Source organism: Buchnera aphidicola (Pemphigus immunis) (genome assembly GCF_964059115.1).
GTDB classification, from domain to species: domain Bacteria; phylum Pseudomonadota; class Gammaproteobacteria; order Enterobacterales; family Enterobacteriaceae; genus Buchnera_C; species Buchnera_C aphidicola_C.
The window spans coordinates 230,687-288,357 of sequence record NZ_OZ060408.1 but is presented as its reverse complement, the minus strand read 5'-3'; the positions used below and the strand labels follow the sequence as shown (position 1 = coordinate 288,357).

49 protein-coding genes, 3 tRNA genes and 1 rRNA gene are annotated in these 57,671 nt (G+C 23.8%); 21 read left to right on the top strand and 32 right to left on the bottom strand.

The window, feature by feature from the left end:
• Positions 1–83: 83 nt before the first annotated feature.
• A complete protein-coding gene (locus AB4W77_RS01235) occupies positions 84–971 on the bottom strand; it encodes a DMT family transporter (RefSeq protein WP_367681658.1) in 888 nt (295 codons plus the stop codon).
• A gap of 471 nt (positions 972–1,442) precedes the next feature.
• On the opposite strand from AB4W77_RS01235, the gene trpD reads away from it, so the two are divergent.
• From trpD to hns, 9 genes are all read left to right on the top strand, one after another.
• Positions 1,443–2,480, top strand: a complete 1,038-nt coding sequence (gene trpD / locus AB4W77_RS01230) for an anthranilate phosphoribosyltransferase (protein WP_367681657.1) — start codon at positions 1,443–1,445, stop codon at positions 2,478–2,480.
• Positions 2,443–3,810, top strand: a complete 1,368-nt coding sequence (trpCF, locus tag AB4W77_RS01225) for a bifunctional indole-3-glycerol-phosphate synthase TrpC/phosphoribosylanthranilate isomerase TrpF (protein ID WP_367681656.1) — start codon at positions 2,443–2,445, stop codon at positions 3,808–3,810. Before trpD ends, trpCF begins: the two co-directional genes overlap by 38 nt.
• 21 nt (positions 3,811–3,831) lie before the next feature.
• Positions 3,832–5,019, top strand: coding sequence for a tryptophan synthase subunit beta (trpB, locus tag AB4W77_RS01220; protein ID WP_367681655.1), 1,188 nt, complete (start codon positions 3,832–3,834; stop codon positions 5,017–5,019).
• The gene (trpA, locus tag AB4W77_RS01215) at positions 5,020–5,823 is read left to right on the top strand and encodes a tryptophan synthase subunit alpha (protein ID WP_367681654.1); all 804 of its coding nucleotides are present in this window, start codon (positions 5,020–5,022) and stop codon (positions 5,821–5,823) included. It begins immediately after the preceding gene.
• A 51-nt stretch (positions 5,824–5,874) separates the two neighbouring features.
• Positions 5,875–6,618, top strand: coding sequence for a YciC family protein (locus AB4W77_RS01210; protein WP_367681653.1), 744 nt, complete (start codon positions 5,875–5,877; stop codon positions 6,616–6,618).
• A gap of 19 nt (positions 6,619–6,637) precedes the next feature.
• Positions 6,638–7,171 (top strand): septation protein IspZ, encoded by a 534-nt coding sequence (locus AB4W77_RS01205; protein ID WP_367681652.1) that lies wholly within the window; start codon positions 6,638–6,640, stop codon positions 7,169–7,171.
• Positions 7,172–7,211: 40 nt separating this feature from the next.
• Complete coding sequence (yciA, locus tag AB4W77_RS01200) at positions 7,212–7,619, top strand: acyl-CoA thioester hydrolase YciA (protein ID WP_367681676.1); 408 nt, start codon at positions 7,212–7,214, stop codon at positions 7,617–7,619.
• A 182-nt stretch (positions 7,620–7,801) separates the two neighbouring features.
• On the top strand, positions 7,802–9,268 hold the full coding sequence (gene cls / locus AB4W77_RS01195; protein WP_367681651.1) for a cardiolipin synthase: 1,467 nt from the start codon (positions 7,802–7,804) through the stop codon (positions 9,266–9,268).
• A gap of 740 nt (positions 9,269–10,008) precedes the next feature.
• Complete coding sequence (hns, locus tag AB4W77_RS01190; protein WP_367681650.1) at positions 10,009–10,416, top strand: histone-like nucleoid-structuring protein H-NS; 408 nt, start codon at positions 10,009–10,011, stop codon at positions 10,414–10,416.
• 502 nt (positions 10,417–10,918) lie between these two features.
• Here hns and ribA read toward each other — a convergent pair.
• From ribA to mnmA, 10 genes are all read right to left on the bottom strand, one after another.
• On the bottom strand, positions 10,919–11,524 hold the full coding sequence (gene ribA / locus AB4W77_RS01185) for a GTP cyclohydrolase II (RefSeq protein WP_367681649.1): 606 nt from the start codon (positions 11,522–11,524) through the stop codon (positions 10,919–10,921).
• 443 nt (positions 11,525–11,967) lie between these two features.
• Positions 11,968–12,678, bottom strand: coding sequence for an orotidine-5'-phosphate decarboxylase (gene pyrF, locus AB4W77_RS01180; RefSeq protein WP_367681648.1), 711 nt, complete (start codon positions 12,676–12,678; stop codon positions 11,968–11,970).
• A gap of 228 nt (positions 12,679–12,906) precedes the next feature.
• Complete coding sequence (gene lipA / locus AB4W77_RS01175; protein ID WP_367681647.1) at positions 12,907–13,776, bottom strand: lipoyl synthase; 870 nt, start codon at positions 13,774–13,776, stop codon at positions 12,907–12,909.
• A 42-nt stretch (positions 13,777–13,818) separates the two neighbouring features.
• On the bottom strand, positions 13,819–14,454 hold the full coding sequence (lipB, locus tag AB4W77_RS01170) for a lipoyl(octanoyl) transferase LipB (RefSeq protein ID WP_367681646.1): 636 nt from the start codon (positions 14,452–14,454) through the stop codon (positions 13,819–13,821).
• A gap of 78 nt (positions 14,455–14,532) precedes the next feature.
• Complete coding sequence (locus AB4W77_RS01165; RefSeq protein WP_367681645.1) at positions 14,533–15,174, bottom strand: YchE family NAAT transporter; 642 nt, start codon at positions 15,172–15,174, stop codon at positions 14,533–14,535.
• Between the two features lie 217 nt (positions 15,175–15,391).
• Positions 15,392–17,338, bottom strand: a complete 1,947-nt coding sequence (locus AB4W77_RS01160; RefSeq protein ID WP_367681644.1) for an exoribonuclease II — start codon at positions 17,336–17,338, stop codon at positions 15,392–15,394.
• Positions 17,339–17,596: 258 nt separating this feature from the next.
• On the bottom strand, positions 17,597–18,367 hold the full coding sequence (locus tag AB4W77_RS01155) for an enoyl-ACP reductase (RefSeq protein ID WP_367681643.1): 771 nt from the start codon (positions 18,365–18,367) through the stop codon (positions 17,597–17,599).
• Between the two features lie 587 nt (positions 18,368–18,954).
• Complete coding sequence (purB, locus tag AB4W77_RS01150) at positions 18,955–20,328, bottom strand: adenylosuccinate lyase (RefSeq protein WP_367681642.1); 1,374 nt, start codon at positions 20,326–20,328, stop codon at positions 18,955–18,957.
• Between the two features lie 64 nt (positions 20,329–20,392).
• Positions 20,393–21,028: a high frequency lysogenization protein HflD gene (gene hflD, locus AB4W77_RS01145; protein WP_367681641.1), complete on the bottom strand. Its 636-nt coding sequence runs from the start codon at positions 21,026–21,028 to the stop codon at positions 20,393–20,395.
• 50 nt (positions 21,029–21,078) lie between these two features.
• Positions 21,079–22,194 (bottom strand): tRNA 2-thiouridine(34) synthase MnmA, encoded by a 1,116-nt coding sequence (mnmA, locus tag AB4W77_RS01140; RefSeq protein WP_367681640.1) that lies wholly within the window; start codon positions 22,192–22,194, stop codon positions 21,079–21,081.
• Positions 22,195–22,619: 425 nt separating this feature from the next.
• Between mnmA and lepA the strand changes: the two genes are divergently transcribed.
• The 5 genes from lepA to acpS all read left to right on the top strand — a co-directional run bounded on the left by lepA (position 22,620) and on the right by acpS (position 27,506).
• The gene (gene lepA, locus AB4W77_RS01135; RefSeq protein WP_367681675.1) at positions 22,620–24,419 is read left to right on the top strand and encodes a translation elongation factor 4; all 1,800 of its coding nucleotides are present in this window, start codon (positions 22,620–22,622) and stop codon (positions 24,417–24,419) included.
• Between the two features lie 9 nt (positions 24,420–24,428).
• Positions 24,429–25,382, top strand: coding sequence for a signal peptidase I (lepB, locus tag AB4W77_RS01130; RefSeq protein ID WP_367681639.1), 954 nt, complete (start codon positions 24,429–24,431; stop codon positions 25,380–25,382).
• A gap of 128 nt (positions 25,383–25,510) precedes the next feature.
• Positions 25,511–26,191 carry a ribonuclease III gene (gene rnc / locus AB4W77_RS01125; protein WP_367681638.1) on the top strand — a complete coding sequence of 227 codons (681 nt, stop codon included), beginning with the start codon at positions 25,511–25,513 and terminating at the stop codon, positions 26,189–26,191.
• Positions 26,188–27,042, top strand: coding sequence for a GTPase Era (gene era / locus AB4W77_RS01120; RefSeq protein ID WP_367681637.1), 855 nt, complete (start codon positions 26,188–26,190; stop codon positions 27,040–27,042). The genes rnc and era overlap by 4 nt, the downstream gene beginning before the upstream one ends.
• 83 nt (positions 27,043–27,125) lie before the next feature.
• A complete protein-coding gene (acpS, locus tag AB4W77_RS01115; protein WP_367681636.1) occupies positions 27,126–27,506 on the top strand; it encodes a holo-ACP synthase in 381 nt (126 codons plus the stop codon).
• A 29-nt stretch (positions 27,507–27,535) separates the two neighbouring features.
• Here the strand turns inward: acpS and tadA are convergent, their stop codons facing one another.
• Complete coding sequence (tadA, locus tag AB4W77_RS01110) at positions 27,536–27,988, bottom strand: tRNA adenosine(34) deaminase TadA (protein WP_367681635.1); 453 nt, start codon at positions 27,986–27,988, stop codon at positions 27,536–27,538.
• A gap of 139 nt (positions 27,989–28,127) precedes the next feature.
• Positions 28,128–28,616, bottom strand: a complete 489-nt coding sequence (gene smpB / locus AB4W77_RS01105) for an SsrA-binding protein SmpB (RefSeq protein WP_367681634.1) — start codon at positions 28,614–28,616, stop codon at positions 28,128–28,130.
• A 78-nt stretch (positions 28,617–28,694) separates the two neighbouring features.
• Here smpB and AB4W77_RS01100 point away from each other — a divergent pair, with 78 nt between their 5' ends.
• Positions 28,695–28,979, top strand: a complete 285-nt coding sequence (locus tag AB4W77_RS01100; RefSeq protein ID WP_367681633.1) for an RnfH family protein — start codon at positions 28,695–28,697, stop codon at positions 28,977–28,979.
• 86 nt (positions 28,980–29,065) lie between these two features.
• Here the strand turns inward: AB4W77_RS01100 and grpE are convergent, their stop codons facing one another.
• The 4 genes from grpE to dnaQ form a co-directional block, all read right to left on the bottom strand.
• Positions 29,066–29,635: a nucleotide exchange factor GrpE gene (grpE, locus tag AB4W77_RS01095; protein WP_367681632.1), complete on the bottom strand. Its 570-nt coding sequence runs from the start codon at positions 29,633–29,635 to the stop codon at positions 29,066–29,068.
• A gap of 191 nt (positions 29,636–29,826) precedes the next feature.
• Positions 29,827–30,288 (bottom strand): xanthine phosphoribosyltransferase, encoded by a 462-nt coding sequence (gpt, locus tag AB4W77_RS01090; protein ID WP_367681631.1) that lies wholly within the window; start codon positions 30,286–30,288, stop codon positions 29,827–29,829.
• 420 nt (positions 30,289–30,708) lie between these two features.
• Positions 30,709–30,782: transfer RNA gene (locus AB4W77_RS01085), tRNA-Asp, on the bottom strand.
• A 73-nt stretch (positions 30,783–30,855) separates the two neighbouring features.
• The gene (gene dnaQ, locus AB4W77_RS01080; RefSeq protein ID WP_367681630.1) at positions 30,856–31,587 is read right to left on the bottom strand and encodes a DNA polymerase III subunit epsilon; all 732 of its coding nucleotides are present in this window, start codon (positions 31,585–31,587) and stop codon (positions 30,856–30,858) included.
• A 40-nt stretch (positions 31,588–31,627) separates the two neighbouring features.
• Here dnaQ and rnhA point away from each other — a divergent pair, with 40 nt between their 5' ends.
• Positions 31,628–32,098, top strand: a complete 471-nt coding sequence (gene rnhA / locus AB4W77_RS01075) for a ribonuclease HI (protein ID WP_367681629.1) — start codon at positions 31,628–31,630, stop codon at positions 32,096–32,098.
• A 61-nt stretch (positions 32,099–32,159) separates the two neighbouring features.
• The gene (gene gloB / locus AB4W77_RS01070) at positions 32,160–32,927 is read left to right on the top strand and encodes a hydroxyacylglutathione hydrolase (protein ID WP_367681628.1); all 768 of its coding nucleotides are present in this window, start codon (positions 32,160–32,162) and stop codon (positions 32,925–32,927) included.
• Here the strand turns inward: gloB and AB4W77_RS01065 are convergent.
• The 3 genes from AB4W77_RS01065 to AB4W77_RS01055 form a co-directional block, all read right to left on the bottom strand.
• Positions 32,919–32,991, bottom strand: a tRNA-Ala gene (locus AB4W77_RS01065). The genes gloB and AB4W77_RS01065 overlap by 9 nt on opposite strands.
• Before the next feature lie 13 nt (positions 32,992–33,004).
• Positions 33,005–33,081, bottom strand: a tRNA-Ile gene (locus tag AB4W77_RS01060).
• Positions 33,082–33,134: 53 nt separating this feature from the next.
• Positions 33,135–34,697, bottom strand: a 16S ribosomal RNA gene (locus tag AB4W77_RS01055).
• Between the two features lie 407 nt (positions 34,698–35,104).
• Between AB4W77_RS01055 and argS the strand changes: the two genes are divergently transcribed.
• Positions 35,105–36,835, top strand: a complete 1,731-nt coding sequence (gene argS, locus AB4W77_RS01050) for an arginine--tRNA ligase (RefSeq protein WP_367681627.1) — start codon at positions 35,105–35,107, stop codon at positions 36,833–36,835.
• Between the two features lie 77 nt (positions 36,836–36,912).
• On the opposite strand, the gene flhA is transcribed toward argS, so the two are convergent.
• Positions 36,913–39,006, bottom strand: a complete 2,094-nt coding sequence (gene flhA, locus AB4W77_RS01045; protein ID WP_367681626.1) for a flagellar biosynthesis protein FlhA — start codon at positions 39,004–39,006, stop codon at positions 36,913–36,915.
• Positions 38,999–40,135 carry a flagellar biosynthesis protein FlhB gene (gene flhB, locus AB4W77_RS01040; protein ID WP_367681625.1) on the bottom strand — a complete coding sequence of 379 codons (1,137 nt, stop codon included), beginning with the start codon at positions 40,133–40,135 and terminating at the stop codon, positions 38,999–39,001. Before flhB ends, flhA begins: the two co-directional genes overlap by 8 nt.
• A 244-nt stretch (positions 40,136–40,379) precedes the next feature.
• Between flhB and proS the strand changes: the two genes are divergently transcribed.
• A complete protein-coding gene (gene proS, locus AB4W77_RS01035) occupies positions 40,380–41,675 on the top strand; it encodes a proline--tRNA ligase (protein ID WP_367681624.1) in 1,296 nt (431 codons plus the stop codon).
• A gap of 98 nt (positions 41,676–41,773) precedes the next feature.
• Here the strand turns inward: proS and dnaE are convergent, their stop codons facing one another.
• The 9 genes from dnaE to rpsB form a co-directional block, all read right to left on the bottom strand.
• On the bottom strand, positions 41,774–45,271 hold the full coding sequence (gene dnaE / locus AB4W77_RS01030; RefSeq protein ID WP_367681623.1) for a DNA polymerase III subunit alpha: 3,498 nt from the start codon (positions 45,269–45,271) through the stop codon (positions 41,774–41,776).
• A gap of 51 nt (positions 45,272–45,322) precedes the next feature.
• Positions 45,323–45,889, bottom strand: a complete 567-nt coding sequence (gene rnhB, locus AB4W77_RS01025; protein ID WP_367681622.1) for a ribonuclease HII — start codon at positions 45,887–45,889, stop codon at positions 45,323–45,325.
• Between the two features lie 80 nt (positions 45,890–45,969).
• Positions 45,970–46,419, bottom strand: a complete 450-nt coding sequence (gene fabZ / locus AB4W77_RS01020) for a 3-hydroxyacyl-ACP dehydratase FabZ (RefSeq protein ID WP_367681621.1) — start codon at positions 46,417–46,419, stop codon at positions 45,970–45,972.
• Positions 46,420–46,528: 109 nt separating this feature from the next.
• Complete coding sequence (gene bamA, locus AB4W77_RS01015) at positions 46,529–48,931, bottom strand: outer membrane protein assembly factor BamA (RefSeq protein ID WP_367681620.1); 2,403 nt, start codon at positions 48,929–48,931, stop codon at positions 46,529–46,531.
• 343 nt (positions 48,932–49,274) lie between these two features.
• Positions 49,275–50,009, bottom strand: a complete 735-nt coding sequence (gene uppS, locus AB4W77_RS01010; RefSeq protein ID WP_367681619.1) for a polyprenyl diphosphate synthase — start codon at positions 50,007–50,009, stop codon at positions 49,275–49,277.
• Positions 50,010–50,859: 850 nt separating this feature from the next.
• A complete protein-coding gene (gene frr, locus AB4W77_RS01005; RefSeq protein WP_367681618.1) occupies positions 50,860–51,417 on the bottom strand; it encodes a ribosome recycling factor in 558 nt (185 codons plus the stop codon).
• Positions 51,418–51,511: 94 nt separating this feature from the next.
• Positions 51,512–52,237 carry a UMP kinase gene (gene pyrH, locus AB4W77_RS01000; protein ID WP_367681617.1) on the bottom strand — a complete coding sequence of 242 codons (726 nt, stop codon included), beginning with the start codon at positions 52,235–52,237 and terminating at the stop codon, positions 51,512–51,514.
• 141 nt (positions 52,238–52,378) lie between these two features.
• Complete coding sequence (tsf, locus tag AB4W77_RS00995) at positions 52,379–53,173, bottom strand: translation elongation factor Ts (protein WP_367681616.1); 795 nt, start codon at positions 53,171–53,173, stop codon at positions 52,379–52,381.
• A 112-nt stretch (positions 53,174–53,285) separates the two neighbouring features.
• Positions 53,286–54,002 (bottom strand): 30S ribosomal protein S2, encoded by a 717-nt coding sequence (rpsB, locus tag AB4W77_RS00990; protein WP_367681615.1) that lies wholly within the window; start codon positions 54,000–54,002, stop codon positions 53,286–53,288.
• A 272-nt stretch (positions 54,003–54,274) separates the two neighbouring features.
• Between rpsB and map the strand changes: the two genes are divergently transcribed.
• Complete coding sequence (map, locus tag AB4W77_RS00985) at positions 54,275–55,093, top strand: type I methionyl aminopeptidase (protein ID WP_367681614.1); 819 nt, start codon at positions 54,275–54,277, stop codon at positions 55,091–55,093.
• A gap of 148 nt (positions 55,094–55,241) precedes the next feature.
• On the top strand, positions 55,242–56,063 hold the full coding sequence (gene dapD / locus AB4W77_RS00980; RefSeq protein ID WP_367681613.1) for a 2,3,4,5-tetrahydropyridine-2,6-dicarboxylate N-succinyltransferase: 822 nt from the start codon (positions 55,242–55,244) through the stop codon (positions 56,061–56,063).
• 70 nt (positions 56,064–56,133) lie between these two features.
• On the opposite strand, the gene AB4W77_RS00975 is transcribed toward dapD, so the two are convergent.
• Positions 56,134–57,564, bottom strand: a complete 1,431-nt coding sequence (locus AB4W77_RS00975; RefSeq protein WP_367681612.1) for a Do family serine endopeptidase — start codon at positions 57,562–57,564, stop codon at positions 56,134–56,136.
• Positions 57,565–57,671 lie beyond the last annotated feature (107 nt).

The following is a 57,671-nucleotide window of genomic DNA, read 5'->3' as shown; positions in this document are numbered from 1 at the left end:
TGAATTAATCTTAATTTAAGTAGATATATATTTTATATCATATTAAATATTAATAATAATAAATTATGTTAAAAATAATAATTTTAAATATTATTTTTTATTTTATTCGGAATTAAAGTTAATAATATACCAAACATTAATGGAATTGTTAATAACAATTGATTAATAGGAATAGTATATTTAAAAATATAATAATCTAAACTGGTAGCAATAAATGGAAAAACTAAAAATACAACAGAAGCATGAAAAGAATTTACTTTTTTTTGTAAATAAAAATAAGACAATATACCACATATACCAGAGAAATCTCCTAAATAAATTACTGCTAAAATTGACATTTTTGAAAAATTATTCAGAACTGGATGTTCAAAATACCAAGCCAAAGTTAATAAAATTATGCCAGATACTAATGAAGGCAATGCATTAAATGTGAGGACAGATACGTTATAAGATTTCTTTTTACATTCTACGTACATAATAGCATGACTAATTACCGCTAACATTAATGCAATAATTCCTTTAAACTGACAATCATGTATAATATATACAGCATTAAATAAAATAAAAATAAGAATGATTACAGCTATTGTTAATCCTATTTTTTGTAAAAAAAATATTTTTTTTCTCAGTATAAAAAAAGAAGTAATTAAAATAAAAACAGGCATATTTGAAAAAATAACAGAAGACACATATGCATTGACATATAGTCCACCATATAACATTAATGAAAATGGAATAGAAAAATAAAATATACAAATAAAAAATTGAAAATACCGTTCCCCTGGAGGAAAAAGTAAAGGTGTCTTACTATAGTAAGCCATACTAATTAATAAAGGCGCTGCTAATAAAAATCGCATTCCTGTAGCAAAAAAAGGAGGAATAGTATCTATAGCAAATTTCATTGCTATCCAAGTAGTACCCCATGTAATAGAAACTAAAAAAAATAATATTATTATTATAATATTTTGCATAAAGGTATCTCTAATTAATAAAATTATATATTGAAAATAGTTTTTTGATGTGGCAATTATCATGTAATTCTATAAAAAATAGATTATATAATTATAATCTAAAATTTAAATAATCTTATATTAATAAAATTAATAAAAAAATTGATAGGTTAAATTGCAATATCGGTAATTAAAAATAAAAAATTATTTTAATAATTATATATATGTCATAAATAGATATATATCTAATATTAAATATAACTATAATTATTATAAATAAATATATAAGATATAAATCAATGAAAATAAATATATTATATTAAAATAATTAGAAGATATATATTTTATATATATTAAATTTAAAATATATAAATTATGATTAACCTAATATATAAATATCTTAAAAATTTTATTTATAAATCAATATTATTTTATTTTTAAAAAAAATTTTATTTTTATTGCTAATGTAGTATATTAATGCAGGATATTAATATGGAAAAAATTCTAAAAAAAATATATGAATCAAAGTTATTAAATAGTGTAGAAAGTTATATTTTATTTCAAAATATAATTAAAAAAAAAATTAATAATATTCAATTAGCATCTTTATTAATTGCTATCAAAATAAGAGGAGAATCATCAGATGAAATAGCTGGAGCAATACGTGCATGCTTAGAAAAAATAAATTTTTCAATTAAACCCAATTATAATTTTTCTGACATAGTTGGTACAGGTGGAGATAATAATAATACCATTAATATATCAACTGTAAGCGCTATTGTTGCTGCAACATGTGGATTAAAAATTGCTAAACATTGTAATGCTAAGATATCTAGTTTGTCCGGTTCATCAGACGTATTAGATGAATTAGGTATTAATTATACCTTATCAGCTCAACAATCATATGAAATGTTAGATAAATTTAACATTTGCTTTTTATTTGCACCGCAATATCATACCGTATTTAAGAATGCTATAAAAGTAAGAAAAATATTAAAAACAAAAACTTTTTTTAATATTTTAGGTCCTTTACTAAATCCATTTAAACCTCCATTAACAGTAATTGGTGTCTATAGTAAACCACTTATTTTAAATATGATAAAAACATTAAGAAAATTAAACTATAAACGTGCTATTGTATTACACAGTAGTGGCAACGATGAAGTAATGTTATTTGGGAGTACATATATATCTGAACTAAATAATAAAAAAATTATTTCATATGAAATATCAGCTAAAGATTTTGGTTTACATACTCATCCACAAAACGCATTAAAAGGAGGTTCTTCGAAAGAAAACTGTGATATTATAAAAAAAATATTACAAGGACGTGGTAGTTTAGCACATGAAGAAACGATAGCAGCAAATGTAGCATTATTATTAAAGATATTTGGATATGAAAATATAAAAGAAAATGCACAATATGCATTAGAAACTATTCGTAGTGGAAAAGCGTATAAAAAATTAATATCCCTTATGAATTGGAAAAATTATGCAAAACACAATATTACAAGAAATTGTAAAAAATAAATTCATTTGGTTAAAAACACAAAAACAAAAAAAACCATTAAAAAATTTTAAAAAAAAAATACAAAAAACTGATAGAAATTTTTACCAATCATTAAATAATATTCGTCCATTTTTTATTTTAGAATGTAAAAAAACTTCTCCTTCATCAGGAATAATTAGGGAAAAATTTAATCTTATTGACATTTGTCATACTTATAAAAAATATGCTTCTGTAATCTCTGTATTAACCGATGAAAAATATTTTCATGGAAAATTAGAATTTATATCAATAGCTCGATCAATAGTTTCTCAACCTATATTATGTAAAGATTTTTTTATTGATCCTTATCAAGTATATTTAGCTCGTTATTATCAAGCTGATGCCATTCTGCTAATGTTATCTATTTTAGATAATGCACAATATAACACCCTTTCTAAAATTGCAACAGACATGAATATGGGAGTAATAACTGAAGTAAATAATGAAACAGAACTACATCGAGCAATTTTACTGAATGCAAAAGTTATTGGTATTAATAATCGAAATTTACACGATTTTTCAATAGATCTCAATAGAACTAAATCTATTGCTCCTTTAGTACCAAAAAATATAAAAGTTATCAGTGAGTCAGGAATTTATAATTATTCTCAAGTTCGTAACTTAAGCAAATTAGTGCATGGATTTTTAATTGGTTCATCATTAATGAAACAAAAAAATTTAGACATAGCTATTCGTAGAATTATTATAGGGGATAATAAAGTTTGTGGATTAACTGAAGGAAAAGATGCAGAAATATCAAAAAAATATGGAGCTATTTATGGTGGATTAATTTTCGTAAAAAATTCTCGACGTTATGTTCGAGAAAATATAGCTATTAAAATTATTAGTAAAGCTGATTTATATTATGTTGGAGTTTTTAGAAATGAAAATATACATTATGTTGTATCTATAGCTACATTATTAAATTTAAAAGCTGTACAGTTACATGGAAGTGAAGATCAAAATTACATTAATAAACTACGAGATCAACTACCATATGAAATAAAAATATGGAAATCTTGTAGCATTAAAAATGTCGTTCCTAATCATAGTTTTAAAAATATTAGTTATTACATATTTGATAATTTAGAAGGAGGAAGTGGAAAAAGTTTTAATTGGTCAGTATTGGCAAATTGCAATCTTAGTAACGTTATTTTAGCTGGTGGATTAAATTCTAAAAATTGTATCCGTGCTTCACAATTAGGTTGTGCCGGATTAGATTTTAATTCAGGTGTAGAAGATAATTTCGGAAAAAAAGATCCTAAAAAAATATTTTCTGTTTTTCATTCTTTAAGAAATTATTCTTCATAAAAAATTTAAGAGAAATAAAATATGTCTTTATTAAATCCTTATTTTGGTGAATTTGGTGGTATGTATGTTCCTCAAATACTAATGCCTGCATTATATGAGTTAGAAAAAGCATTTATAGATTCTAGTCATGATCTCATTTTTAAAACTACTTTAGATAATTTATTAAAAAATTACGCAGGTAGACCAACTGCTCTTACTTTATGTAAAAACTTGACAAAAGGCACTAAAACGCGTCTTTATTTAAAAAGAGAAGATTTATTACACGGAGGAGCTCATAAAACTAATCAAGTTTTAGGACAAGCCTTATTAGCAATAAAAATGAAAAAAAAAGAGATTATTGCAGAAACAGGAGCTGGTCAACATGGAGTAGCTGCGGCTATGTCATCTGCTTTATTAGGTTTAAAATGTAGAATATATATGGGAAATAAGGATTATCAAAGACAATCACCAAACGTATTTCGAATGAGATTAATGGGAGCAAAAGTAATACCTGTAACGAATGGTTCTGAAACTTTAAAAGATGCTTGTAACGAATCTTTACGTGATTTTGCTGAAAATTATACGAAAGCGCATTATATGATAGGAACTGCTGCTGGCCCTCATCCTTATCCTACTATAGTAAAAAAATTTCAAAGTGTTATAGGGAAAGAAACGAAAAATCAAATTTTAGAACAAGAGGGAAAATTACCAAATGCAATTATTGCTTGTATTGGAGGAGGATCTAATGCCATTGGTATATTTTCTAGTTTTATTAATGAAAAAAAAGTTAATTTAATTGGAGTAGAAGCAGCAGGCAAAGGAATTGAAACAGATCAACATGGGGCTGCTTTAAAATTAGGTAGAATAGGAATATATTTTGGTATGAAAGCTCCTTTAATGCAAACAAAAGAAGGTCAAATTAAAGAATCATGGTCTATTTCTGCTGGATTAGACTTTCCTTCAGTAGGTCCTGAACACGCATGGTTAAAAAAAATTGGTCGTGCTAATTATGTATCTATAACAGATAAAGAAGCACTAACAGCTTTTCAAGCATTATCTGAAAAAGAAGGTATTATACCAGCTTTAGAATCCGCACATGCTTTAGGTTATGCCTTAAAATTAATTAAAAAAAATCCTAATAAAGAACAATTGTTAGTAGTAAATCTTTCGGGTCGTGGTGATAAAGACATTTTTACTGTTAGTAACATTTTAGAAAAGGAGAAATGTTAAGTGAATCGTTATCAAATGTTATTTGATAAATTAAATTTAAAAAAAGAAGGTTGTTTTATACCTTTTGTTACATTAGGAGATCCTTCTCCAGAAATATCATTAAAAATAATAGAAACATTAATTAAAAACGGTGCTGATGCTTTAGAATTGGGTATTCCATTTTCAGATCCAGTAGCGGACGGTGTCATTGTACAAAAAGCAAATTTAAGAGCATTATCTTCTGGTATCACATTAAAAAAATGTTTTGAAATTTTATCTATTGTAAGAAATAGGTATCCAATTCTACCTATTGGTCTACTCACTTATGCAAATATTATATTTAACAAGGGTATTGAAAAGTTTTATATAGATTGTTCTCGTATATCTATTGATTCAGTATTAATAGCAGATTTGCCTATTGAAGAATCGAAATATTTTTATAAAATGTCGGTTTCTCAAAATATTAAACCTATTTTTATTTGTCCTCCTGATGCTAATGAAAATGTAATACGTGAAATATCTTTATCTAGTACAGGTTATATATATTTATTATCCAGATCAGGTGTGACAGGTATAAATAAATATAAAGAAAAATCTTTAAATAATTTAATAAAAAAATTAAAAAAATATAATTCTACTCCTATTATTCAAGGTTTTGGTATTTCTAACGAATTACAAATTAAAAAATCTCTTTTATCTGGCACATCAGGAGTTATTTGTGGATCTATTTTAATTAAAGTTATTGAAAATAATTTATCTAACTTAGAAAAAATGTTTTTAAATTTGATTAATTTAGTAAAAACTTTAAAAAATGCAACTAAATAAATATAATTTTTATATTATCTTAACATTAACAAAATAGATAAGGATTTTTATATGCTTATTACTAAAAATATGTTGTACCGCGATACCCGTTATTTTATCTACAATAATATCTCATATATTATATTAATATCTTTTTTTATTACCTTTTTTCTAATATTATTAAATATTTTCATTACACCAGATATAAAAAAAATCTCTTTTTTGTATGAAGGAACAGCAATAAATTTATCTGAATTGTTTGATTTAATAAACAATATGAGCGTCGAACAAAAAATGATACTACTAAAATTATCTTTATCAAAAATATTATCTTCTATAATTGGTAATACTATTTTATTCAGTAGTGTAATCAGTTTAATTAACATTGTTTCTTCAGGTAAAAATGTTACGTTTAATTTATTTTTTTCTGTTTTAAAGACATCATTTAATAATTTATTATTATTAATTTTTGTATTAATTGTCATAATAAAATTAAGTTTTATATGTTTTTTTGTTCCTGGTATATTATTTTCAAGTTTTTTATCATTATCTCCTATTATTTTATCTATAGAAAACACTTCCATATTTAAATCTATATTATTTAGTTTTTATATAGTATATAAAAGATTTAAAATTATTTTTCCTTCTTTATTGTTATGGTTATTTTTAAAATTTTTATTTTTGTCAATATCTCTATTTTTTAATATATCGTGTTTAAATATAACTTTTTTATTTCTTTTTTTTATACAAAATTTTATATTTTCTTCTTTTATCATTCATTTATTTCGTTTTTATATGTTATTTCGTATAAATTAAAAATTTTAGGTATTGTAAAATGAGATATATTTTTAATTTAGTGTCCACTGGTATATTTTTTATAGCTTATCAAAAATATAACATGTTTTTAGCTATAAAATTATTAATTTTATTTTCTGGTTTGGCATTTTTCATTAATTTTTATTTTAATAAAAAAATAGATAAAATATATTTATTTAATTTTATTACTATTTTGCTTTTTGGATCTTTTAGTTTATTTATTCATAACAGTAATTATATGAAATGTAAAATTACTGTTATTTATTTTTTAATATTTTTATACTTACTTATTTATCAAATATGGAAAAAAGAATCATTTTTAAAAAAAATACTAGGAAAAGAATTAACTTTATCTAATATGATATGGAAAAAATTAGATTTCATATGGGCTATTTTTTTTCTTTCTTGTAGTATAATAAATCTATATATTACTTTCTTTTTTTCAGAGAATATATGGGTTAATTTTAAAATTTTCGGTTTAACAATATTAACAATTATTTGTGTAATAATATCTGTTGTTTACATTAATTATTGTAATTCAAAAAAAAAATAATTTATTACTATGTGAAATTTATACAATGATCATAAAAAAAATAGAAAATCATAATCGATTTCCAAAAGGTGAAATAGTACTTCAAACTCTCGCTATGCCTGCTGATACTAATGCAAACGGAAATATATTTGGTGGATGGATTATGTCACAAATGGACATTGGAGGAGCTATTTTAGCAAAAGAAATAGCTAAAGGACCGGTAGCAACAGTTCGTGTTGATAATATGATTTTTTTAAGATCAATATCTGTTGGTGATATAGTAAAATGCTACGCAAATTGTATTAAAACAGGTATCAGTTCTCTGACTATCAATGTAGAAATATGGATTGAAAAAATTTTTTTTAAACAAACTAGTCAATTTTATTGCGCTACTGAAGCGATATTTATTTACGTAGCTATTGACCAAAATGGAAAATCTCGTGCTATATTCCCTATAAATGTTATTTAAATTAAAGTTTAAATATAGATTGTGTCTCTAATACTATAAACCCTTACAATATATGTTTTTTATTGAAAATAATAGTAACTGATATAGTTATAATTTTTTCTGATAACTGACATTTAAAATAATTATTTAAGATAAGTATGACTATTTGTATATTATAGTAGCATAAAGAGGACTTCAATTAGATGACTACTCTATATATATCTCTATTTACTTGGCTATTCTTTTTTGGATATTGGATAATATTAATTAGTATAACTTATCAAATACTTACTAAAAGACATTCTACACCAGCTGCTATAGCATGGTTTTTAGTTATCTATATTTTCCCTATCTTTGGTATTGTTATCTGGTTATTTTTTGGTAAATTATACTTGGGTGAAAGAAGATTTCAATTAGCTAATAAAATATGGTCAAAAACTAATGTTTGGTTAACTGATTTTAAATCTTGTGAAACTTTCTTTGAAAAAAAAAATAGTGATGTTGCTACTTCATTATTCCAATTATGTAAACATAGACAAGGTATATCAGGTATTAAATGTGATCAGCTAAAATTATTGACTAATGCAAAAGAAATAATAAAAACTTTAATACATGATATCTATTTAGCAAAAAACAATATAGAAATGGTATTTTATATATGGAAACCAGGTGGTTTGGCAGATGATGTCGCTAATGCCTTAATTTCATCGGCAAAAAGAGGTATACATTGCAGATTAATGTTAGATTCAGCTGGCAGTGTTGATTTTTTTCGTAGTAAATGGGCACAAATAATGCGAAATTCTGGTATACAAGTAGTAGAAGCTTTAAAAATTAATATATTTCGCATATTTATACGTCGTATTGATTTAAGACAACATAGAAAAGTTATCTTAATAGATAATTACATTACATACACTGGTAGTATGAATCTAGTTGATCCTAGTTTATTTAAACAATCTGCTGGAGTAGGACAATGGATAGATTTAATGGCCCGAATAGAAGGACCTATAGCAGGTACTGTCGGAATTATTTATTCTTGTGACTGGGAAATTGAAACAGGTAAAAAAATTTTACCTAAAAAACCAAAAAAAAATAAAAATTTCTTAAAACTAAAAAAAAAACATAATTCAATTCAAGTAATTGCTTCAGGTCCTGGATTTCCTAAAAATATGATTCATCAAGCATTATTGACAGCTATTTATTCAGCTAGAAAAGAATTAATTATAACTACTCCTTATTTAGTTCCCAGTGATGATGTACACCATGCTATTTGTACAGCAGCACAAAGAGGTATAAAAGTAAGCATTATAATACCAAGATATAACGATTCTATTTTAGTAAAATGGGCCAGTCGAGCTTTTTTTAGTGAATTATTAGATGCCGGTGTGAAAATATATTTATTTGAAAAAGGATTATTACATAGTAAAAGTATTTTAGTAGATCAACAATTAAGTTTAATTGGTACTGCTAATTTAGATATGCGTAGTTTATGGTTAAATTTTGAAATTACTCTTGTAATTGATAATAGTCAATTTGGTAAAGACTTAGCATCTATACAATATGAATATATTTCTCATTCTAGATTATTAGATAAAAAATTATGGTCCATTCGTTCTCATTGGAAAATAATATTAGAAAATTTTTTTTATTTTTTTAATCCTTTGTTGTAAATATAAAATTCAAAAAAACATTTATATTACAGAGTACATTTCACTTAATATGCTATTTTGAAAACATTTTTGCAATAAAAATATTTATTTAAAAAATATAAAATCTTTATTTTTGAATTAAAATAAATTAATATATTAAATATTTAAAATGTTAACCATATAATCAACAAATTAATTATGAAGTAAAAATTCTATATTTTTATTATATTTAATAATTATTTTTTGGTATTCTATTTTACAATAAAAATAAAAATTATTTATATATATAAATAAATAAAAATGTATTAAATAAAACCTACAAAAAATCATATTTTATGATGAATAAAAAATTTTTTTAAAAAATATATGTTAATATATAAATATTAAATTTAATTATTATAATAATTAATATATATTGTATAATAATCAATTATTTTAATATAATATACAAATTATATTTTTATAAAACATCGATATTAATTTTAATTAAATACGAAAAACTAAAAATATAAGTATTGATACTTAAATATTTTTTTATTATTATAAATATAAAAATTTGATTTTATTTACTTTTTTATAATATAAAATATATACTTTGATATATTAATTGTCTAATAAAAAATATTAATTAAATATTAATTACTATTTATATTTTAATATGTATTAAAAATTTAAAATGAATTACTACAAAAATAATTTCAAATCTTTAAAATGTATTTTTATAAAAATACGGTTTTTTAATCATATTCTGAGATGGTACTATGAACGAAACACTGAAAATTCTCAATAATATTCGTACACTCCGAGCTCAAGCAAGAGAATGTTCTTTAGAAACTTTAGAAGAAATGTTAGAAAAATTAGAAGCAGTTGTTAATGAAAGAAGAGAAGAAGAAAATCAAGTTCAAGCAGAAATAAAAGAAAAAACAAGAAAATTGCAACAATATCGTGAAATGCTAATAGCAGATGGTATCGATCCAAATGAATTATTACAAACAATGACATCAAATAAAAATATAGGAAAACCTAAAAGAGCTACAAGACCTGCAAAATATAAATATATTGATGAAAATGGTGATTACAAAACTTGGACAGGTCAAGGACGTACACCTGCTATTATTAAAAATGCCATTTTAGACAAAGGGAAAAATTTAGAAGATTTTCTATTGTAGCTTTTTAAAATTAATGTTGCCAAAATAATAACGAAACATTAAAAATTAAAATTAATATAAAATTATTATTTATATTTTTATATAAAAGTTAATATTTAATAATTTCAAATTAAAAATGTTTCATATATTAAAATATTGATAAATCAATATAGGTGTTAAATATTAATAAAAATTATATACAAAAATATTATTTTTTCAAATACATGAAAATTCTTAAGATATTTAATTTTACTAAAATAAATCAAAATTTATAAAACGTTTTTATCGACATACTTTACAGAATTGTTTAATACCTTCTATTATAAGAAGTAGAAGGTTTAAACTAAATCATCTTATTTATTTATAAAATAAAATTATAATATTTATTCATATTTTATTTTATTTGAATACAATTATTTTATATTCAATAATTTTATATATAAATAATATTTTGTAAACATCATTAAAATATTTTTATATGTATTTTTTTTCATTATTTATATATATAAATAATTACTATTAATTATGGAAAACTATTTTTTTTTAAAAAAAAATGTCCCATTTTATTTGCTTTAGTATCTAAATACTTTGAATTTTTAGGATTTCTTCCAACAATAAGATCTACTCTTTCTACAATATTGATACCTGCATTTCTTAATTTTTCCATTTTAAATGGATTATTAGTTAACAATCTAATGTTATTTACCTTTAACAATTTTAATATATCAACACAAGGTGTGAAATCACGTTCATCTGCAGAAAAACCTAATTTATGATTTGCTTCCACAGTATCTAATCCTTTATCTTGTAAATGATAAGCATGTATTTTATTTAACAAACCGATATTCCTACCTTCTTGTCTGTGATAAATCAATATTCCACTACCTGCTTTAGCTATCGTTATTAATGCTGATTCTAATTGAAAACCACAATCACATCTTAAACTAAATAAAGCATCTCCGGTTAAACATTCAGAATGAATTCTAGTTAATATAGGATCAACTAAAGAAATATCACCATAAATAAGAGCTATGTGATTTTTTACACCTATTTCTTCTTCAAATCCAATAATGAAAAAATCACCCCATGGAGTAGGTAATTTTGCTTTAGATTTTTTTTTTAAGTTCATAAATTTTCCCAAAATTGTTATTTATTTAAAAATAATTTTATATTTTTTTGTAAATTAAAATTTAATTATATAATTTTATATATATTAAAAATTTTTAAAAAAAATTATTTATTTAAAATAAATATCAATACATATTTTAAATTAAATTAAGAAATTATTTTATATATTTTTATTTTACAAATAAAATCATTTATCCAATAATTAAATAAAAGATATAAAATCTATTAAGATTTAAGATCTATAAAAATTACTAAAAAATATTTATAAATTTTTAAATAAAATGTTTGATTAACTTAAATTAACAATTTTGTTGTTAAAAATAAAATTATTTAAATAATATCAAAATATGAATATCCTTTCATCATTTTTTATAAAAATAAAAATGAATTTATGCACATATTATATATGTATATAAAATAAAAAAATACATATTTACACCATATTCATAAAAAAGAATTTATTTCTTTTAATGTATGTAAAGGATTTTTTGAAAAAGTTACAGTACGGCCAACAACAATATAATCTACATTAAATTTCTTTGCCAAAGAAGGTGTAATAACTGTTTGCTGATCATATGCAGGATCTTCTTTTAATCTAATAGCTGGTGAAATAACTTTAAAATTAAAACCTAATTTTTTCTTTATATTCATAGATTCTGTACCGGGACAAACAACTCCATCTAAACCGTTTTTCTTTGCTAAAGTAGATAACATTAATACTTGATTAGCGATGGAAGAATTCACTCCTATTTCTCTTAAATCTTGTTCATTAAAACTAGTTAATACAGTAATGCCAATTAACAATGGTATATCTTTTTTAAATGAATTTAAAGCTAATTTTGCAGCTTGCAACATTTTACTACCACCAGATATATGAATACTAATCATCCATACTCCTAAATCCGCTGCTGCTGACACAGCTCCAAAAACTGTATTAGGTATATCGTGAAATTTTAAATCAAGAAAAATATCAAATCCAAGATTTTTTAATTGTATTATGAAAGGTTTGCCAAAAATAGAAAACATTTTTTTTCCAATTTTTAAACGATATATAGCAGGATCTAAATAATCAATTAATTTAAAAGCTTTATTTTTGTCAGAATAATCTAATGCAATTATAATTTTTGTAGTGAATTTAGAAATAATTTCTGACATTAAAAAACCTTAATATAAAAGTAAAAGATTGTTAAATCTTATCATATTATTTTAATAAAATAACATTTATTGTTAATATCTTTATTATCAAAAAATTTTAAAAAATATTGCTATTTATTTTTATAAAAATCTAATTTTAAAATTTTTAAAAAATTATAATATTTCTTTATTTATAATAAAGTTTATTATAGTATTTTAAATATGATAAAATCTAATATAAAATATTACTTAAGTATAATATTGAGAATGAGCATGATAAGAAGAACGAACCAAAGGTCCACAAAAAGCAGCTGTAAATCCCATTCTATATGCTTCTATTTCGAGTTGTTTAAATTCTAATGGTGTAATATATCTTTTAACAGGAAGATGTTGAAAACTAGGTTGTAAATATTGACCTAATGTGATCATAGTTACTCCATGAGAACGAAGATCATTCATAACTGATATTATTTCTTTGTTCTTTTCACCTAATCCTAACATTAAACCTGATTTCGTAGGTATTGTAGGATTATATAATTTAAATTTTTCTAATAATTTAAGTGATAAATTATAATTAGCTCCAGGACGAACATAAGAATATAAACGTGGTACATTTTCAATATTGTGATTAAATACATCAGGAGGGACTTTATTAATAATATGTAATGCTTGTTTACAACGGCCTCTAAAATCAGGAACTAATATTTCTACGGTAACTTTATTCATTTTTCTAATTTCTTTAATACAATCTATAAAATGTTGAGCTCCTCCATCATGCAAATCATCACGAGCAACAGATGTAATTACTACATAATTTATTTTCATTTTTGATATTACAGAAGCTAATTTTTTAGGTTCATTCTTATCTGGTAAAGAAGGTCTACCATTTTTTACTGCACAAAATCCGCAACGGCGAGTACATATAGATCCTAAAATCATAAAAGTAGCTGTATTATTATTAAAACATTCTGATATATTTGGACACAACGCCTCTTCACAAACAGAATGTAAATTGTTCATTTTTAAAATATTTTTTATTTTATTTACTTTATTTGAATTAGATAATACTTTTACTTTTATCCAATTAGGTTTTTTTAAAAAATTAATATTATTACTCATTCTAATAAGTGGTATTAAATGTGATTTATATTATTTTTATATTTATTTATAGATAATACTACTAACATTTAATAAATCAATTATTTTTTTTATCAATACCAATTTTATAATTTTACAATTGATATTTTTTTTAAAATTATATATTTGTGTCATACGAATCTTATTATTTCCACAAGGATAAATATGAAAAAAAGGACGCATATCCATATTAACATTTAAAGAAAAACCATGTAAAGAACAACTTTTTTTAATACGTAAACCAAAAGAACAAATTTTCTTGTTATCTACAAATATTCCTGGGTATTCTTGAACAATGTTTGATTTTATTGAAAAATAATGTAATGTAGCAATTACAGTTTTTTCTATTAAAGTAATAATGTCTCTTATTCCCATTTTTCTTCTTCTTAAATCTAATAATAAATATATTATTTGTTGACCTGGACCATGATAAGTAATTTTTCCTCCTCTGTCAGTATGAACCATTGGAATTTTACTAGTTATTAATCTATCTTTTTTTGTTCCTAATGGACCTAATGTAAAAATCGGATAATGTTGTACACACCATAATTCATCTAATGTTTTTATATCTCTAATAGCAGTAAATTTTTGCATTAAATCAGATACTTTTTCCCAGTGTTGTAAGCCTAAATCACGAATTATAATGGTATCATTATCCAATGGAGATCCTTAAAATTTAAAATAAATTAAGATTAATTAATATAAAAATATTTTTTTAAATTAAAAATAAAATAATTTTTAATTGATCAAAAAAACAGATTTAATTCCATTAATAATAAATTCTACACCTAATGACATCAGTAGTAAACCCATAATCCTTGTAATAATATTAATACCTGTATTTCCTAATATATGCATAAAAAAAGGAGCAGATCTAAACAATAACCAACATAATGCTGAAAATAATATGATTGATATCATACAACCTAACGTATGTTCAAAACCAGAATAACGGGTACTCCAAACAATAGTAGAACTAATTGCACCTGGTCCAGCAATTAATGGCATAGCTAATGGAACTACAGATATATTTTTAGAAATAGAAGATTTTATAGTATCTTGTTTTTTCTTCATATCTGATATTAATTTACCGTTTAACATAGACATAGCAATAATGATAACTAAAATTCCACCTGCAATACGAAAAGAATTGATAGAAATACCAAAAATGTTTAAAATAGTATTTCCTAACAGTAAAGCCGTACATAGAATAATTATTACCGATATATTGGCCACAAAGTTAGTATTATTCCTTTCTTGAAAAGTTTGATTACTAGTCATACTTGCAAAAATAGGAATCATACCTATTGGATTAACTAAAGCACATAAACTAATAAAAAATTTTATATAAGTAGAAATATCAGAAAATAAAATATCCACGTGTCACTCCTAATAGGAATTAAAGGTTTAATAGAATTATTATTAATAATAATTAATTTTAATAAATGATATTTTATCATGATGACTTATTATTGAAAAATAAAACTACTGATAATACATATAAAGTAGTAATTATTTTAGCAAAATAACTAATCCAACATAAAAATATTTTTAAAATTTAATCTATATTGAATTAGTTAAATATCAGATATTTTTTTTAGGAAAAATACACTGGTGTAGCTATGATGTTACGTGATTCAATTTTTATTTCTTTTAATCTTACTTTAATTATATCAGAAATACGATAAGCTATTTTGTTCTTAATATTGACTATCCCTTTTTCTTGATTACATATTACTTCATCTCTGTTCCTATGTAAAAAAAGTATAGGAATGAATATATTCGCACCATTTTCTATCAATTGCGCTTTAATACCACCACGAGTAATATCAGTAATTTCAGCATCAAAAATATTTTCATTAAATTTTGTTTTATTTAAAAAAATAACATATAGCCAATCTTCTACATCTCTTTCAGAAATTCTATTTCTACGACGACAATCGCTAATTTTAGAAGTAATAGAATTATTCGGTAACATTATTTTTTTATTTTGAATAATTGCTTTTAAAAAACGATGATTAACCATATCACCGTATTTTCTAATAGGAGAAGTCCATGTTGCATAAGATTTTAATCCTAAACCAAAATGAGGATACGGTATTAAACTTATTTCTCCAAAAGATTGTAAACGACGAATTCGACTACTAACATAATTGTTCGATAACTTATTGAGTTTACGATGAAGTTCACAAAATCCCGATAATGTAGTAATTTCTTTCACAGTCATTTCGATACCATAATGCAATAAAATTTCAATTACATGTTCTGCATTAATGTTATCAAATCCAGAATGAACATTATAAATTCCAAATCCTAAATATTTTGATAACACTTTTGCAGAACAAATGTTAGCAGAAATCATTGCTTCTTCAATTATTTTATGTGCAATTCGTCTTTGATTTCGAGATACACTTAAAATTTCTCCTTTTTCAGATATATGAAATTTATATTCAGAACGTTCTTTATGCACTAATGCATAAGTATTCCTCCATGTAGTACGAATTTTAGAAAAATGATTTAATAATAAAATTTGATTACTAATTTCGTCTGTTTTTGGTTTCCATGATCCTATGTTTTCTAACCAATCTGATACATTTTCGTATACTAATTGAGCTGCAGATTTTATCCATGCTAAAAAAAATTTAATTTTTTCTGATAAAATATTTCCTTTATTATCAACAACAATACGACAAACAAGAACTGGTCGTTTTACATTAGGTTTCAAAGAACACAAATCTTCAGACAAAATACGAGGTAACATGGGAATATTGAATCCTGGCAAATAATTAGTAAATCCTCTCTCTAAAGCTATTTGATTTATATTAGTACCTTCAGATATATAAGATGTTGGATCTGCAATAGCAACCAACAAACTCATATTTTCATTTTTTTCTTTTGTAATAAATAAAGCATCATCTATATCTTTGGTGTTTAAATTATCAATAGTTATAAATTCTAAATGAGTTAAATCTTGTCTATAAAGCAATTCATTAAAAATAATTTCTTTAGGATATATCTTAGGTTCATTTATAGGAAGATTATGATGTGATAAAATTACTTTCCATGGCACTAAAAAACTATTTTCTTCTGCAATAAATTTTATTATTTTAGCACGAAAAATTTTTTCTTTTTGTAATTTGTGAGAAATTAATTGTGCGATCACCCAATCTCCTGTTTTAAAATTACACAAACTATTTTTTTCAACATTACATAAAATTAATTTTCTTAAAAAAGGGTAATCAGGCAATATAAAAATATTGTTATTTTTTCGTTCTATTTTTCCTATAAATCTATTTAAAAAAGGTGCTATTAAACTTTCGGGTTTAGCTATTTCTCTATTTTTTTCCATATATATTCGAGCTGAAATTTTGTCACCATGCATTACTTTTTTCATATCACAAGGAGGTATAAAATAACTTTTTTGCAAATCAACGTCGAGAAATCCAAAACCTTTCTCGGTACTTTTTACAATACCTTCTACTCGAGGTAATTTATCATATAATTTCTTTTTTAATTTTTTAAGTAATGGATTATTTAAAAACATAATAATTAGACCTAAGTTTTAAAATAAAAATAATTTTTAATATACGAGATTATGTTTGGTTTTTTATAAAAATATTTAATATTCTATTCAATAAATTAAAGTATTAATTTTCCTAAATGTATTAAAAATATTATGTATAATGTTTATTTATATTTAATAAAATTAATAAAAAAGCTACAAATAAATTATTATAAATTTATTTATCAAAATAATTAAATATTTGTATATTAATAGATATATTAAATGATATTAATCATTCTATATATTCATAGATGTAATATTAAAACCACAATCAACATAAATAGTTTGTCCCGTAATTCCACTAGATAAATCAGAGCATAAAAAAGAAGCTGTATTACCTATATCTTGATATGTAATCGATCTACGAATTGGTGCCATTGAAGAATACATTTTCAATATTTTTTTAAAATTTTTAATACCAACTGAAGACACAGTTTTAATAGGACCAGAAGAAATCGCATTAACACGAATATTATCTGATCCTAAAGCATTAGCCATATATCTCATATTAGATTCTAAAGACGCTTTAGCTAATCCCATTACATTATAGTACGGAACTACTCGTTGAGATCCTAAATAAGACAAAGTAACTAAAGAAGAATTCTTGTTTAACATTTTTTTGCATTCTCTAGTCATTGCTACAAAACTATAAGAACTTATGTTATGTGATTTTTGAAATATATTTTTAGTAATGGTATCGATGTAATTTCCAGACAAATTACATGTTGAGGCAAAAGCAATAGAATGAACAAAACCGTCGAATTTTTTCCATATATTGGACAATTTAAAAAATAAATTTTTAATATTTTTATCAGAAACAACATTACAAGGTATAACAATATCCGAACCTAACTCTGAAGAAAATGATAGTATTCTTTTTTTTGATTTATAATCTCTACAAGTAAAAGCTAATTCTGCCCCATTAGAATACATTACTTTAGCAATACCGAAAGCTATTGAAAACTTATTTGATATCCCGGTAATTAGTATTTTTTTCCCTTTCAACATTTCTTTATTTTCATTATTTTATTATATTAAAAAATTAATTCAACATAAATTAACAATCATTACAATTATTAATAAATATTAAATTCTGATATTATTATTTTAAACATATTATCAGTTTTTACATATTAAATTTATTAATCATATATTATTTCCTTATTGAAATATTTTTTAAAATTAAAAATAAATTTTATGTGCAAGTAACATTATTACAATAATATATTATTTATTTTTAAGAAATTTGATATAGATTGTAACATTTTTTATATGATTGCTCAGATTTGTAATATTTTTAAAATTTATTTTATATAATTAAAAACTAATTTTTAATTAATTCATTTGTGTAAAAATAAATTACTTTTAATTAATAATTAATTAATAAATTTTTAATATTTTTACATCTATTAAAAATTTAAAAAAATAATCTGAAAATATTTTTTTAATTAATGACAATACTTTAAAAAAATATTTTTGAATATTATAAATATTCTTTTAAATCTATATTTATAGATATACAATTACAGTATTTTTGATACTAAGAAATGATTTATTTTTTATATAATTTATTTAACAAATATTCAATACAATTTCTATAATATACTATTTTTTACTAATTGTACTGCATCTCCTATATAATTACCAGGAGTGAAATTAATTAATTTTTCTTTTTCTGATATAGGAATATTTAAATTATTAATAAATTCATATAAAGTAATATTATTAATAATTTTCCCTCTTGTTAATTCTTTTAATTTTTCATAAGAATTAATAATGCCGTACTTTTTCATTACAGTTTGTATAGCTTCAGATAATACTTCCCAATTTTTATCTAAATCTTTTGATAATTTTTCTGTATTAATTTCTATTTTTTTTATACCAGTTAATACCGAATCATATGCTATTACTGAATATGATACAATTACTCCTAAATTACGTAATACTGTTGAATCACTTAAGTCTCTTTGCCAACGAGAAATAAGTAATTTAGATGTTATATGATAAATAACAGCATTAGCTAATCCTAAATTGCCTTCTGAGTTTTCAAAATGAATTGGATTAATTTTATGAGGCATAGTTGAAGAACTAACTTCACTAGAAATATATTTTTGTTTAAAATAACCAAGTGAAATATATCCCCACATATCTTTATTAAAATCTAATAAAATATTATTAAAAATAGATATACAATTAAACAACTCAGCTATATAGTCATGTGGTTCTATTTGCGTTGTATAAGGATTCCAAACTATTCCTAATGATGTCACAAATTCTTCGCTGATTTTATGCCAATCTATATCAGGATATGCAGCTAAATGAGCATTATAATTTCCTGTTGCTCCATTAAATTTACCTAATATATCTATATTATTTAATTTTTTTAGTTGTCGTATCATCCGATAAGAAAAATTAAGCATTTCTTTTCCTACTGTAGATGGACTTGCTGGCTGCCCATGAGTACGAGATAATATTGGTATTTCTTTATAAGAAAAAGCCATATTATTTATAGCATGAATTATTTTTTTCCAATACACAATTATTACGTTTTCTTTAGCAGTTTTTAAAATTAAAGCATATGCTAAATTATTAATATCTTCAGATGTACAAGCAAAATGAATATATTCTGCAATTGGTCTTAATTCCAATCTACTAAAAAATTTTTTTTTCAAAAAATATTCTACAGCTTTTATATCATGTTTTGTACTTTTTTCTAAAAATTTAATATATTCAGCATCTTTTTCATTAAAATTATTAACAATGTTATCTAAAAATTGTTCTGTACTATCTTGAAAATTAGTAATTTCTAATATTTTTGGCATCTTAGATAATTTTTTAATCCAATCAATTTCAATTTTAATACGAAACTTTAATAAAGCATATTCACTAAATATAGATCTTAAAAAAAAAGTTTTTTCTCCATAACGACCATCTATTGGAGAAATAGCTGTTAAATTAGATAGTATCATTAATAATCCTGAGTATTGATATGTATTTAATAAATAGAATTTAAAAATTTAAAATACTACTTATTTATTTTATATTTACAAGTATGCGTTTAACTTCAATATTAAAACGATTACGAAAAAATATAAGTTGTAATCTATTTCCACCTACTTGACGCCAAAGTACTGCTGAACGAATCCCAGCAAGTAATATTGATCTTAATTTACTTTGTACTTCTACTTTATTTAATATAGAAGCTGTACCTACAATTTTAATTCTTGAACCTAAAGTACTAATAACATCTAAATAGATTTCAGATAATTCATTGATCATATTAATATCATTTATTTCAATATTTCTAACCTTATTTTTTTTTATTATTCTTAAACGATAAGATAAATTTTTTAATGCAATTTTATTTTTTATTAATTTCCGTTCTAATACCATAATACCAAAAATATATTTTATTAAATAAAAAGATATAGAAGTATTGTTGGTTATATTTAAAATAGTCAGTAAAGTATTAAAACCTAAATTTAAATTTTTTTCATCATCTCCATACACCGATAAAACTGTTTTAGGGTTCATGTTTAAAATACTTTCTATACTTATTTTAAAAGCTTCATCGTCACAATTTCCTGTTTGTGATAATTGATATACCAAATGAGCAGCTTGACATAAACCAGCAAGTGACAATGTAAGAGAATTAATATTTTTAATCATTATCACATTTTCCAATATATAAGTTATGTATTAAAATTAAATAATAATAATTATTTTATCTTTTTTAACGGAATTAATGTATCGATAATTCCACCACCAATACATACTTCTAATAAATAAAATACTGCTGATTGTCCTGGTGTAACAGCAGGTACTGAATTTTTAAAAATGACTTTAACGCAACTATCATTAATAGGAATTAAGTAACACTGTATATCTATTTGACGATATCTAGTTTTAACAGTACAGGCCATTTCTTTTTTTAATATTTTACCATTAATCCAATTTATTTTTTTCACTATTATCCCAATAGACATTAAATGAGGATTATCTTTACCTTGAGCTACAATTAAAGAATTAGTTAACAAATCTTTATTCACCACATACCATGCTTTATTATTTAAATTCTTTATCCCACCTATTCTTAAACCTTTTCTTTGTCCTAAAGTATAAAACATTAAACCATTATGTTTACCTATTTTATAACCTTCAGTAGTAATAATTTTCCCTATTTTTTTTGGAAAATAATAACTCAAAAAATTATTAAATTTTTTAGGAGAAATAAAACATATTCCTGTCGAATCCTTTTTTTCTGCCACACTTATATTTAATTTTTTAGCAATTTTACGTACTTGTATTTTTTTTAATTTACCTACCGGAAATAAAATTTTTTTTATTTTTTCTGTATTTAAAGTATATAAAAAATAACTTTGATCTTTATTACTATCTACACCTCTTAATAATCTTAGTTGGTTATTTATAATTTTAGTACGAACATAATGTCCTGTAGCAATAAAATTTCCTTTAAGTATTTTTAAAGCAAATTCAAAAAATACTTTAAATTTTATTTCTTTATTACACAAAATATCTGGATTAGGTGTTCGTCCTCTTTCATATTCTGATAAAAAATTTTTAAAAACATATTCCCAATATTCTGAAGAAAAATTTATTTTATGTAAATAAATACCTAATTTATTACATACTTCTTGTGCATCTAATAAATCTTGATGAGCTGTACAATAACTTTCAGTATCATCTTCTTCCCAATTTTTCATAAATAATCCTTCTACTTGATATTTTTTCTTCAGTAATAACCAAGCAGATACAGAAGAATCTACACCTCCAGACATAGCCACAATAACTTTTTGAGTACTTTTTTTATACATTTTTTTCAAAATTATATATAAAGAATTTAAAATATACTAACATAATCTAAAAAACGACTACAAATTATTATTTTAATAATAATTTTAAATACTATCATAGCATAATTATGTTTAATTTAAAAAATAGCAAAAAACTTATACTTTATATATTAAATATAATGATAAAATTTTTATTTTTAAATAAATATTTATCTACAATTAATAATTATTAATCCTTATTTGTTAAATAAAAAAGTTTATTTTTATCAATAAATAATTATCACATTTTATTAATACAATAATTTTAAAATTATAAAAAATAATTATTATTAATAATAATGTAATTTTCTTTTTTTTTCGATATTATAAAATAATAATTTTATATTAAAAATGTAAAAACAAATATTCAATATAAAACTTACAAAAATGGTATATTTATTAATATGATTAAGCAAATAAGAAATTTTTCTATTATTGCGCATATTGATCATGGAAAATCAACACTTTCTGATCGTTTTATCCAAATATGTAATGGTTTATCAAAAAGAGAAATGCATAACCAAGTTCTTGACTCTATGGATTTAGAAAAAGAAAGAGGAATTACAATTAAAGCACAAAGTGTAACTATTAACTATAAAAATAAATATAATAAATTATTTCAATTAAACTTTATAGATACACCTGGTCATGTTAATTTTTCCTATGAAGTTTCACGTTCTTTATCTGCATGTGAAGGAGCTTTGTTAGTTGTTGATGCTTCTCAAGGAGTAGAAGCACAGACAGTTGCCAATTGTCGTACAGCATTAGAAATGAATTTAAAAATTATTCCTGTATTAAATAAAATAGATTTACCAACTGCTAATCCTTTACGTACATTAAAAGAAATAGAAGATATTATAGGAATTTCTACATCTAATGTTATTCAATGTTCTGCAAAAACAGGTCATGGAGTAATTGATTTATTAGAACAAATTATTACAGAAATTCCTTATCCTAAAGGAAACATAAAAGCACCATTACAAGCATTAATTATTGATTCATGGTTTGACAATTATTTAGGAGTAGTATCACTAGTCTGTATTAAAAATGGATTACTCGAAAAAAATACTAAAATAAAAGTCATGGATACTAATAAAATTTATAAAGTAGAACAAGTAGGAATTTTTACACCAAAAAGAAAAATTAAAGAATATTTACAATGTGGAGAAGTAGGATGGGTTATATATGGTGTAAAAGATATAAAAAGTGCACCTGTTGGTGCTACTCTTACTTCATTTTTTAATCCATCAATAAAAAAAATATCAGGATTAAAAAAAATCACACCTCAAGTGTATGCTGGATTATTTCCTATCAGTTCTGAACAATATGAAACATTCCGAGATGCTTTAGGAAAATTAAATTTAAATGATGCTTCATTATTTTATGAACCGGAAAATTCTACTGCTCTTGGTTTTGGTTTTAGATGTGGATTTTTAGGATTATTACATATGGAAATAGTGTTAGCAAGATTAGAAAGAGAATATAACTTAGATTTAATTGCAACTATGCCTACAGTTGTTTATGAAATTGAAACTATTGATAATAACATTATTTATTTAGATACTCCTTGTAAATTATCGGCTCTCAACAACATTAAAACTATCAGAGAACCCATTGCTGAATGTAATATGCTACTACCTCCTAAATATTTAGGTAATGTTATAAAATTATGCATAGAAAAAAGAGGTATACAAAGTAAGATGATCTATCATGATCATCAAGTCATTCTTACTTATGAAATTCCTATGTCTGAAATTATTCTTAATTTTTTTGATCAATTAAAATCTATTTCTAGCGGTTATGCTTCTTTAGAATACCGCTTTAAAAAATTTAAAACTTCTAATTTAGTATGTGTAGATATATTAGTTAATACTGAAAAAGTTGATGCATTATCATTTATCACTCATCAAAATTGTTCTCGATATCAATCTCGTGAAATGATAAAGAAAATGAAAGAATTAATTCCAAGACATCAGTTTGATATTCCTATCCAAGCAGCAATTGGAAAACATATTATAGCTCGAGAAACTATTAAACAATTACGTAAAAATGTATTAGCAAAATGTTATGGTGGAGATATTACTAGAAAGAAAAAATTGTTAAAAAAACAAAAAATAGGAAAAAAAAGGATGAAAAAAATTGGTAATATAGAAGTTCCAAAAAATGTATTTCTTGCAATTTTAAATATTGATAAAAATAATAAATAAGGTAATTTTATGTCTGATATTTTAGCTATATTTTTTTTAATAGCTACATTAATAACAGCTATTTTTTGGATAATAAATAAAAAACAAAATTATAGATTTAAAAATAAAAAAAATATTTTATTTAATAAAAATAGAAAATATTATAATTTTTTTAAAAAAACAAAATGTATTTCATATATTGCTTCTTTTTTTCCAACATTTATAGTGATATTTATAATCCGTTCTTTTATTTACGAACCTTTTCAAATACCTTCTGGATCTATGATGCCAACATTATTGACAGGAGATTTTATTTTAGTAGAAAAATTTTCTTATGGTATAAAAGATCCTATTTTACATTATAAATTTTTTGATACAGGAAAACCAAAAAGAGGAGATATAGTAGTTTTTAGAAATCCATATAATATAAAAATTTTTTATGTTAAACGGGTTATAGGTCTACCTGGTGACCAAATTACCTATGATGCTATAAATAAAATATTTAAAATTCAACAAAAATGTTATGAAGAAAAATATTGCCAAAAAAACATTTCTACAGTACATAAAAAATACGAATTGAATGAAAATATTAAGAATAAAATTCAATTGACTAATAATGAGGAAAATACAACTTTATATTATGTTAATCCCAATAACAAAAAGTTTATTCCTGTAACATTTAACGTTTTTCAAGAAAAAATAGATAAAAAAATATTTAATATTCTCTTATCTGATCAAATAACAGATCAAATAAATGAATATTATCAACAAGAAGGTCAAAAAAAAGGTTGTTGGATTGTTCCTAAAAATCAATACTTTATGATTGGAGATAATAGAGATGATAGCTTCGATAGTCGTTATTGGGGTTTTGTTCCTGAAAAAAATTTAGTGGGAAAAGTAATTACAATATGGATGAGCTTTAATAAAGAAGAAAATAAATGGCCAGTTGGTATCCGATTAAATCGAATAGGAAATATTTATTAAAAACATTTTATATATTTATTAAATAAATACATTATTTAATATCTTTTAAAAATTACCAGCTGTAAAAAAATTATTTTCATTATTTTTATAATCTTAACAATTTTAAAAAATTTAAATTTAACAATAATATGAACTATATCCTAATAGATAGGCTACAGCAGACACTTGGCTATACTTTTGTGCAAAAAGAACTTTTAACTCAAGCTTTAACTCATCGTAGCGCTAACAGCAAACATAATGAACGTCTTGAATTTTTAGGTGACTCTATTTTAAGTTTTGTGATAGCCAATGCTTTATATCATCATTTTCCATATGTAAATGAAGGTGATATGAGTAGAATGAGAGCAACTTTAGTTCGAGGAAATACTTTAGCTGAAATAGCAAGTGAATTTGATTTAGGAGACTATTTACAATTAGGACAAGGAGAATTAAAAAGTGGAGGATTCCGTCGTGAATCTATTTTAGCTAATACAGTTGAAGCTTTAATTGGTAGTATTTTCTTAGATAGCAACATTAATATTGTAGCAGAATTGATTCTAAAATGGTATGCTAAACGTTTAAAAAAAATCAGTCCTGGAGATACACAAAAAGATCCTAAAACTAGATTACAAGAATATTTGCAAGCCAAACATTTACCTTTACCAACATATTTAGTTGAACAAGTATACGGAGAAGCTCATAATCAAGTTTTTACTGTTCACTGTGAAATAAGTGGTATTACTGAACGTTCAGTTGGTATAGGCCCAAGTCGTCGAAAAGCAGAGCAAGATGCTGCTCTAAACGCTTTGATAAAGTTGGAGATAGAATGAAGAATAATCAGTATTATTCAGGAATAATTACAATAATAGGACAGTCTAATACAGGCAAATCTACAATATTAAATAAAATAATGGGAGAAAAAATATCCATTACTTCTCATACATTACACACTACTCAAAGGAATATCTTTGGCATTCAAACTCAAGAAAATTATCAATCAATTTATATTGATACACCTGGAATTCAAAAAATAAAAAAAAAATATATTAAAAATATAATAGACAAAAAAATAGATGGAATTATTTTAAATTCAAATATTATTATATTTGTAGTAGAACATATAAAATGGAATATCAACGACGAAATAATATTAAATAAAATAAAAAAAAATACTATTCCAATAATACTTGTAATAAATAAAATCGATCTTATTAAAAATAAACAATTATTCTTACCTCATGTTAATTTTTTACAGAAAAAAATATGTTTTAAAGAAATTATTTTCATTTCAGCAAAAAATGGAGAAAATATTAAAAAATTATCTGATATAATAAAAAATTATTTACCTCCAGCTTCTCATTGTTTTCCTAAAGAAAAAAAAACCAGTTATTCTAAAAAATTTATTTTTTCAGAAATAATACGTGAAAAAATAATACGTAATTTAAACAAAGAATTACCATATATAATTAAAGTTACAATTAAAAATTTGATTCATCAACAAGAAAAAAAAATTATTCATGCTATTATTTTTGTAAAAAATATTAATCAAAAAAAGATATTAATAGGAAAAAATGGTAGAATTGTAAAAAAAATTGGTATTTTAGCTAGAAAAGAAATAGAAAAACTTTTTAAAATTAAAGTATCTTTATATTTGTGGATTAAAATAGATTTTAATAAGTAAATGTGTATACATTTAAACCGTTATTCTTATTTAAATTAAATATATTTTTCATATAATAAATTAAATCAGGTTAAAATTAAAATATGGCTATTATTGGTATCGGAATAGATATCATAAAGATTTCACGTATAGAAAAAATCATTGATACATTAAATTCTAAATTAGCAAAAAGAATTTTGTCAAAAAAAGAATTTTATCAGTATTTAATAAAAAAAAATAAAATTAATTTTTTAGCAAAACGATTTGCAGCTAAAGAAGCAGCTGCAAAAGCTTTAGGTATTGGGATAAGAAATGGTATTAAATTTAGTGATTTTGAAATCTACAATGATAATTACGGTAGTTCTAAATTATTATTATTAAACGAAGCTAAAAAACTTGCAAATAGCATGAATGTACAACGTAATCATGTCAATTTAACTGATGAAAAAAAATATGCATATGCAATTGTAATTTTTGAAAGTTAATAATGTTATATTGTTTAAAATATTATTAATTATGATCTTTTATTTTTAAAAAAATTGTTAAGTAAATTACTGCATTCTTTTTCTAAAATTGATTCAGTAATATTTAATTTATGATTAACATTATTTAAATATTTCTTAAAAATATCTATTTTATTTTTTTTTTCTTTTGCTCCAAAAACTAAATGTTTTATACGACCATGAATAATTGCTCCAAAACACATAATGCATGGTTCTAATGTTACATAAAGTGTTGTATTTAATAATCTATAATTCTTTAATTTTTTTCCTCCTTGACGAAGTGTTAAAATTTCAGCATGAGCTGTAGGATCGTTATGATATATAGATGAATTACTACTTTTTCCTATAATATTTTCTTTAAAAACTAATACAGCTCCAACAGGTACTTCTCCTTTTTTTTCAGCTATTAAGGCTAATTTTAAAGCATATTTCATCCAATGTTTATGTCTATTATACGAATGCATTTCATTTCTATAAAAATTAATTAACATTAATTATAAAACGTTTTTTATTTAAGATAAATATATATATTATTTATGTTAACAAATATAAACATTAAAAAATAAAACTAATTACGTTTTATACCATAAAATTACAGTATAATTAAATATATTTTTTATTATTTTTAAATATTTTATTTTTCTCTAATTCCCATTCTCGTTTTTTTTTGTTTTCACGTTTATCTGATTTTTTTATTCCTTTTCCTATACCTATTTTTAATTTGCACCAATTTTTTTTCCAAAATAAAGATAAAGCTATCAATGCATATCCTTCTCTATTAACTTTACCAGTTAAAAAATATATTTGCTTTTTATGCAAAAGTAATTTTCTATTTCTTGTTGGATTACACGTTATATGAGTAGAAACAGTAGGTAAAGGTTCAAACATTGCAGAAGCAAGACAAGCTTCTTGAGAATATAAAAATATATAACTACCATTAATATTTACTTTTTTTTCTCTTAAAGATTTTACCTCCCATCCTAATAATATTATACCTGATTCATATTCGTCTTCAATTTTATAATTATATCTGGCTTTTTTATTAATAGAAATAACCGATAGATCATGAGATAAAAATGCTTTCTTTTTCATTTAATTATACAAATCCTATTTTACTAATTTTTTAAACTAGTTTATATTAAAAATAAAATAATATTAATAATTTTATTTATGAATAAAATAAAAGTGATTGTTATTTATGCTTTGTCAAATATACAATTTTTTAGAAAAATAATAATTGAATCTGGATCAACAGTTGAAGAAGCACTTTTAGCATCAAATATTATTTCAGAAGATAAAAAAATAAATATTTATAAAAATAAAATTGGAATATACGGAACTATTACACATTTAAAACATATAGTTAAAGAAGGAGATCAAATTGAAATTTATCGTGAACTTATAATCGATCCTAAAGAACTAAGAAGAAAAAAAATAAATTTAAATAAAAATTAATTTATTAAATATATATAAACATATTTGCAGAGTTATTAAATAAAATAATTAACCAATATCTCTGCATATTAATTTTATTAAAAATATTATTTTTTTACTTGTGATACTACCACCATTGCTGGACGTAATAATCTATTATGTAATAAATAACCTTTTTGTAAAATAGATATCACATGATTGTCTTTTATTGTCTCTGAAAATTGTATCGACATAGCTTGATGAATATCTGGATTAAAAGGTACATCGATACTATTAATTACTGATACACCAAATAAATTTAAAATATCTAAATATAACTTTACAGTCATTTCTAATTTATTAAAAACTTCTGTTAAATTATCATTTAATTTATTTGATAAATTTAACGATCTTTCGAGATTATCTATTATTTGCAATAATTCATTAATAAATTTTTCTAAAGAAAATTTATAAGTATTTTCTATATCTTTTTGAATTCTTTTTTTTATTTTATATATTTCTTGTTCTATATTTTTTTTTTCATTAAATAAATTATTTTCAATTAATAAAAATTCTTTTTCAAGTTTTATAATTTCTTCATCAATAGATAGTTTAAATTTTTCCAATGGATCCGTAGATTCTTTAATCACAGATTTATTTAAATTATCATTGCTTGATTTTTTTTCATCTGTATTCATTTTAAATTATCCTTTATTCTAAAATTAATATGTTGATATATAAAATATATCTATAATATTTTAATAAATCAATTTTTATTAAAAAAAAATTAATTTTATAAATAAAAAATATTTTATCTTACTAAATGTCCAAAAATTAAATACAAAACTTTATAAAAATAAAATAATATTAAATTAAATTTAAATAATTTTTAAATATCTTTAACCAAAGGTTTTATATAAGAAACACCCATATCCCACGGTTGTTCAATCCAAACATTTTGAGGAATATCTATGATGTAGTCATCAACTAATAAACGACCGAGTGGCTTAGCAAAAATAGTTACAAAATAAGCATTTGGATACATTTTTCTAATTACTCGAGCTGTTCCGCCTGTATCTACTAAATCATCTACAACAATAATTTTTTCACCGTAATCCTTCGCTTTTTTAATTATTTTCATATTACGCAAATGATTATAATCATAACTAGAGATACATACAGTATCTACAAAACGAATTCCCAGCTCTCTTGCTAAAAGAGCCGAAGGAATTAAACCACCTCGACTAACTGCAATAATACCTTTCCATTGATCAACTGAAAGTAATTTTTTTGCTAATTTTCTAGCATGAATTTGCAACATATCCCAAGTAACAATGTATTTCTTGTTCATATCAGCACATCTCGCAACTATAAAGTGCCATAAATTTAGTAATAAAAACAAGTAAAATGATGATTAAAATTTATTATGGATCAATAAAACTTTTCAATTATTTATATTTTATTTTTAAGTATACTCTTTATGAAATAGTTATGTTATATCTTTGAAGTTTTAAAAAATGTAAATTTAGTAAAAATCAATATTTAATAAATATATTTTATATATAACTTATTGTATAAAATATTCATACAAATAGATTAAATATATCTTATATTAATTTAATTAAAAATTTATCTTTAATTTTTTTAAAAGAAAATTGGTAATTTATGAAGAGATAAAGAAGGATTTAAAAAAAGTAAATTTTATAATTTTAAATTATAAATATTTTATAAAATATTTATAATGATTTATTAAATAAATTAAGAGATTACTCGGTGCGGACGGGATTTGAACCCGCGACCCCCGGCGTGACAAGCCGGTATTCTAACCAACTGAACTACCGCACCTATGTAACTTGAAATAATAATGTTATATTAAAATATAAATTCTGTCAAATTAAAATTAATACTATCAAAAATCTTATTCATTAATATACCAGAGACATTTTTTATTTTTTTTCATCATATATTTCAAATATGATTTATGTAATTTTTTTTCACCAGCAGAAGCCCAACGTATTTTAGAAAAATGTAAATTTTTCTTTTTTTTAATAAAGAAACTAAAATCATCTTTTTCTTTAGTATCATCAAAAAAATCTATTGATTCTTGAAAACTGGTCATAGCTAAATATACTTTAGCTAATAATTGAGCATCCAACAATGCACTATGTAAATTTCTCTCATAGTTCTTAATAAAATATCTAGAACATAAAGAATCTAAAGTATTTTTCTTACCAGGAAAAATTTTTCTAGATAACAATAAAGTATCTATAACTGTAGAACAGGACAAAATATTTTTTATTTGTAAATTTAACATACTTAATTCATAATTTATAAATCCAATATCAAAAGTGGCGTTATGAATAATTAACTCAGCACCATTGATATAATTTAAAAAATCCACAGCTATTTCATTAAATATTGGTTTATTTTTTAAAAATTTATCAGAAATACCATGTACGGAAAAAGCTTTAGGATCTACCGAACGATTCGGTTGAATATATGTATGAAAATTATTTCCTGTAAAATCACGATCAATTATTTCAATAGCACCAATTTCAATAATACGATGCTGTTCATAAAAAATACCTTTATTGTTGATACCTGTGGTTTCAGTATCAAGTGCAATTTGTCTTATTTTGTTTTTTTTCATATAATTCTTTAATATATATATTAAAAAGAAATATTTTATAATGTTAAAATTAGTTTATATTTTTACCGATGGTTCTTGTTTAGGAAATCCTGGTCCAGGAGGATACGGAATTTTATTTCGTTATAAAAAACATAAAAAAATATTACATGCTGGATTTTATTTAACTACTAATAATCGCATGGAATTGATGAGTATTATTATAGCGTTAGAATCTCTGAAACAATCCTGTCAAGTACATATTGTAACAGATAGTCAATATGTAAAAAAAGGTATTGAAAATTGGATACATCAATGGAAAGAACAAGGTTGGAAAAATAAAAAGAAAAAACCAATAAAAAATGTAGATTTATGGATCAGATTATATAATACACTACATCAACATCAAACATACTGGAAATGGATTAAAGGACATTCCAATCATATAGAAAATACATTCTGTGATAGATTAGCACGTATATCCGCAAATAATCCTCATTTTCAAGATACGGGTTATAATATAAAAAAAATTTAAAAATATATTAAAATTTTTATTACTTAGATATTTACTATACTACAATTCAGGTATGACTACAATGATATTAAATTTTATTAAAATTCTTCATGATAATTATGTTTGGTTATTAACTAATAACAAAGGTTTATCTGTAATAATAGATCCAGGAGACGCTGCACCTATCATAAAATATATAAATAAAAACAATTACTATCCTATATCTATTTTACTTACACATTATCATAAAGATCATATCAAAGGAACTTTAGAATTACTAAATCAGTATCCAAAAATAAAAATTTATGGTCCACCAAAAAAAAATAATATAAATAGAAATATTAATTTTGTTTACGATAATGAAATTATCTACATTGAAAAATATGCATTTCTTATTATTTCTACACCAGGACATACTAACCATGATATCTCTTATTATTTTCCACCTTATCTTTTTTGTGGAGATACTTTATTTTCTGGTGGATGTGGAAAAATAATTTCAGGTGATGCTACTTTGATGTTTAATTCATTAAAAAAATTTTCATTTTTCCCTAATGAAACTTTGATTTGTTGCGGACATGAATATACGTTATCTAATTTAAAATTTGCACGATATGTTTTACCAAAAGATAATACAATCCTAAAATATTACATAAAAATAAAAAAAACAATAAAAAAAAATAGATCTAGTTTACCAAGCTTATTAATAAATGAAAAAAAAATAAATATATTTTTGAGAACTAATGAATTTCTATTAAAAAAAAGAATAGGATTAAAAGAAACTAAGAAAAATGAAGAGGAATGTTTCTCAATATTGAGAAACATGAAAGATAATTTCAATTGGAGCTAAGCGGGATCGAACCGCTGACCTCCTGCGTGCAAAGCAGGCGCTCTCCCAGCTGAGCTATAGCCCCTAGTTTTTGATATTGGTAGGCCTGAGTGGACTTGAACCACCGACCTCACCCTTATCAGGGGTGCGCTCTGACCAGCTGAGCTACAAGCCTGTTTTATATTTTATTAAATAATTTGTGTGAGCACATCTAATAAGTATTATTTTTAAGGAGGTGATCCAACCGCAGGTTCCCCTACGGTTACCTTGTTACGACTTCACCCCAGTCATGAATCACAAAGTGGTAGGCGCCATCCCAAAAAATAAGGTTAAGCTACCTGCTTCTTTTGCAACCCACTCCCATGGTGTGACGGGCGGTGTGTACAAGGCCCGGGAACGTATTCACCGTGGCATTCTGATCCACGATTACTAGCGATTCCGACTTCGTGGAGTCGAGTTGCAGACTCCAGTCCGGACTACGATGTACTTTATGAGGTTTGCTTATCTTTACAGGGTTGCTTCTCTTTGTATACACCATTGTAGCACGTGTGTAGCCCTGGTCGTAAGGGCCATGATGACTTGACGTCGTCCCCACCTTCCTCCGGTTTATAACCGGCAGTCTCCTCTGAGTTCCCGGCTTAACCCGATGGCAACAGGGGATAAGGGTTGCGCTCGTTGCGGGACTTAACCCAACATTTCACAACACGAGCTGACGACAGCCATGCAGCACCTGTCTCACAATTCCCGAAGGCACTTTTTCATCTCTGAAAAATTTTGTGGATGTCAAGACCAGGTAAGGTTTTTCGCGTTGCATCGAATTAAACCACATGCTCCACCGCTTGTGCGGGCCCCCGTCAATTCATTTGAGTTTTAGCCTTGCGGCCGTACTCCCCAGGCGGTCGACTTAACGCGTTAGCTACGGAAGTCATTTCTCAAGGAAACAACCTCCAAGTCGACATCGTTTACAGCATGGACTACCAGGGTATCTAATCCTGTTTGCTCCCCACGCTTTCGCATCTCAGCGTCAGTATTCGTTTAGGAGGCCGCTTTCGCCACAGGTATTCCTCCAGATATCTACGCATTTCACCGCTACACCTAGAATTCTACCTCCCTCTACGATACTCTAGAATTTCAGTTTCAAATGCAGTTCCTGGGTTAAGCCCAGGGATTTCACATCTGACTTAAAAAACCGCCTACAAGCTCTTTACGCCCAGTAATTCTGATTAACGCTAGCACCCTCCGTATTACCGCGGCTGCTGGCACGGAGTTAGCCGGTGCTTCTTCTTCGGGTAACGTCAAGAGAAATAAGTATTATTCATTTCTTTTTCCTCCCCGCTGAAAGTACTTTACAACCCTAAGGCCTTCTTCATACACGCGGCATAGCTGCATCAGGCTTTCGCCCATTGTGCAAGATTCCCCACTGCTGCCTCCCGTAGGAGTCTGGACCGTATCTCAGTTCCAGTGTGGCTGGTTATCCTCTCAGACCAGCTAGAGATCGTTGCCATGGTAAGCCTTTACCTTACCATCAAGCTAATCTCATCTGGGTTCATCCGAAAACATGAGGCTTATAAATAAGTCCCCCATTTTGGTTTACAAAAAATAATAAACATTATGCGGTATTAGCCATCGTTTCCAATGGTTGTCCCCCTTTTTCGGGCAGATCCCCAGATCTTACTCACCCGTTTGCCGCTCGCCGACAAGAAAGCAAGCTTTCTTTCGCTGCCGCTCGACTTGCATGTGTTAGGCTTGCCGCCAGCGTTCAATCTGAGCCATGATCAAACTCTTCGATTAAAAATTTGCTTAAAAAATTAAGACTTTAAATAAATTCAAAATAAAATTGACTTATTTTGATGTGCCCACACAAATTATCTAATATTTTTTTAAAGAGCATAAAACCAACTTTTTTAATGTTATATCTTTTTTTATATGTTGTCAATCTTTATCGATATATATTTTTATATTATTTTATTCTAAAAAAATGAAAATTTTATTTTTAAAACAAATTATTTTTTTAAAAAATTATTTGTGTAAATAAAATAAATTCAAATGCATTTATTATTATTTAATAATAAAATATATTTAATATACCTATTTTTTATGTTATATCAATAACATTTAAAATTTTATACAATAAAGTTATTATAATATATAAAATAAATAAATATTAAAAATATTTAAATAATTCTTAGGATATACATATGAATATTCAAAATTTAATTTCAATAGACATAAAAAAAGCTTTAATCAATTCTGGTGCACCAAAAAATTGTGATCCTTTGATATTTAGAACTTTAAAATTAAATATTGGTGATTATCAATCTAATGCTGCTATGAAAATTGCTAAAATATTAAAAATTGATCCTTATCAATTCGCAAAAAACGTTATCTTAAAAATAAAAAATAGCGATATGTATCACACTATAAAAGTAGCTAAACCAGGTTTTATTAACATTATTCTTAATCGAGATTGGTTGTCAAAAAAATTAGAAATAGCTCTCTATTCAGATAGATTAGACATAGATTTTGTTACTCCACAAAACATCGTAGTAGATTATTCTTCCCCAAATATAGCAAAAGAAATGCATATCGGACATTTACGTTCAACTATTATAGGAGATGCAACTGTAAGAATTATTGAATTTCTTGGTCACAATGTAACTCGTTCTAACCATATAGGAGATTGGGGAACACATTTTGGAATGTTAATCGCATATATACATAATAATAAAAAAAAATCCATATCAAAAATCTCTTTAACAGATATAGAAAAATTATATAAAAAAGCAAAAATAAAATATGATCATGATCCAAAATTTGCAAAATTATCCAGAGAATATGTTGTTAAATTACAAAATGGAGATCAATATTGTCAATATCTATGGAAAAAATTAATTGATATCACAATTACATATAATGAAAAAATATATAAAAAATTAAATGTGACATTAAAAAACAAACATATTATGGGAGAAAGTTCATATAAAAACATGTTACCAGAGGTAATTTCTGATCTTAAAAAAAAAGGTATTGCTGTAAAAAATGAAGATTCTCTTATTGTATTACTAGAAAAATACAAAAATAGATGTGGAAATCCAATGGGAGTTGTTATACAAAAAAAAGATGGTGGATATTTATACTCCATTATAGATATAGCTTGTCTAAAATATCGTTGTGAAATATTAAAAGCAGATAAAATCTTATATTATACAGATTCTCGCCAAAACCAATATTTACTACAAATTTTCGAAATAGCTAAAAAAGCAGGTTATATACCTAAAAATGTAAAAGTAGAACATCATATGTTTGGAATGATGTTATCTGATGATAAACGTCCATTTCAAACTCGTGCAGGAAATACAATTAAATTATCTCAATTACTGAATAAAGCAATAAAAAAAGCAAAAAAGATAATAAAACAAAAAAATCCAAATTTATCTGAAGAAAAAATTGATAAATTATCCAATATCATTGGTATCGGTGCTATTAAATACGCTGATTTATCTAAAAATAGAATAACAAACTATATTTTTAACTGGGATGAAATGCTATCTTTTGAAGGAAACACAGCTCCTTACATTCAATATGCGTACACAAGAATAATGTCCATTATAAAAAAATCAAAAACACCTTTGTTATCTCTAAAAGGAGATATTATATTATCTGAAAAATTTGAAATTGAACTAGCACTTATCCTCCTACAATTTGAAGAAAAAATAACTTATGCTGCTGAAAAAGGCACTCCCCATATTATATGTAGTTATCTCTATAAACTTTCAGGAATATTTTCTAATTTTTATGAAAGTTGTTCTATTTTATTTCCAGAAAATAAAAAAATTTCTATTAGTCGTCTAAAATTATCCTTATTAACGGCAAAAACGATTAAACTAGGATTAAATTTACTAGGTATTAATACAATTGATTATATGTAATCTAGTTTCTTTATATAAACGAAATATTTGTATTATAAAAAACAATTTAATTCTAAAAATTATAAAATTAAATCATGCTAATTTTTTTTACCAATAATACTCGTCATTCGTATTTCTTTAGCATTACATACTTCCATGTTCGATAATACACTTAATTCTGGAAAACTATCATGAAAAAATTGAAATAAAAATATTCGTAAAGTATTATTTACTAATAAAACAGGTGATACTCCTATTGATTTTTGATATTTAATTGCTGTATCCATATCATTTAATAATTTATCAGCCAATCCCGGTTCTACACTATTATTTCCGTTTTGAAATGTTTGTAATAATAAGTTTTCTAATTCAATATCTAAGCCTATAACTTGAATTTTATCATTATTAAATAAATTTTGAATAATAAATTTACCTAACGATATACGTACCAAACTAGTCAAAATATCAATTTCATTTTTTTTAATTGCTGCATATTCTATTAAAGTTTCTATAATAGTATTCATATCTCTAATACTGACATTTTCTAATAACAAATTTTGCAACACCTTATGAAAAACAGTCAAACTAATTATATTAGGAACTAAATCTTCTATAAGTTTCGGCATTTTTTTAGTTAAATAATTTAACAAATCTTGAGCTTGTTGCCTCCCAAATAACTGATTCATATTCCTATACATAATATAATTTAAATGAGTAGCGATCACTGTAGTACCATTAACAATTGTAAAACCCTTTTGTTTAGCTTCTTCTATATGATTTACATTAATCCAAAATGCAGGCACATTAAATACAGGTTCAATAATTTTTTCTCCTTCCAATATTTTAGATTTATCTTCTGAATTAATAGCCATAACACGATTTAAATATACTTTACCTACAGCAATTTCGACTCCTTTTATCAAAAATCTGTAAGAATATGAAGATAAATTGCTATTATTTTGAATATGTATTAATGGAGGTAAAAAACCCATTTCTTGAGCAAATTTTTTTCTGATACTACGAATTAAATACAATAATTTTCCTTTTTTTTTCACATCAACTATTGGAATAAGTCTATTTCCTATTTCAATACCTATTAAATCTTCTATTTTTACATCATTCCAAGATACTTCTGAAATTTTATTTATATCTTTAACAACATTTTTTCCATTTTCCAAAGAAATAAAATTCATATTTTGATTTCTATTAAACAACCATCCAGATAAAAAAAATAAAATTATTGTAAACGATAAAAATATCATACTCGGCATACCTGGAACTAATCCTAATATTCCTAAAACTACTCCACTTAATAATATTACCTTAGGGTTATAAAATAATTGACTGATAATTTGTTCACCTACATTTTCTTCCGTAGTAACACGCGTAACCATAACTCCAGCTGCTGTAGAAATTACCAAAGCTGGAATTTGAGCTACTAATCCATCTCCAATTGTTAAAAGTGTGTACACTTCAATAGCTTTTCCAAAAAACATATTATGTTGAACTATACCGATCACTAATCCACCAAGGATGTTAATTATCATTATAAAAATTCCAGCAATAGCATCTCCTCTAACAAATTTGCTCGCACCATCCATAGAACCATAAAAATCAGCTTCTCTAGTAACTTCAATACGTCTTTTTTTAGCTTCTTTTTCGCCTATTAAACCTGCATTTAAATCAGCATCAATAGCCATTTGTTTTCCTGGCATTCCATCTAATGTAAATCGAGCTCCTACTTCTGCTATTCGACTTGCTCCTTTAGTTATAACCATAAAATTAATAATAACTAATATGATAAATACCACTATACCAATTGCATAATTACCACCAACTAAAAAATGTCCAAATGCTTTAATAACATTTCCAGCTGAATAAGCTCCAGTATGACCATATAACAAAATTACCCTAGTGGAAGCAACATTAAGTGCTAAACGCAACAAAGTAGAAAATAATAAAACAGTAGGAAATGCTGTAAATTCTAAAATTTGTCTAGTAAACATAGAAACTAATAAAATAATTATCGATAATACGATATTAAAAGTAAAAAAAACATCTAAAAACAAAGAAGGTAATGGAAGTACCATCATTGATAAAATTATTAAAATCAGTACTGGACCAGACAAAGCTTGCCATTCTGTATTTTTTAAATTTTTAATCACTTTAATAAAATTAATAATATTAATCACCGGTAAAATCCTCTTTTAAATCTGTTAATTCTGAAGGAACATGTAAATTTTCAGGTTTTTTAGGGAAAATACCTCCTTTTTTTTTCCATATTTTAACTTGCCAAACCCAAGCTAACACTTCAGCTACCACTTTGTATAAAATACCAGGAATATATTGACCTAATTTACTATGAAAATACAAAGCACGAGCTAAAATAGGTACTGAAATAATAGGCACATGATGCTTTTGACCTATTTTACGGATTTTATATGCCAAATCACCAGCTCCTTTTGCTATTACTTTAGGAGCGTGCATTGTTTTTTCATCATACAATAATGCAATTGAATAATGTATAGGATTTATTACAATCACGTCTGCCTTTGGAACATCAGATATCATTCTACGATTAGCTAACATTTTCATTGCTTGTCGTATTTTCAATTTAATATATGGATCACCTTCCGTTTGTTTTAATTCATCTTTAACTTCTTTTCGACTCATTTTAAATTGTTTTTGATAAATATAGTTTTGCCAAAAAATATCAAAAATCACCACCGGAATTAATGATACTACCGATAAGAAAAAACATGAAATTAAAAAATTAAATCCTATTATTAACGCTATTTTTTGTGTTTTATTAACCAAAGATAATATATCTTCAATATGCCTCGAAATATAAAATAATATAACTCCTATAACTAAAAACAATTTTAAAATTATTTTTAATAATAAAAAAAATATACGAAAAGAAAATATTGTTTTAAAACCTTTTAATGGATTTAATTTTTTCACATCGCACTTTATTAATTTCAAATTAAAAGAAACACCTCCAAATAATTTTGCAAAAACTATTACAAAAAAAATAGGAATAAAAATAATAAAAAGAAAATAAAATATATCAAAAAAAAATTTTTCATTACCATAATTAATAAAATTATTATCATTAATAATAAAATTATTAAATTTAAAATGAGTAAATAAAATTTTAGATACATGAGCAACAATTACATCTTTATATAAAAATAGGACAATTCCTCCGAAACCTAAAATAATTAATGAATTTAATTCATAAGAATATCTAATTTTCCCTTCTTGACGTACTTTTTTAAATCTATAATCAGTAGGTTTTTCTGTTTTTTCTTCATTCATACTATTATTACCTTAAAATCTATTTTTACATATTATTTCTATATATGATAAAATCATAATATGATAGGTAAAATTCTATATTAAAAATATTTAAAAAATAAAAATATTAATAATTATTCATGTTACTAAATTTATATTTTTTAAAATTTTCAATTATCGGTTATTTTGATATTATAAACTATTAATAAAATGTTATTAAAATTATATTTTTATATAAAAATTTTTTATTTCAATGAGACAATACATGAGAGCAAATAAATATTTTTTTTGTACTATAAAAGAAAAACCGCATAACGTTGATATTATTAGCCATCAACTGATGTTAAGATCAGGTATGATTCGTAAAACTGCTTCCGGTATCTATACTTGGTTACCAACAGGACTGAGAGTTCTTAAAAAAATAGAAAATATTGTAAGAGAAGAACTCAACAAAATTGGTGCTATAGAGATATTTATGCCTATATTGCAACCGGTAGAACTATGGAAAATTAGTCAAAGATGGAATACTTATGGAAAAGAACTACTAAAAGTAGTTGATCGTCATAATATTACACACATATTAGGACCCACTCATGAAGAAATAATAACGTTTTTAGTAAAAAATGAAGTACATTCTTATAAACAATTACCTTTAATATTGTATCAAATACAAACAAAATTTAGAGATGAAATACGTCCTCGTTGTGGTGTGATGCGATCTAAAGAATTTATTATGAAAGATGCTTACTCTTTCCATGCTAACGCAGCTTCATTACAGATAACATATCATAAAATGCATCAAACCTATACTAAAATATTTCAACGTATGCAATTAAAATTCAAAGATATAAAAGCAAAAAATGGAGAAATGGGAGGTAATATTTCTCATGAATTTCATGCATTGACTAATAATGGAGAAGATAAAAATATTTATCCTGATACATCTAATAATTCTTATAATATAAAAAAAAATTATAGTATTAAACATTGTATTAAATTTAATAAAAAAGAAGAAAAAAAACGTTCTGATGAATATGATTATTTAAATATTGAACGTAGTATAGAAATAGGACACATATTCCAACTTGAACAACAATACTCAAAAGCAATAAACTCTTATATCTTAGAAAATAACGGGAAAAAAAATTTTTTAAATATGGGATGTTATGGAATAGGTATCACACGTATTATATCAGCTATAATCGAACAAAATCATGATAATCGAGGAATTATTTGGAACTCTTCCATTTCACCTTTCCAAGCGGTAATTCTACCTATCAATTTACACAAATCAAATATAGTTCAAGAAATATCAGAAAAAATATATCTTAAATTAAAAGAAAAAAATGTTGAAATAATGTTAGATGATAGAAATATACATCCAGGTATTATGTTTACCGAAATGGAATTAATTGGTATACCTCATAGTATCATAGTTAGTGAAAGACACATTTATAATAATGAAATTGAATACATATCTCGATTTAATAATAAAAAAAAATTAATAAAAATAAATAATATTTCCAATTACATATTAGAAAAAATAAAAAAAAATATTTAAATATATTAATTAAATTTTATTTCTAAAAAATAAGTAAAATTTAAATATCGATTTTTTAACAAAATTAATATAATTATTAAATTATATTGAATAGATATTTAAAATCTAAAAAATTTTAATTTTACTTGTTCTAATCCTACTAATAATCTTAATTTATCCAAAAATTTATTACTTAATAAAAAATATTTATTAATGTTAAAAGGAAAATTAAATTTTATGTCGTAATCTTTATAAAAAAAATGAACTGGTACTATACCCACATCTGCTAATTCTAAAATTTTTTTTAAAAATTTTAAAAATACAGAATTATTTTGTTGTTTCGTCAATAAAACTAATACTTTAGAAACACTTTTATCTCTATATGTATATAAATCTACAAAACTACAAGCAATAAATTTATAATAATTACTAAAATTATCTGAATTAAAATACCCATAAACAATGATAATACAATTATTTTTTAAAAAATGTTCATATTTTTCTAAAACATCATTAAAAACTACCACATTTAATTTTTTAGTACTATCATCTAATATAAAAAACGCTATACGATTTTTATTTTTTGTATATTTTATGATTAAATTCGTTACCATGCCAACAACTATAATGTTTTTTTTTAAAATAGAAGAATAATATATATCCTTTAATGTTTTTCCTTTCATATAATATTTTATTTCATCTAAATATTGATGCATTGGATGTCCTGAAAGATACGTTCCTAACATTTCATGCTCGTACTTCAATTCAGTATTTTTAGACCATATATTAATTGTAAAATTATTAACATAATTTAATTCTTCAGCATCATGCAATATAGATCCAAATAAATCTTGTTGTTTTACTGATTGAGAAACCGAATATTGATTAGCAATTTTTATATTATCATCTAAAATATTCATCAATATTCCTCGATTTAGTTGAAAACAATCACAGGAACCAGATAAAATTAATTTTTCTATTACACGACGAGTAACTTTTTTAGAATCTGTATGTATACATAAATCCAGTAATTTTTTAAACAGTCCATATTTCTTTCTGGCTCTAATAATCTCACATACTGAACTTTCACCTATTCCTTTAATTGCTCCAAGCCCATAAACAATTTCATTTTTTTCATTAACATAAAAACAATAATTACTATAATTAATATTTGGAGATAAAATTTTTAACTTCATTCTTTTACATTCATCGATTAAAGAAACTAATTTCTTTATATTATCCATATCTGTACTCATAAGTGCAGCCATAAACTCTGTAGAATAATGAGTTTTTAACCATAATGTTTGATACGATATCAAAGCATACGCTACAGAATGAGATTTATTAAAACCATATCCTGCAAAATTTTCTAATAGATCAAATATTTTTAAAGATAATTTTTGATCTATTCCATTCTTTTTAGATCCTTCTTGAAAAATAGCACGTTGTTTGCTCATTTCTACTGGATCTTTTTTTCCCATAGCACGACGTAATAAATCTGCATTACTCAAAGTATATGAAGCTAATACTCGTGCAATTTCCATTACTTGTTCTTGATATAAAATTATTCCATAAGTAGATTCCAAAACTTTTTTTAATAACGGATGTTGCCATTTACTATCTGGATAATGAATATTTTCTTTTCCATGTTTTCTATTAATAAAATTATCAACCATTCCAGATTGTAAAGGACCTGGACGAAATAAAGCAACTAAAGCAACTATATCCTCGAAAGAATCTGGTTGTAACCTTTTAATCAAATCTTTCATGCCTAAAGATTCTAATTGAAATACACCAGTTGTTTCAGACTTCCGTAATTTTTCAAAAGTTTTAATATCATCTAAAGGAATTAAAGAAATATCAATTTTTTTTTCATTTTTTTTTACTCGATTTTTATTAATCATCTTTAATGCTAAATTAATAACAGTTAAAGTACGCAATCCAAGAAAATCAAATTTAACTAATCCTACATATTCCACATCATTTTTATCAAATTGAGTCACTTGATTCTTACCAAATTCATCACAATATAATGGTGAAAAATCAGTAATTTTAGTAGAAGAAATAACTACTCCTCCAGCATGTTTACTTACATTTCTAGTAACACCTTCTAACTTTTTAGCAATATCGATTATCTTTTTTACTTCTATATCTGATTTATATAATTCCAATAATTCAATTTGATTCGATAATGCTTTATTTAACGTTATACCCAAATCCAACGGGATTAATTTAGAAATACGATTCACAAAACCATATGGATACCCCAATACTCGACCAACATCTCTAATAACTGCTTTTGCAGTTAAAGTACCAAATGTAATAATTTGCGCAACTGCCTCTTTACCATATATTTCTGATACATGTTCAATTACTTTATCCCTTTTATCCATACAAAAATCAATATCGAAATCAGGCAAAGAAACACGATCCGGATTTAAAAATCTTTCGAATAATAAATCAAACGATAAAGGATCAATTTCCGTTATTTTTAATGCGTAAGCAACTAATGAACCTGCACCAGATCCTCTTCCTGGACCAACAGGTATATCATGATCTTTAGACCATTGTATAAATTCCATTACAATTAAAAAATAACTAGGAAATCCCATTTTATTTATTATTGATAATTCACTTTCTAAACGGGAATCATATTTTTTTCGTACTTTATTACGAATGTTTTCTTCAGGAAAACATATCTTTAAACGTTCTTCCATACCTTGGTTAGCTTTCATTATTAAAAAATTTTCAGCACTCATTTGACCAGTAAAAAAAATAGGTAAGAAAGATTGTCCTAAATTTAATATAACATTACAGCGTTTTGCTATTTCTACACTATTTATAAGTGATTCAGGAATATCAGAAAATAATTCACACATGGTTTTTTCATCACGCATAAATTGCTGACAACTATAATTATGGATAAATTTAACATCATCCAATCTGCAAGATTTATTAATAGCAACACGAATTTTATGCACTTCAAAATCTTTTTGGTTAATAAAACAAACCTCATTGGTCGCCACTAATGGAATAGTATTTTCTATTGCCAATTTTAAAACAACATTTAAATATTTTTCTTCATTTATACGACCTGTACGCATTATTTCTAAATAATAAAAATCAAAAAAATATTTTTGATAAAAAGATAGACACTGATTTGCTAATTTTATATTACCTCTTAATAATAATTTTCCTACATCACCATAACAACCTCCAGATAACAAAATTAATCCTTCCTTATATTCTATTAACCATTTTCTTTTTATAGTTACTCCAACCAAATTATTATACCCAACTCGGTATCCACGAGATATTAGTAAAATAAGATTTTTATACCCAATATTATTGCTTGCTAAAGCAGTAATTTGCGATAACTCTCCTTCCAAAAATTCAGAATCTATTTTAAAATCTACACCTATAATTGGTTTTATACCATTTTCATGAGCTGATTTATAAAATTTAATCACTCCGTAAAAATTACTAAAATCTGTCAATGCCAGCGCAGGCATACCTAAATTCACTGCTCGTTTAACTAACAATTCCGGTTTAACTAATCCATCTATTAAAGAATAATCACTATGCACACGAAGATGAACAAATCGTTTTTCATACATATCAAAAGTATCCTTTTAATAAAAATAACAATAAAAATTAAAATATTTTATTTAATATTTTTTCATTTTTGCAATAGGAGAAAATGTATGACGATGTTGAGATATAGGACCATATTTCATTAACATAGATATATGTTTTTTAGTTGAATAACCTTTATGATCCGAAAATCCATATTGAGGAAATAAATGATGTAATTCTAACATTTCCTTATCACGAATTACTTTTGCTACAATAGAAGCAGCACTAATTTCAGGAATTAAAATATCACCATGAATTACAGATATTGATGGAATAGGAACTTGAATAGAATATTTCCCATCTATAAATAAAAAATCTGGTTTATATATTAAATTATCTACAGCTCTCTTCATCGATAAAAGAGATGCATTTAAAACGTTTAAAGTATCTATTTCTTTAGAAGTAGCTGATCCTATACTCCATGCTGTTGCTTTATTTATTATCTCATTAAATAAAAATAATCTATTTTTATCAGATATTTTTTTAGAATCTGTTAAACCATGAATAAAAACCGATGGATTCAATATAACAGCAGCACTAACTACATTACCCACTAAAGCTCCACATCCAACTTCATCTATACCCGCTATAAATTTCATATTTAAAATAAAATAAACCAATATAAAAAATTTAATTTTATAAAAATATTATAATATACTTACAATATAATTTATATCTTTCAATTTTTTTTAAACATACATGTGATAATTGCTTTGCAAACAATATTTTTATTTACCTTTGCTAAACCTTGAAACTGAATAAAATTTTTTTTATTTTTTTTAATTACAACTTCTATAAAAATTTGATCTCCAGGCAAAACCATTTTTTTAAAATGAACCCTATCAATAGCAACTAAATAATAACTAGTATTCGATGATAAATTTTTAAAACTATTTAAAACTAATAATCCTGAAGCTTGTGCCATAGATTCTATAATTAATACACCTGGAAAAATAGGATTATTGGGAAAATGTCCTTGAAAACACGGTTCATTTATTGAAACATTTTTAAGAACATTAATATATTTATATTTTTTTATCTTAATAACACGATCAACAAGTAAAAATGGATATCTATGAGGTAAAAAATCAAAAATATTTTTTACGTCTATAACATTTATATTATTCATATTATCACCAATTCAATGAATAAAATTTTAATAATAAATATTATTTATTATAATGATCATCCCTTATCAATATTTGAATTCAATTCAATATTTAAGTTACAATTTTAAATTACCAAATTTTCCCTATATTAAATTGAAAAGACTCTATTTTATCTTTATCATTATATTTCAATGGATAAGAATATGAAAAATTTAAAGGACCTAATGGAGAAATCCATTGTAAAGCAATACCCGTTGATATACGAATGTCATAAGGATTACTATAATCGGAAAAATGAGATAATTTACTGTCCAAAGAATTAATCCAATGAGTATTCCAAACAGTAGTTGAATCCAAAAATACAGAAGCAGTAATTACACTTAATTTATAATTATCATTTAATAATATTTTTTTTATTAATTCTAAATTAGTATTAATTATTGCATTTCCTCCTGTAGAAATATCAGATTGACAAAATTTATAAAATTGCTTACCGATACAAAAATTACTATATTTATTATAATAAATATCTTTAGGACCTATACTATTGAATTTAAAACCACGTATAGAACCAATCCCTCCTGCATGATAATTTTCATAAAAAGGAAACTCTTCATTAATATTATTACTGTTACCAAAACCTAAATAAGTACGAGCAAATAATGTAAAATTTTTATTAAATTTAAATTGAAAATATTCCCTTGATTCTAATTTAATTTTATTAAAATGATTATCAGAACCTAAAATAGTACATTTCCCACTCAATATCGTATAATTTCCAAATAAATTATAGTTTTCATGATGTAAATTATTAAAAATCCAAAAAAAACTCATCAATATATCATCGGTATTATATTTTTTATAATTTGATTTTAAAGATTTAAAATAACGCCATATAGAAAAAGGAGATTCAATATTAGAAATATTATTATGTACATAATGTATTCCGATATTGAATTCATTTTTTTCATTAATTAAAAATCCTAATATAGTATCTAAACCATAACGTTTATTTTGATAATAAGTACTATCAATTTCATTAAACTTAAAATAATTATAAAACAATTGACCTTTTAAGTTATTTTGAAACATGTTTAAAAAAGGATATCTAAATATCAATGAACCAGATGTTTGACTCATATCTTTAAGAATACTTAACTGAAATTTAGAACCTGTATTAAATAAATGATTTCGAGTTATATTTAAATTTAAATTTATACCACTGTCCATACCATAACCAAAACCTAAATTAATATTTCCAATATCATTTTCTTGTATAGTATAAACTGCATTAATTTTTTTTGATTCATTATTAAAATTATAAAAATTTAATTTTACATCTTTAAAAAATCCAGTTTCTAAAAGATCTTTTCTACCTTGAATCAATAAAAGAATATTGAACCAATCGCCTTCTTTATGTTTAATTTTACTATGTAAAAAATTATTAGTAGAAAATTTATTTCCTACAAAATTTATTTTATTTAATATAAAACGTTGATTAGGATAAATATACAAATAACAATCTAAATTATCATTATATATATTTTTTTTAAAATAAATAGAAACATTCACATTAGGATAACCATCACAAAAAAACATATTCTTTATTATTTTTTTTAATTTTAAAATGTCATTATAATCAAAGTGTTTTTTTGATATACTATAAATGATAGAATTGATTTTTTTATAATAGGATAATACATTACCATGAAAAAAAAGATTAGATATGCAATATCTTGATCCTTCTTTTAAAAAAATATTAACATCCACTTTCTTTTTATCAAGAGAAAAAACAACATGAATTTTACTAAATTTAAAAAATATGTACCCTTTTTGCAAATAAAAATTTTTTATATTTTTTAAATCTTCATTAAATTTTTTAATAAGATAATCTTTTTTATCTATAAAAAACCAAATATTAGATCGATTATATAATCTTAATAAAGAAATAATTTTATTTGAAGAAAAAGCGTAATTACCAAATATATTTATATTGTTCACTACTGCAGATTTTCTTTCTAAAATTAATATTTTGAAATAAACTTTTTTATCTGATTGTATAAAAAAAATAGATTTAATATCAACATTATATTTTCCTATACTAAAATAGTATTTTTTCAATATATTTTTAAATGAATTTAAATAATATAAATTTAAACTATTTCCTATTTTTATATTATTATTTAATAACGTTTTTATAACATCATTAGAAATAACCATGCCATCAGAAAAATTAATACGATAAATACCTGATTGTTCTTTTATCTTAAAAATCAAATTATTTTTAAATTTTACTACTTTAATATTTTCAAATTGACCAGTTTGTAATAAATTATAAATTACTTTATTTAAACTATTAAAACTAATTTTTTCACCATGATATTTTTTTATATAATTACAAATATTTTTTTTAGAAAATTTATGTAATCCAGAAAAAGTAATATCTTTTATGAACCACTTATCTTTAGCATATCCATCGATACTAAAAAATAAAAAAAATAAAATTAATAATTGTTTTATAAATAGCATCATTATTTAAATTTATTGAAAAACTCTATTAATTGATACTTTATTGCATTTATCAAAAAATATATAAAAAATATTTATTGATTAAATAATAATAAAAATTATTATTTTAAAAGTGCTAAAGTAATTAAAAATAAACTATAACATATTTTATATTTTTTTAAAATATAAACAAAATTATAAATTGATGCTATAGTACTTAAAACTACATATTTTTTATTTTATTAATACTAAATTATTATAAAAAATAAAAAATATCTGTAATATAAAAACTTTATAAAAAATAAACTTATATTTGTTATACTTTAAAAATATAAAAAATTTTTAATATAAAAAATATTTTTTATATTTAAGAACCAAATCTACGTTTCCTTTTAAAAAATACTTCTATTGCTGATTTAAAAACATAATCATTAAAATCAGGCCAAAGAACATCGGTAAAATATAATTCTGAATAAGCTATTTGCCAAAGTAAAAAATTACTAATACGATATTCTCCTCCTGTTCTAATAACAAAATCAACTGGAGCTATATCTTTAGTACTTAATACATTTGATAATGTACTTTCTTCAATTTCATTCACATGTAAAAAACCTAATTCTATTTTTTTTATAATTTTCTTTATTCCTTCTACAATGTCCCATTGTCCTCCATAATTAGCAGCAATAATTAATATTAAACCATCATTTTTTATAGTTGACATTTCTGCCAATTTAATTTTTTTTTGTAACAAATGATCAAAATATTCCATGTCTCCTATAAATTTTATACGAATATTATTTCTATTAAAATTAACAATTTCATCATCTAATTTTTTCAAAAATAATTGCATTAACAACTTTACTTCTAATATAGGACGATATCTATTTTCACGACTAAAAGCATACAATGAAAGTACTTCAATATGATTAAGAATTGCAAAATTTATAGTACGATGAATAGCTTTAATCCCTGCTTGATAACCTAATATAAAAAATTTACCTTTTTCTTTTGCCCATCTTCTATTTCCATCCATAATAATTGCTACATGACGTAATTTTTTTTTTAATAAATTTCTGCTATCTAACGTATTTATTGAACACATAAAATAAAAATATTCTCTATTAGAACTGATCGAAAAATATACCTATATCTGAAAAATAGTGGAATGTAGATACACTTATTTTTATGTAATAAAATGTATATGTAAAATATATATATTATAAAAGTATCTATTTAAAATATTATTAAAATTATCTACTAAATCATATATAACTAAATTAAAACCTATAATAATTGTTTATTTAATACAAATGAACCCAGAAATATTTCTTATATTCAGTTTAATAATTGATTAAAAATTCCGTAAAAAATAAAAATTTGATATTATATTGACTAATAAAATAAAAATAAAAAATTTAGATCAACATTCATTTTTATACTAAATAAAAATAAAACATATTTTTAAATATTAAAAAAAATGGTAAATATATTTTTTTTAGAAAAATCTTAATTTTTAATTCACATCAATAAATTGCAAAAATTAAATCAAAACAATTTATGATAAAAATTAAAATATACATATGCAATGATTTCATAAATAATGTTTGAATTCATAATTTATTTGTAAAAAATTATTTTTGCTACATATTTTATACAAATAAAATTAATATTTATAAAACTAAAAATATCTATTATTAACGTCAATACATCTCATTTATATTCTAGAATATAAAAAATTATCAATAATACCCTTAAAATAAAAATTAAATAATAACTCTATAATTTAAAATAAAATTTAATATTTACGTTATTTTAAAAACTAAAAACAAAAATATATTACTAAAAATTTTTTAGAAAATATTTTTTACTTCTTACAAAGGATAAAAATTATTAAAAAAATATTTATACTCCAAAAAATTAATATTACTATAATAAATTATTTTAAAAAAATATTAAAATACCATTAAATCCTTTTCTTTTTCTGATAAAAGAATATCAATTTTTTTTATAAAATTATTCGTCATATTTTGTATTTCATTTTGAAATAATCTCTCTGCATCTTCGCTAATGATTTTTTTTTTCAAAAGATTTTTAATTTTTATATTTGCATCTCTTCTGATATTTCTAATACTAATACGACTACATTCACCAGTATGTTTTATTACTTTGATTAAATCCTTTCTTCTACTTTCTGTCAATGAAGGTAAAGGAACTCGAATAGTGTTCCCTTTAGAATAAGGATTTAAACCAAGATTTGCATTCATAATAGCTTTTTCAATCAATTTAATGACAGAAGAATCAAAAACATTAACTTTTAAGGAACTAGAATCATCTAATACAACACTAGCAAGTTGACGAATAGATACTTTTTTACCATAATATTCTACTAATATACCATCCAATAAATGTGGAGAAGCACGATTTGTTCTTATTTTTAAAATATTTTCTTTAAAATTTCGTAAAGATTTTCTCATATTATTTTCTGTATCTTTTTTAAGATTATCAAGCATAATGCACCTTATAAAATATTGTTTTATATAAAAAAATAATATATAACATTAAATGTCATATACATCCATATATATTTATTAAAATAATCCTTCATCAACTAATTATTAATGTTCCTTCTTTTTCGCCTGTTATGATTCTATATAATGCACCAGATTTATACATGTTAAAAATACAAATTGGCAAACTATGATCTCGAGCAAGTATAATAGCAGTTGAATCCATAATTTTCAGATCTTGATTTAATATATCTTCATATTTAATTTTTTGATACATGATAGCATCATCATTTTTTTTAGGATCAGAAGAATAAACTCCATCAACTGTAGTAGCTTTTAAAATAATATCAGATTTAACCTCAATTCCACGAATACAAGCTGCAGAATCAGTTGTAAAAAATGGACAACCAATACCTCCAGAAAAAACTAAAACATACTGATTAGATAACAAATAAATTGCTTTCTCTACATTATAAATTTGACAAATACCAGAAACAGAAATAGCAGACATAAGTTGAGCCTTTATATCACAACGATTCATCGTATCTGTTATAACTAACCCATTGATGATTGTTGATAATATACCCATATAATCAGCGACATTAACACTAACACCGATTTTTTTTACATTTAAACCACGAATTAAATTTCCACCACCAATAACAATACCCACTTGAATACCAAGTTTTATTAAATATTTAATTTCTTTTATCATACGATTTAATAAACACAAATCCATTTCTGATTCGCAATTGCTCTTTAATATTTCTCCACTAATTTTTAATATTATACGTCGGTATACAAGTTTTGTATTCTTTTTCATATTTTAAACTCAATACATAATATTAATAAAATATATCATAATAAAATAAAAAATAAAAAAGAACCGCTGACAAGCGGCTCTTAAAAATAATTCTTTAAAAAACATTTAATTTTATTATATTATATAAAAATAAAATTAAATTTATTCTCCAATTTCAAATCTAATGAAAGAGGTCACCTCAGATTTATTTTCTAAAAGCAATTGACCAATAGTTTTCTCAACATCCATGACAAATTTCTGTCCTATTAAAGTAATTTCAGAAAAAAATTTTTTCATTCTTCCCTGTACTATTTTTTCAGATATTAACTTATTTTTTTTAAATTTTTTAGCAATATCTAATTGAATTTTATATTCTCGATCAATGATAGATTTTGGAATCTTATTTTCATTTAAAAACTCTGGTTTACTGGCAGTAATATGCATAGCTATTTGTTTTAATATCTCTTTATTACTATCTGAAGTAGCACCAACTAATACTCCAATACGAGAATCATGTACATAAGAAACAATTTTTTCACCTTGCAACAATGCTATACGTGCAATATTAATATTTTCACCTACTTTTAATAACAAAGAAATTCTCTTCTCTTCAAAAGTTTTTTTTAATAAATCAATATTACTTATCTGTTTTAGACAAGCTAACTCAACTATTATCTGTCCTAAAGAAATAAATTCAATATCTTTAGCTACAAAATCACTTTCACAATTTAATTCTAATATTGCAGCTGTATTTTTATGTAAGTACGTAAAAATAGAACCTTGGGCAGTAATACGACTATTTTTTTTTTCTGCTTTAATATGTCCTGTTTTTCTTAAAAAATCGATGGATAATTCTAAGTTTCCACCAGAATCTATTAACGCTTTTTTACATTCCATTATTCCTGCTCCTGTTCGCAATCTCAATTCTTTTACAAGAGAAGCAGTAACCTTAACCATATTTATAATTCTCCATATTTCAGTTAAAAAATAAATTTCATTATTTAAATCAATTTAATTAAATCTTAATATATTGCAAAATTAATTATATATCATAAAAAATGCATAAATATTACCGAGTCTTACTAACATCCTTATTTAAAATTTTTTTTTCAATACCTTGCATAATGGCAAGAGAAACTGATTTTAAATATAATCTTACCGATCTAATTGCATCATCATTTCCAGGAATAATATAATCTACACCATCAGGATTAGAATTAGTATCCACTATTGCAAAAACAGGGATACTTAAATTATTGGCTTCCTTTACTGCTATATGTTCATGCTCTGAATCTACTACAAATAATGCATCTGGCAAACCTCCCATATTTTTAATACCTCCTAAACTATTTTCTAATTTAGCTAATTCACGAGTACGAAGTAAAGCTTCTTTTTTCGTCAATTTTTCAAAAGTTCCATCTTGAGATTCTATTTCTAAATCTTTTAAACGTTTTATAGATTGTCGAACTGTTTTCCAATTTGTCAACATACCTCCTAACCAACGATGATTTACATAAAATTGTTTACAAGATATAGCAGATTGCTTAATTTCTTTACTTGCTGCCCGTTTAGTACCAACAAATAATATTTTCCCTTTACGCGAAGATATTTTCTTTAATTCCTTCAAAGCAATATAAAACATAGGTAATGTTTTTTCTAAATTAATAATATGCACCTTATTTCGAGAGCCAAATATGAACGGTTTCATTTTTGGATTCCAATAACGAGTTTGATGACCAAAATGGACACCAGCCTTTATCATTTCTTTCATAGAAATATCTATCATAATTATCTCTTTTTTTATTTTAAAAAATAATAATATTTATATACTACTATATATTTAAAAAATTTTATTAAAAAAATTTTAAATATATAGTTACTATATATTATTTATTTATAAATAAAGAAAATGTTCAAAATACCATATATAAAATCATAAAAATAATTGAATTAAAAATAACTATTTAGATAATTATATTTTATTAAAATGGAATATAATTATATTCCATTTTAAATAATAAAAATTTTTATTACATCTATTTACATCAAGAGAACAACATGAAATCAATTTTAGTTAAAAATAATGAAGAAATTAAAAAAATGAGAAAAGCAGGTAAATTAGCTGCTGAAGTTTTAGAGATGATTGAACATTACATAGTATACGACATCACAACGGAAGAAATAAATAAAATTTGCCATGATTATATCATTAAAAAACAAAAATCTATTCCTGCTTGTTTAGGATATAATGGATATCCTAAATCTATTTGTACTTCTATAAATGACGTGGTCTGTCATGGAATTCCCAACGTTAAACAAAAATTAAAAGAAGGAGACATTATAAACATTGATGTAGCAATAATCCATAATGGATATTATAGTGATACATCAAAAATGTTTATCATTGGCAAACCTAGTATACTTAGTAAACGTTTATGCCATGTTGCGCAAGAAAGTTTATATTTAGCATTAAATTTAATAAAACCAAATATGCCATTATATAAAATAGGTCAAACTATAGAAAAATATGTTAAAAAACAAAAATTTTCCGTAGTAAAAGAATATTGTGGTCATGGCATTGGAAAAAATTTTCATGAAGATCCTCAAATTTTACATTGCGATAATACAGATCCGGGAATAATATTAAAACCAGGTATGACTTTTACAATTGAACCTATGATTAATACAGGAAGTAATCGAGTAAGATGTATGAAAGACGGTTGGACAATAAAAACTAAAGATCATGGTTTATCAGCTCAATATGAGCATACTATTTTAGTTACAGATAAAGGCTGTGAAATATTAACGTTACGTAAAGAAGAAAACATTTCTCAAATTTTTAAAATTAACAATAAAGATTTAAAATATATTAAATAAAATAAAATAAAAAACTCTAATTTAAATAAAAATCTAATAAAATGCATTGCTATATAATATAATATTAAAAATGTTATTAATAAAAAATAAACATTTCTTAAAAACAATTATTTTAAAAAAAATTATAAAAATCGAGATCTTTAAAAATATGGAAAAATTAAAAAAAATAATCAAAAATATTTTTGAAAAAAAAACCAATATCAAATATGAAAATATCAGTAAATCTGAAAAAGATGCTATAAATCAAGTGATAAACATGTTAGATATGGGTACTTTACGTGTTGCAGAAAAAATAAAAGGTGTGTGGATAACTCATCAATGGTTAAAAGAAGCAATATTACTTTATTTATATTTAAAAAATAATAAGGTAATGAAAGATGCACATACCACTTATTATGATAAAGTTCCACTAAAATATAAAAATCATGATGAAAAAAAATTCAAAGAAGAAGGAATACGAATAGTACCTCCTGCAACAATAAGAAAAGGTTCTTTTATAGGGGGGAAAACAGTACTCATGCCTTCCTATGTCAATATTGGTGCTTATATTGATGAAGGTAGCATGATAGATACATGGGCTACCATAGGTTCTTGTGCTCAAATTGGTAAAAACGTTCATATTTCAGGAGGTGTTGGGATTGGAGGAGTACTAGAACCATTACAAAATAATCCTACAATTATTGAAGATAATTGTTTCATTGGTGCTCGTTCTGAAATAGTAGAAGGAGTTATTGTAGAAGAAAATTCTGTGATCTCTATGGGAGTATATATTGGAAATAGCACTAAAATATATGATCGAGAAACAGGTAATATATTTTATGGAAGAATACCAAAAGGATCTGTAGTAGTATCTGGAAGCTTACCTTCTGATAATAAATGTTATAATCTATACTGTGCCGTAATAGTAAAAAAAGTAGACGAAAAAACTATTAAAAAAACCTCAATTAATCAACTGCTTAGAAATATATAATCATATATTACAAAATATATTGCCTGAATTATTTATATATTCAGGCAATAATAAATATTATCAAATATATTTATTGTAATACCAAATAAATATCCGTGTTATTTCTTTTTATTTTGAAAACTAAAACTGAATATCCAGTTTTAATCGTATCATGTAATCCTTCTATATCAGATATATTATTTTTATTTACACCAACAATTATATCTCCCTTTCTAAAACCTACGTGATAAGCAGCTGTATCTTTTTTTACATTATCTATACGCACTCCTTTTATTCCATTAAAAATATAATTACTTAAATTAGCACCTGCAATATCAGATAATAAAGTTGCTGATTCTACTTTGTTTTGAATATGACTTTGTAATTCTATCGTAATTGATTTTATTTTTGAATTTCGTAATATTCCTAACTCCAATTTAGTATTAACTGGTAAAGAACTAATTTCAGCTCTCAAAGCAAAAAAACTGTTCACTGGTTTTTTATTATAATAAATAATTACATCCCCGGCCTTAATCCCCGCTTTTTCTGCTGCAGAATTAGGTATAACTTGACTAATAAAAGCTCCTCTTTTAGTATTCAATTCCATTACTTTTGCGAGTTGAGAATTTAATTCAGTACCAATTATACCTAATTCTCCACGTTTTACTTTACCATATAATGAAATTTGCTCTGTTAAATTTTTTACCATATTTCCAGGAATAGCAAAACCAATACCTATATTCCCTCCTTCTGGAGCTAAAATAGCAGTATTTATACCTATCAATTCTCCTTTCAAATTAATTAATGCTCCACCAGAATTTCCACGATTAATAGCAGCGTCAGTTTGAATAAAATTTTCATAATTTTCAATATTTAAACCACTACGACCCAAAGCAGAAATAATACCCGAAGTCACAGTTTCTCCTAATCCATAAGGATTTCCAATTGCTATTGTATAATCTCCAACACGTAATAAATCTGAATCTCCTAATTTAATAGAAATTAAATTTTTTGTATTTTTTAATTTAATTAAAGCTATATCAGAACGCGAATCTTTACCAAGTACTCTAGCTTCATATTTAGTTCCATCATTTAAAAATACCATAATTTTATTCGCATGGTCTATAACATGATTATTAGTGACAACATAACCTTTTTCTGCATTGATAATAACACCTGAACCAAGAGCTCGAAAATGTTTTTGATTAGAACATCCACCAGATATTACGTTACATAAAGGAGAAGAAAAAAATGGAGATCTACTTTGACAAAATGGAGAATCCTTACTCCAAAAAGGCTCAAATGTTTTAGATAAATGAAAATTTCTAACTGGAGCAATACCTTCAATATTAATACTCACTACTGCAGGCATAACTTTTTCTAACATAGGTGCTAAACTAGGTAAATTTAATTCAGAAGACGTTTTATGTATAGGTAATATGCTACTCCAAGACATCCCTAAACTTAAAAAGATAGCTGATAAAAATAATGTTATTTTTAGTAAAAAAGACAATTTTTTCATAATCAATACTCTAATTGAAATTTAGATTTTATATCTACATTCGTGTTATCATGCTAAATGATACTTTTTATCTAATATAAAATAAATATTTATTCATAAACAATTTA

Coding starts and splice junctions, on each gene's coding strand:
- argS (WP_367681627.1), top strand. CDS start 35,105: ATGAATATTCAAAATTTAATTTCAATAGACATAAAAAAAGCTTTAATC.
- dapD (WP_367681613.1), top strand. CDS start 55,242: ATGGAAAAATTAAAAAAAATAATCAAAAATATTTTTGAAAAAAAAACC.
- rpsB (WP_367681615.1), bottom strand. CDS start 54,002: ATGATAGATATTTCTATGAAAGAAATGATAAAGGCTGGTGTCCATTTT.
- dnaQ (WP_367681630.1), bottom strand. CDS start 31,587: ATGAAAAAAAACAAAATAAGACAAATTGCACTTGATACTGAAACCACA.
- AB4W77_RS01205 (WP_367681652.1), top strand. CDS start 6,638: ATGAGATATATTTTTAATTTAGTGTCCACTGGTATATTTTTTATAGCT.
- cls (WP_367681651.1), top strand. CDS start 7,802: ATGACTACTCTATATATATCTCTATTTACTTGGCTATTCTTTTTTGGA.
- mnmA (WP_367681640.1), bottom strand. CDS start 22,194: ATGTATAAAAAAAGTACTCAAAAAGTTATTGTGGCTATGTCTGGAGGT.
- dnaE (WP_367681623.1), bottom strand. CDS start 45,271: ATGTATGAAAAACGATTTGTTCATCTTCGTGTGCATAGTGATTATTCT.
- AB4W77_RS01235 (WP_367681658.1), bottom strand. CDS start 971: ATGCAAAATATTATAATAATAATATTATTTTTTTTAGTTTCTATTACA.
- AB4W77_RS01210 (WP_367681653.1), top strand. CDS start 5,875: ATGCTTATTACTAAAAATATGTTGTACCGCGATACCCGTTATTTTATC.
- rnc (WP_367681638.1), top strand. CDS start 25,511: ATGAACTATATCCTAATAGATAGGCTACAGCAGACACTTGGCTATACT.
- pyrH (WP_367681617.1), bottom strand. CDS start 52,237: ATGAAAAAGAATACAAAACTTGTATACCGACGTATAATATTAAAAATT.
- AB4W77_RS01100 (WP_367681633.1), top strand. CDS start 28,695: ATGAATAAAATAAAAGTGATTGTTATTTATGCTTTGTCAAATATACAA.
- grpE (WP_367681632.1), bottom strand. CDS start 29,635: ATGAATACAGATGAAAAAAAATCAAGCAATGATAATTTAAATAAATCT.
- lepB (WP_367681639.1), top strand. CDS start 24,429: ATGTCTGATATTTTAGCTATATTTTTTTTAATAGCTACATTAATAACA.
- hns (WP_367681650.1), top strand. CDS start 10,009: ATGAACGAAACACTGAAAATTCTCAATAATATTCGTACACTCCGAGCT.
- bamA (WP_367681620.1), bottom strand. CDS start 48,931: ATGATGCTATTTATAAAACAATTATTAATTTTATTTTTTTTATTTTTT.
- gpt (WP_367681631.1), bottom strand. CDS start 30,288: ATGAACAAGAAATACATTGTTACTTGGGATATGTTGCAAATTCATGCT.
- trpB (WP_367681655.1), top strand. CDS start 3,832: ATGTCTTTATTAAATCCTTATTTTGGTGAATTTGGTGGTATGTATGTT.
- AB4W77_RS00975 (WP_367681612.1), bottom strand. CDS start 57,564: ATGAAAAAATTGTCTTTTTTACTAAAAATAACATTATTTTTATCAGCT.
- era (WP_367681637.1), top strand. CDS start 26,188: ATGAAGAATAATCAGTATTATTCAGGAATAATTACAATAATAGGACAG.
- fabZ (WP_367681621.1), bottom strand. CDS start 46,419: ATGAATAATATAAATGTTATAGACGTAAAAAATATTTTTGATTTTTTA.
- purB (WP_367681642.1), bottom strand. CDS start 20,328: ATGATACTATCTAATTTAACAGCTATTTCTCCAATAGATGGTCGTTAT.
- uppS (WP_367681619.1), bottom strand. CDS start 50,009: ATGTGTTCAATAAATACGTTAGATAGCAGAAATTTATTAAAAAAAAAA.
- flhB (WP_367681625.1), bottom strand. CDS start 40,135: ATGAATGAAGAAAAAACAGAAAAACCTACTGATTATAGATTTAAAAAA.
- trpD (WP_367681657.1), top strand. CDS start 1,443: ATGGAAAAAATTCTAAAAAAAATATATGAATCAAAGTTATTAAATAGT.
- lipA (WP_367681647.1), bottom strand. CDS start 13,776: ATGAGTAATAATATTAATTTTTTAAAAAAACCTAATTGGATAAAAGTA.
- hflD (WP_367681641.1), bottom strand. CDS start 21,028: ATGATTAAAAATATTAATTCTCTTACATTGTCACTTGCTGGTTTATGT.
- AB4W77_RS01155 (WP_367681643.1), bottom strand. CDS start 18,367: ATGTTGAAAGGGAAAAAAATACTAATTACCGGGATATCAAATAAGTTT.
- smpB (WP_367681634.1), bottom strand. CDS start 28,616: ATGAAAAAGAAAGCATTTTTATCTCATGATCTATCGGTTATTTCTATT.
- gloB (WP_367681628.1), top strand. CDS start 32,160: ATGATATTAAATTTTATTAAAATTCTTCATGATAATTATGTTTGGTTA.
- rnhB (WP_367681622.1), bottom strand. CDS start 45,889: ATGAAATTTATAGCGGGTATAGATGAAGTTGGATGTGGAGCTTTAGTG.
- trpCF (WP_367681656.1), top strand. CDS start 2,443: ATGCAAAACACAATATTACAAGAAATTGTAAAAAATAAATTCATTTGG.
- ribA (WP_367681649.1), bottom strand. CDS start 11,524: ATGAACTTAAAAAAAAAATCTAAAGCAAAATTACCTACTCCATGGGGT.
- tsf (WP_367681616.1), bottom strand. CDS start 53,173: ATGGTTAAGGTTACTGCTTCTCTTGTAAAAGAATTGAGATTGCGAACA.
- frr (WP_367681618.1), bottom strand. CDS start 51,417: ATGCTTGATAATCTTAAAAAAGATACAGAAAATAATATGAGAAAATCT.
- proS (WP_367681624.1), top strand. CDS start 40,380: ATGAGAGCAAATAAATATTTTTTTTGTACTATAAAAGAAAAACCGCAT.
- tadA (WP_367681635.1), bottom strand. CDS start 27,988: ATGCATTCGTATAATAGACATAAACATTGGATGAAATATGCTTTAAAA.
- AB4W77_RS01160 (WP_367681644.1), bottom strand. CDS start 17,338: ATGTTTTTAAATAATCCATTACTTAAAAAATTAAAAAAGAAATTATAT.
- map (WP_367681614.1), top strand. CDS start 54,275: ATGAAATCAATTTTAGTTAAAAATAATGAAGAAATTAAAAAAATGAGA.
- acpS (WP_367681636.1), top strand. CDS start 27,126: ATGGCTATTATTGGTATCGGAATAGATATCATAAAGATTTCACGTATA.
- rnhA (WP_367681629.1), top strand. CDS start 31,628: ATGTTAAAATTAGTTTATATTTTTACCGATGGTTCTTGTTTAGGAAAT.
- pyrF (WP_367681648.1), bottom strand. CDS start 12,678: ATGTCAGAAATTATTTCTAAATTCACTACAAAAATTATAATTGCATTA.